The 57,671-nt window shown below is 31.7% G+C and carries 54 protein-coding genes, 2 tRNA genes and 1 pseudogene (1 of these 57 running past the window's edge); 18 read left to right on the forward strand and 39 right to left on the reverse strand.

Annotated elements, in window-relative coordinates:
* Positions 1-29: 29 nt before the first annotated feature.
* A complete protein-coding gene (locus ADIWIN_RS11410; RefSeq protein ID WP_020896413.1) occupies positions 30-1,991 on the reverse strand; it encodes an endonuclease in 1,962 nt (653 codons plus the stop codon).
* A gap of 565 nt (positions 1,992-2,556) precedes the next feature.
* On the opposite strand from ADIWIN_RS11410, the gene ADIWIN_RS11415 reads away from it, so the two are divergent.
* On the forward strand, positions 2,557-2,709 hold the full coding sequence (locus tag ADIWIN_RS11415) for a hypothetical protein (RefSeq protein WP_020896414.1): 153 nt from the start codon (positions 2,557-2,559) through the stop codon (positions 2,707-2,709).
* A 170-nt stretch (positions 2,710-2,879) separates the two neighbouring features.
* On the forward strand, positions 2,880-3,308 hold the full coding sequence (locus tag ADIWIN_RS11420) for an organic hydroperoxide resistance protein (RefSeq protein WP_020896415.1): 429 nt from the start codon (positions 2,880-2,882) through the stop codon (positions 3,306-3,308).
* 155 nt (positions 3,309-3,463) lie between these two features.
* Here ADIWIN_RS11420 and ADIWIN_RS11425 read toward each other — a convergent pair.
* A tRNA-Arg gene (locus ADIWIN_RS11425) sits at positions 3,464-3,537 on the reverse strand.
* Positions 3,538-3,655: 118 nt separating this feature from the next.
* Here ADIWIN_RS11425 and ADIWIN_RS11430 point away from each other — a divergent pair.
* From ADIWIN_RS11430 to ADIWIN_RS11450, 5 genes are all read left to right on the forward strand, one after another.
* The gene (locus tag ADIWIN_RS11430; protein ID WP_020896416.1) at positions 3,656-4,291 is read left to right on the forward strand and encodes a Crp/Fnr family transcriptional regulator; all 636 of its coding nucleotides are present in this window, start codon (positions 3,656-3,658) and stop codon (positions 4,289-4,291) included.
* Between the two features lie 57 nt (positions 4,292-4,348).
* The gene (locus ADIWIN_RS11435; RefSeq protein ID WP_020896417.1) at positions 4,349-4,906 is read left to right on the forward strand and encodes a YeeE/YedE family protein; all 558 of its coding nucleotides are present in this window, start codon (positions 4,349-4,351) and stop codon (positions 4,904-4,906) included.
* A gap of 2 nt (positions 4,907-4,908) precedes the next feature.
* Positions 4,909-5,325 carry a DUF6691 family protein gene (locus tag ADIWIN_RS11440; protein ID WP_020896418.1) on the forward strand — a complete coding sequence of 139 codons (417 nt, stop codon included), beginning with the start codon at positions 4,909-4,911 and terminating at the stop codon, positions 5,323-5,325.
* A gap of 1 nt (position 5,326) precedes the next feature.
* Positions 5,327-6,130, forward strand: a complete 804-nt coding sequence (locus tag ADIWIN_RS11445) for a sulfite exporter TauE/SafE family protein (protein ID WP_020896419.1) — start codon at positions 5,327-5,329, stop codon at positions 6,128-6,130.
* Between the two features lie 70 nt (positions 6,131-6,200).
* Entirely contained in the window at positions 6,201-7,607 is a 1,407-nt protein-coding gene (locus tag ADIWIN_RS11450; RefSeq protein ID WP_020896420.1) for an MBL fold metallo-hydrolase, read from the forward strand.
* A 53-nt stretch (positions 7,608-7,660) separates the two neighbouring features.
* Here ADIWIN_RS11450 and ADIWIN_RS11455 read toward each other — a convergent pair whose 3' ends face one another.
* On the reverse strand, positions 7,661-7,933 hold the full coding sequence (locus tag ADIWIN_RS11455; RefSeq protein WP_020896421.1) for an ATP-dependent Clp protease adaptor ClpS: 273 nt from the start codon (positions 7,931-7,933) through the stop codon (positions 7,661-7,663).
* A gap of 66 nt (positions 7,934-7,999) precedes the next feature.
* The gene (gene prmA, locus ADIWIN_RS11460) at positions 8,000-8,836 is read right to left on the reverse strand and encodes a 50S ribosomal protein L11 methyltransferase (RefSeq protein WP_020896422.1); all 837 of its coding nucleotides are present in this window, start codon (positions 8,834-8,836) and stop codon (positions 8,000-8,002) included.
* Between the two features lie 72 nt (positions 8,837-8,908).
* On the opposite strand from prmA, the gene ADIWIN_RS11465 reads away from it, so the two are divergent.
* Positions 8,909-10,111, forward strand: coding sequence for a porin (locus tag ADIWIN_RS11465; protein WP_020896423.1), 1,203 nt, complete (start codon positions 8,909-8,911; stop codon positions 10,109-10,111).
* A gap of 133 nt (positions 10,112-10,244) precedes the next feature.
* On the opposite strand, the gene tpiA is transcribed toward ADIWIN_RS11465, so the two are convergent.
* The 5 genes from tpiA to ADIWIN_RS11490 form a co-directional block, all read right to left on the reverse strand.
* On the reverse strand, positions 10,245-10,994 hold the full coding sequence (gene tpiA / locus ADIWIN_RS11470) for a triose-phosphate isomerase (protein ID WP_020896424.1): 750 nt from the start codon (positions 10,992-10,994) through the stop codon (positions 10,245-10,247).
* 85 nt (positions 10,995-11,079) lie between these two features.
* Complete coding sequence (locus ADIWIN_RS11475; protein ID WP_020896425.1) at positions 11,080-12,153, reverse strand: ABC transporter permease; 1,074 nt, start codon at positions 12,151-12,153, stop codon at positions 11,080-11,082.
* 79 nt (positions 12,154-12,232) lie between these two features.
* Positions 12,233-13,327: a BT_3928 family protein gene (locus ADIWIN_RS11480; RefSeq protein WP_020896426.1), complete on the reverse strand. Its 1,095-nt coding sequence runs from the start codon at positions 13,325-13,327 to the stop codon at positions 12,233-12,235.
* A 64-nt stretch (positions 13,328-13,391) separates the two neighbouring features.
* Positions 13,392-13,625 (reverse strand): four helix bundle protein, encoded by a 234-nt coding sequence (locus tag ADIWIN_RS11485; RefSeq protein WP_235047102.1) that lies wholly within the window; start codon positions 13,623-13,625, stop codon positions 13,392-13,394.
* A gap of 166 nt (positions 13,626-13,791) precedes the next feature.
* A complete protein-coding gene (locus ADIWIN_RS11490) occupies positions 13,792-14,337 on the reverse strand; it encodes a DUF1599 domain-containing protein (protein WP_020896429.1) in 546 nt (181 codons plus the stop codon).
* Between the two features lie 95 nt (positions 14,338-14,432).
* Here ADIWIN_RS11490 and folP point away from each other — a divergent pair, with 95 nt between their 5' ends.
* The 5 genes from folP (at position 14,433) to ADIWIN_RS11515 (ending at position 18,598) form a co-directional block, all read left to right on the forward strand.
* Entirely contained in the window at positions 14,433-15,260 is an 828-nt protein-coding gene (gene folP / locus ADIWIN_RS11495; protein WP_020896430.1) for a dihydropteroate synthase, read from the forward strand.
* A gap of 3 nt (positions 15,261-15,263) precedes the next feature.
* Entirely contained in the window at positions 15,264-15,965 is a 702-nt protein-coding gene (locus ADIWIN_RS19635; protein ID WP_020896431.1) for a hypothetical protein, read from the forward strand.
* Between the two features lie 243 nt (positions 15,966-16,208).
* Positions 16,209-16,991, forward strand: coding sequence for a diadenylate cyclase CdaA (gene cdaA / locus ADIWIN_RS11505; protein WP_020896432.1), 783 nt, complete (start codon positions 16,209-16,211; stop codon positions 16,989-16,991).
* Positions 16,991-17,782: a DUF3667 domain-containing protein gene (locus ADIWIN_RS19640; protein WP_020896433.1), complete on the forward strand. Its 792-nt coding sequence runs from the start codon at positions 16,991-16,993 to the stop codon at positions 17,780-17,782. Before cdaA ends, ADIWIN_RS19640 begins: the two co-directional genes overlap by 1 nt.
* Complete coding sequence (locus ADIWIN_RS11515; RefSeq protein ID WP_020896434.1) at positions 17,783-18,598, forward strand: DUF3667 domain-containing protein; 816 nt, start codon at positions 17,783-17,785, stop codon at positions 18,596-18,598.
* Here ADIWIN_RS11515 and ADIWIN_RS11520 read toward each other — a convergent pair.
* The gene (locus ADIWIN_RS11520) at positions 18,595-20,328 is read right to left on the reverse strand and encodes an ABC transporter ATP-binding protein (RefSeq protein ID WP_020896435.1); all 1,734 of its coding nucleotides are present in this window, start codon (positions 20,326-20,328) and stop codon (positions 18,595-18,597) included. The genes ADIWIN_RS11515 and ADIWIN_RS11520 overlap by 4 nt on opposite strands.
* Positions 20,329-20,397: 69 nt before the next feature.
* Positions 20,398-21,147, reverse strand: a complete 750-nt coding sequence (gene truA, locus ADIWIN_RS11525; protein ID WP_020896436.1) for a tRNA pseudouridine(38-40) synthase TruA — start codon at positions 21,145-21,147, stop codon at positions 20,398-20,400.
* 149 nt (positions 21,148-21,296) lie between these two features.
* Here truA and ADIWIN_RS11530 point away from each other — a divergent pair, with 149 nt between their 5' ends.
* Positions 21,297-21,791 (forward strand): metallophosphoesterase family protein, encoded by a 495-nt coding sequence (locus ADIWIN_RS11530; RefSeq protein ID WP_020896437.1) that lies wholly within the window; start codon positions 21,297-21,299, stop codon positions 21,789-21,791.
* Positions 21,792-21,793: 2 nt separating this feature from the next.
* Entirely contained in the window at positions 21,794-21,940 is a 147-nt protein-coding gene (locus ADIWIN_RS20530; RefSeq protein ID WP_020896438.1) for a hypothetical protein, read from the forward strand.
* 180 nt (positions 21,941-22,120) lie between these two features.
* On the opposite strand, the gene ADIWIN_RS11535 is transcribed toward ADIWIN_RS20530, so the two are convergent.
* Positions 22,121-22,531: a DUF4293 domain-containing protein gene (locus ADIWIN_RS11535; RefSeq protein WP_020896439.1), complete on the reverse strand. Its 411-nt coding sequence runs from the start codon at positions 22,529-22,531 to the stop codon at positions 22,121-22,123.
* Positions 22,532-22,747: 216 nt separating this feature from the next.
* Between ADIWIN_RS11535 and rho the strand changes: the two are divergent.
* Positions 22,748-24,459, forward strand: a pseudogene (rho, locus tag ADIWIN_RS11540) (transcription termination factor Rho).
* Positions 24,460-24,532: 73 nt separating this feature from the next.
* Here rho and ADIWIN_RS11545 read toward each other — a convergent pair.
* The 8 genes from ADIWIN_RS11545 to ADIWIN_RS11570 form a co-directional block, all read right to left on the reverse strand.
* Positions 24,533-24,991 (reverse strand): RNA methyltransferase, encoded by a 459-nt coding sequence (locus ADIWIN_RS11545; RefSeq protein ID WP_020896442.1) that lies wholly within the window; start codon positions 24,989-24,991, stop codon positions 24,533-24,535.
* A gap of 277 nt (positions 24,992-25,268) precedes the next feature.
* Positions 25,269-26,285 (reverse strand): helix-turn-helix domain-containing protein, encoded by a 1,017-nt coding sequence (locus ADIWIN_RS11550; RefSeq protein ID WP_040757161.1) that lies wholly within the window; start codon positions 26,283-26,285, stop codon positions 25,269-25,271.
* 64 nt (positions 26,286-26,349) lie between these two features.
* A complete protein-coding gene (locus tag ADIWIN_RS20535; RefSeq protein WP_020896444.1) occupies positions 26,350-26,490 on the reverse strand; it encodes a hypothetical protein in 141 nt (46 codons plus the stop codon).
* A 269-nt stretch (positions 26,491-26,759) separates the two neighbouring features.
* On the reverse strand, positions 26,760-26,912 hold the full coding sequence (locus ADIWIN_RS20355) for a lmo0937 family membrane protein (RefSeq protein ID WP_152487254.1): 153 nt from the start codon (positions 26,910-26,912) through the stop codon (positions 26,760-26,762).
* A gap of 161 nt (positions 26,913-27,073) precedes the next feature.
* Positions 27,074-28,852, reverse strand: coding sequence for a CHASE3 domain-containing protein (locus tag ADIWIN_RS11555; RefSeq protein ID WP_020896445.1), 1,779 nt, complete (start codon positions 28,850-28,852; stop codon positions 27,074-27,076).
* Between the two features lie 3 nt (positions 28,853-28,855).
* Positions 28,856-29,302, reverse strand: a complete 447-nt coding sequence (locus ADIWIN_RS11560) for a response regulator (protein WP_020896446.1) — start codon at positions 29,300-29,302, stop codon at positions 28,856-28,858.
* Between the two features lie 21 nt (positions 29,303-29,323).
* A complete protein-coding gene (locus ADIWIN_RS11565) occupies positions 29,324-29,872 on the reverse strand; it encodes a helix-turn-helix domain-containing protein (protein WP_020896447.1) in 549 nt (182 codons plus the stop codon).
* A gap of 201 nt (positions 29,873-30,073) precedes the next feature.
* Positions 30,074-30,604 carry a lipid-binding SYLF domain-containing protein gene (locus tag ADIWIN_RS11570; protein WP_020896448.1) on the reverse strand — a complete coding sequence of 177 codons (531 nt, stop codon included), beginning with the start codon at positions 30,602-30,604 and terminating at the stop codon, positions 30,074-30,076.
* A gap of 701 nt (positions 30,605-31,305) precedes the next feature.
* Between ADIWIN_RS11570 and ADIWIN_RS20875 the strand changes: the two genes are divergently transcribed.
* Positions 31,306-31,566, forward strand: a complete 261-nt coding sequence (locus ADIWIN_RS20875; RefSeq protein ID WP_020896449.1) for a DUF4172 domain-containing protein — start codon at positions 31,306-31,308, stop codon at positions 31,564-31,566.
* A 49-nt stretch (positions 31,567-31,615) separates the two neighbouring features.
* On the forward strand, positions 31,616-32,419 hold the full coding sequence (locus ADIWIN_RS11575) for a Fic family protein (RefSeq protein ID WP_020896450.1): 804 nt from the start codon (positions 31,616-31,618) through the stop codon (positions 32,417-32,419).
* An 89-nt stretch (positions 32,420-32,508) separates the two neighbouring features.
* Here the strand turns inward: ADIWIN_RS11575 and ADIWIN_RS11580 are convergent, their stop codons facing one another.
* The 19 genes from ADIWIN_RS11580 to ADIWIN_RS11660 all read right to left on the reverse strand — a co-directional run.
* A complete protein-coding gene (locus ADIWIN_RS11580; protein ID WP_040757163.1) occupies positions 32,509-35,121 on the reverse strand; it encodes a hypothetical protein in 2,613 nt (870 codons plus the stop codon).
* Complete coding sequence (locus ADIWIN_RS11585; protein ID WP_020896452.1) at positions 35,122-37,635, reverse strand: hypothetical protein; 2,514 nt, start codon at positions 37,633-37,635, stop codon at positions 35,122-35,124. It lies immediately after the preceding gene.
* A gap of 181 nt (positions 37,636-37,816) precedes the next feature.
* The gene (locus tag ADIWIN_RS11590) at positions 37,817-38,863 is read right to left on the reverse strand and encodes a restriction endonuclease subunit S (protein ID WP_020896453.1); all 1,047 of its coding nucleotides are present in this window, start codon (positions 38,861-38,863) and stop codon (positions 37,817-37,819) included.
* A gap of 67 nt (positions 38,864-38,930) precedes the next feature.
* A complete protein-coding gene (locus ADIWIN_RS11595) occupies positions 38,931-39,218 on the reverse strand; it encodes a restriction endonuclease subunit S domain-containing protein (RefSeq protein ID WP_020896454.1) in 288 nt (95 codons plus the stop codon).
* Positions 39,208-40,833: an HsdM family class I SAM-dependent methyltransferase gene (locus ADIWIN_RS11600; protein ID WP_020896455.1), complete on the reverse strand. Its 1,626-nt coding sequence runs from the start codon at positions 40,831-40,833 to the stop codon at positions 39,208-39,210. The genes ADIWIN_RS11595 and ADIWIN_RS11600 overlap by 11 nt, the downstream gene beginning before the upstream one ends.
* 22 nt (positions 40,834-40,855) lie before the next feature.
* Positions 40,856-41,854, reverse strand: coding sequence for a virulence RhuM family protein/type II toxin-antitoxin system death-on-curing family toxin (locus ADIWIN_RS11605; RefSeq protein ID WP_020896456.1), 999 nt, complete (start codon positions 41,852-41,854; stop codon positions 40,856-40,858).
* Positions 41,855-41,901: 47 nt separating this feature from the next.
* The gene (locus ADIWIN_RS11610; protein WP_020896457.1) at positions 41,902-44,970 is read right to left on the reverse strand and encodes a type I restriction endonuclease subunit R; all 3,069 of its coding nucleotides are present in this window, start codon (positions 44,968-44,970) and stop codon (positions 41,902-41,904) included.
* A gap of 155 nt (positions 44,971-45,125) precedes the next feature.
* Positions 45,126-46,079: a DUF6371 domain-containing protein gene (locus ADIWIN_RS11615; RefSeq protein ID WP_020896458.1), complete on the reverse strand. Its 954-nt coding sequence runs from the start codon at positions 46,077-46,079 to the stop codon at positions 45,126-45,128.
* 264 nt (positions 46,080-46,343) lie between these two features.
* Positions 46,344-47,381 (reverse strand): ATP-binding protein, encoded by a 1,038-nt coding sequence (locus tag ADIWIN_RS11620; protein WP_020896459.1) that lies wholly within the window; start codon positions 47,379-47,381, stop codon positions 46,344-46,346.
* Positions 47,381-47,521, reverse strand: coding sequence for a plasmid mobilization protein (locus tag ADIWIN_RS20540; protein ID WP_020896460.1), 141 nt, complete (start codon positions 47,519-47,521; stop codon positions 47,381-47,383). The genes ADIWIN_RS11620 and ADIWIN_RS20540 overlap by 1 nt, the downstream gene beginning before the upstream one ends.
* A 207-nt stretch (positions 47,522-47,728) precedes the next feature.
* On the reverse strand, positions 47,729-48,652 hold the full coding sequence (locus ADIWIN_RS11625; protein WP_020896461.1) for a hypothetical protein: 924 nt from the start codon (positions 48,650-48,652) through the stop codon (positions 47,729-47,731).
* Between the two features lie 5 nt (positions 48,653-48,657).
* Complete coding sequence (locus tag ADIWIN_RS11630) at positions 48,658-50,019, reverse strand: tyrosine-type recombinase/integrase (RefSeq protein ID WP_040757178.1); 1,362 nt, start codon at positions 50,017-50,019, stop codon at positions 48,658-48,660.
* A 54-nt stretch (positions 50,020-50,073) separates the two neighbouring features.
* A tRNA-Met gene (locus ADIWIN_RS11635) sits at positions 50,074-50,146 on the reverse strand.
* Between the two features lie 163 nt (positions 50,147-50,309).
* Entirely contained in the window at positions 50,310-51,155 is an 846-nt protein-coding gene (locus ADIWIN_RS11640; protein ID WP_020896463.1) for a leucine-rich repeat domain-containing protein, read from the reverse strand.
* 131 nt (positions 51,156-51,286) lie between these two features.
* Positions 51,287-51,469 carry a CPXCG motif-containing cysteine-rich protein gene (locus ADIWIN_RS20085; RefSeq protein ID WP_081669574.1) on the reverse strand — a complete coding sequence of 61 codons (183 nt, stop codon included), beginning with the start codon at positions 51,467-51,469 and terminating at the stop codon, positions 51,287-51,289.
* A 5-nt stretch (positions 51,470-51,474) separates the two neighbouring features.
* Positions 51,475-52,794 (reverse strand): TolC family protein, encoded by a 1,320-nt coding sequence (locus tag ADIWIN_RS11645; RefSeq protein ID WP_040757180.1) that lies wholly within the window; start codon positions 52,792-52,794, stop codon positions 51,475-51,477.
* Positions 52,784-55,981, reverse strand: a complete 3,198-nt coding sequence (locus tag ADIWIN_RS11650) for an efflux RND transporter permease subunit (protein WP_020896465.1) — start codon at positions 55,979-55,981, stop codon at positions 52,784-52,786. Before ADIWIN_RS11650 ends, ADIWIN_RS11645 begins: the two co-directional genes overlap by 11 nt.
* A complete protein-coding gene (locus tag ADIWIN_RS11655; protein ID WP_020896466.1) occupies positions 55,981-57,120 on the reverse strand; it encodes an efflux RND transporter periplasmic adaptor subunit in 1,140 nt (379 codons plus the stop codon). The genes ADIWIN_RS11650 and ADIWIN_RS11655 overlap by 1 nt, the downstream gene beginning before the upstream one ends.
* 76 nt (positions 57,121-57,196) lie before the next feature.
* On the reverse strand, positions 57,197-57,671 hold the final stretch of the coding sequence (locus ADIWIN_RS11660; RefSeq protein WP_020896467.1) for an ABC-F family ATP-binding cassette domain-containing protein. The gene runs 1,433 nt beyond the window's last position; 475 of the gene's 1,908 nt are visible here — the last part of the coding sequence; its start codon lies beyond the right edge, outside the window; it ends in the stop codon at positions 57,197-57,199.

Below are 57,671 nucleotides of genomic sequence, written 5' to 3' on the forward strand. Positions count from 1 at the left end.
TTGGCTTTTTATTTATAAATACACCTTACTTAATCTACAATAACTTTTTTTATCACGGATTGATTATTACTCGTTAACTTTAAAAGGTACATTCCCGACGTCACATCTAAATCTATATACTCCTCATCAGATTGCGACTGCTTTAAAAGTTTTCCATCTATAGAATAGACCTCAACATCTGCACTCGCATTTAATCCTGAAATATAAACACGTCCAGTTGTTGGATTAGGGAAAATACCCACTTTAAGTTCTGTATTATCATTAACATTTAATACTTGTTCCCAGTCTTCACCAATTCTATTTCCCCAAATATACTCTATCATATCTGGTTGATCTATAAACGGGTTTCTATTCTTTTGCCAGTTATAAACGACGTTATTCCTGTTCATTTCAAAATCATCTGGCGGATCATTTCTATGCCATTCTAATAAGGTTGCTAAATCACCAAACTGACCTGCGATTCCGTCAGGAAATCCGTTTACAATTTCCAATCCATTATAACGTACAGCCATATAGAACACGCCTCTTGCTACATCTCCTTTAAATTTACCTGCTGTTTCACTAGGACCATTATACTCACCATAAAACTGGTTATTTCTACTACTATTTTCTGGTCCGTCTGCAGCTCTTAACGCATGTGCATCAGAATTACCATGACGTAACGAATCCGCTTTGGTTGTCCAATACACATCAATACCATCTGCAATTTCATCTTCCTCTATACTGTCAAAGCCACCACGAGATCTAGGAAATGTATGTTCTCTATTCCACTTCCCTGTACTTAATGAATTAGTTTGAATATCTAACTTAGCACGTCCTACTTCTAAATACACCAACCAAACTTCATTACTATGTTTCGGGTTTTCATCTGCTTCATTTAAAATATCAATAACATCAGCATACGTCTGCGCTCTAACAACACTTGGGTCCGCAATTATATCTTGTAACGCTTGTCTCAATTCTACATCAGCTAAACCATCTAAACTATTATAATAACCATTAGGCTGTGTACTTGCCACAACACCGTACGTTGGTTCTAAAGGTGTTCCCCAAGCTGCAACCGTAAAATCATTATCTACAACTCGTATTTCAATATCACCATTATTAGCAATGATAGGCTCAACTAAATCTAAAAATCTAATTTTTAAAACCTCATCACCTTCATCATCCACATCATCAATTATTGTAATTGTTGTACTCGCCGTAGTCTCACCAACTAAAATTGTAATATTTGTATTACCCGTATAATCTGAGGTATTAAATCCGTAATTATCTAAACTTATATTGAAATTTATATCTGAAGTAATCTCTGTATCTGATGTAAACAAAATATCAAAAGCCTCACCTTCAACGATCTCTGTTTCTGTTACTGAAATTGCTATCGCAGTAATAGTAATACCAGACCCATCATTTTCTCTTCTCGGTGTTGGAGTTGCAGACGAAAACGTTTCATTTCCCATAACATCCACAAAACGTTGAATAGATTTTGGATTGGCATTAGTACCACTATCATTATGCTGAAGTGTTTCACCTAGCTTATCTAATAAACCAGTGGCATCAGAATCATTAGTTCCATACACCATAGCATCAATTAGATTCGTTTGAGTTGCTACCGTTTCTTCTGGGAAATCATTTATTGAAGCTTGATAAATACCTACGGCATCTGGTCCATTCTGAATGACATTTTCGGACATTAAAGATTGTGGAAAAGGAGTCACATTCGCACTTCCTACAACCAACAAACCATTAATATCCGTTGTTAAACCATTTAAGTCATATACAAAATAACTAGAATCACCACCGCTACTCGATCCGTTGAAAAACACTAAGATGTAACCATCTGTCGAAAAATTTGGAGTTTCAGATTTCAGCTCTATAAATTCATGAGTATCTATACTTGGAGAATCAGCTTCCAATTCGTTAATCACTAGAACTTGTGACCAACTAAATCCTGAAACTAATAATAGTAATACAATCGTAATTTTTTTCATCGCTTTTTATTTTTCACAAAGATAGTTTTAATATTAAACACTCTTGTTACGACAAAATTAAATACAAAAAACATCTCAAATAAAACATGAAAATTATCATGAAAAAATTTTCAACAATAACGAAACATTAAAATTTAGTCCTTTTAAAGGCGAAACCCCTCTACGATTTAGATTACCACTAAAAAAAAGCCCTTAAAAAGTATCAAAACGAAACAATAAATACACAATAAAGTAATAAAATAAAACTTAAATATAGAAAAGTTACATAATATTAAAATATAGATCATCTTTTTAGTTATAAATTAGAATTCAAATTCATCAATTTATACCAAATAATTTGGCGGAACATGGTTAAGATTATATATTGAAAACTCAATCAAACAAACAACGTATTTTATTAACCTCTAAACCTAAAACTATGATGACACTAGCTAAATTAATTATTGAAATTATTATTTCATCAATCTAAAAATGAAAACCAACTAAATTACTAACTAAAAACTGTAAAGCTTAGTTCTAGAATAAGTTTTACTATTTTTGCTAAAGATTTATTATTCAATTTACTATGAAAACTAAAATCTTTAAAATCCTGGCTAAACTCAATAAAGCCATACTTCCATCTTACACTAAAAAGCAATTAGACCTTAGCAAAGCTTCTAAGTTTCAACTTGCTATAATAGGTTGGCGTGTTTATGTAACTAAAAATGCGCTTGAATAATTGATAATGTATTGTGAATTCAATGTTTTTTTCTTACTCAGACAGATCACTTTATAATTAACCCTTCTTTTTTATCGTTGTCTAAATTTATGAGAAATTTAAGACAGAAGATTTCATTAGACTGCTGTAACGTAGTATATTTAGTATACTAACATTAAAAACAAAAGACCATGAAAACGTTATACGAAGCAACCACAAAAGCAGATGGAGGAAGATCAGGACATATTACATCAGAAGACGGGCCTTTAGACCACAACCTTTCCGTACCTAAGTCAATGGGAGGAGAAGGTGGAAACGGCACAAATCCAGAACAACTTTTTGGAGCCGCTTACGCCGCATGTTTTGGTGGAGCACTACAATCTGTCGCAAAAAACGAAGGCATTGAAATAGATGATGACGCATTAAGTGTCACAGCTATCATTGGGTTTTGTAAGGATGAAGATGGTTTTTTCTTAGAAGCTACTTTAGATTGTTACATCCCAGGAGTCGATTTAGAAACAGGTGAAGACTTAGTCGAAAAAGCACATGAAGCTTGTCCTTTTAGTAAAGCAACACGCGATAATATTACCGTAAATTTAAATTTATTACTTGATGAGTAAGTTTCAGATATATTAAAAGTTTACCGATAAAATAATTAACAGAACCACGTATATCTTTACGATTTGCGTGGTTTTTTAGTATAAAACAGGCAAATATTCTGCAAATAAAAAAAACCAGCCTTTACATTATTTATGTAAAGCACTGGTTTTTTTAGTGACCTCGACTGGATTCAAACCAGTAACCTCTTGAGCCGTAATCAAGTGCGCTATTCAGTTGCGCCACGAGGCCATTATTTTCACTGTAATAATACCTAATGGTATTTTTTTAAGTGGGTGCAAATATAATACATTTATTAAATGATAGCCAAACTATTTATTTCAAATTTTTAAATTACTATTTTTGAAGTATGATTTCTAAAGAATTACTTCAACCTTTTAATTACTTATTCGACTCAGAACTAATCGATAGTATAGCCAATGTTGCGTTTCTCAAAACTTTTCAGAAAGCGGATATTATTATAGATATTGGTCAGGATCTAAATTTTATTCCTTTACTTATTAAAGGAAATATTAAAGTTTTAAGAGAAGATACTCATGGAGATGAACTCTTACTCTATGTTTTAGAATCTGGAGATACTTGTGCGATGTCATTAACTTGCTGTATGACAAAATCATCCAGTAAAATTAGAGCCGTTGCAGATGAAGACGTTACGGTTATTATGATTCCTATTGCTAATATGAAACTGTGGTTTAATTCTAATGAAAGCTGGCGAAACTTCATATTACAAAGTTACCAAGTTCGTTTTGATGAAATGCTAGAAACAATTGACACGCTCGCTTTTATGAAAATGGAGGAGCGCTTGTTTAAATACCTTACAGATCATGTAAAACTTTCCGCTTCCACAAGTTTAGAAGTCACGCATCAAGAAATTGCCGAAGATTTAAATACCTCCAGAGTTGTAATTTCTCGATTATTAAAACAATTAGAACGAGACAATAAAATTGAACTTGGAAGAAATAAAATTATTGTCTTAGACTTTTAGTAACATTTATCACGCAGTCTTAAAATCAGAAGGCTATTTTTGCATTAAATTAAACGTATGGAATTTATTTTACAACCATGGCCTTGGTACGTTTCCGGACCTATTATTGCCATTATAATGTTTCTTCTTTTGTATTTCGGAAAAACTTTTGGAATGTCCTCAAACCTAAGAACCCTTTGCGCCATTGGTGGAGCAGGAAAACACGCAGAATTCTTTAAATTCGATTGGAAAAGCCAAAGATGGAATCTCGTTGTTGTACTTGGTGCAATTCTTGGCGGGTTTATAGCGCATTATTTTTTATCGAACCCTATTGATATGGATCTTAGTGAAGCTACGGTTAAAGATTTAAACGAACTCGGTTTTAATAATGTCGGACAAAGTTTATTACCACCAGAATTATTTAGTTGGGATGCCGTTTTTAGTCTTAAAGGCATTTTAATCCTTGTTATTGGCGGATTTCTTGTCGGTTTCGGTACACGGTATGCAGGCGGCTGTACTTCTGGCCATGCTATAACGGGATTAAGTAGCTTACAGCTACCATCATTAATTGCTGTTGTTGGTTTCTTTTTAGGAGGCCTTATAATGATTCACCTTATTTTTCCAATACTCTTTTAATTATGGGCAAGTATATAAAGTTTTTTATTGTCGGTATTTTCTTCGGAATTGTTTTAGTAAAGTCTGAAGCTGTGTCTTGGTATCGCATTTTTGAAATGTTTAAATTTCAATCGTTTCATATGTATGGTATTATTGGCACTGCCGTTGGTACCGGTGTGATTCTATTATTAATATCTAAGCAGAAAAAGATACAAACAACAGAAGGCACCACCTTAAGAGTTCCTTTAAAAGAGCGTGGTTTTACACGTTACATCATTGGAGGCACAATCTTTGGGTTGGGTTGGGCACTATCTGGTGCTTGCCCAGGACCGATGTATATCTTAATTGGCACCGGCGCTTTTTCAATTATAATTGTTATTGCAGCGGCCCTATTAGGCACTTATGTTTACGGATTATTAAAAGACAAATTACCACATTAATATGGAACTAGTAGAAATATTAGGTTATATAGGAGCATTGATTGTTGGCTTAGTTTTAGGACTAATAGGTGGAGGTGGCTCTATTTTAACGGTTCCTATTTTAGTTTATTTTTTAGGCTTTAGTCCAATAGTTGCTACTGGCTATTCTCTTTTTATAGTAGGTAGTACAGCTTTAGTTGGTACTATTCGTAACATCAAAAAGAACACGATAGACTTTAAAACGGCTATCATATTTGCAATTCCATCAATACTTACAGTATTCACTGTAAGAAGTTTAGTAATTCCTAACTTACCAGAAGTTTTATTTTCTGTTGGTAATTTTCAGCTTACCAATTCACTTTTTATAATGTTGTTGTTTGCTATTATTATGCTTTTAGCAGGTTGGTCAATGATTAAATCTAAAGTTGTCAATAAAGAAGGTGTCGTAACAAAATTTGATAATACTCACTATTTCGCCATTGGTACTCAAGCTATCGGCATTGGTGCTTTAGCAGGTTTAGTTGGAGCTGGAGGAGGATTTTTAATAGTACCAGCATTGGTATTATTAGTAAAACTTCCCATAAAAAAAGCCATTAGCACATCATTATTTATAATTGCCATTCAATCTCTAATAGGGTTTTTAGGTGATTTAAAAACATTAACTATCGATTGGCACTTTCTAATTACGTTTACCGTGATCTCAATAGTTGGGATTTTTATCGGATTAACATTGTCGAAAAAAATTAGTCCTAAAAAATTAAAACGCGGATTTGGATATTTCACCATAATAATGGCTATCTATATCATTTTCAAGGAGCTGTTTTAACACACTTTGTGATAAATATCACATTTCAAAAAATGAAGTTTTGTAAATTTGTAATACTAATAAATGAATAATGAAAATAGAACAATTATACACAGGCTGTTTAGCACAAGGTGCTTACTATATTGAATCTGAAGGAGAAGTTGCTATAATTGACCCACTTAGAGAAGTTCAGCAATATGTTGATAAGGCCAAAGCCAATAACTCGAAAATCAAATATATTTTAGAAACGCATTTTCATGCTGATTTTGTTTCTGGACATGTCGATTTAGCAAAAGAGACCGGAGCAACTATCGTATTTGGCCCTGGTGCAACTACAGAGTACGACATTCATACCGCTACTGATGGCGAAGAACTAAAACTAGGAAATATTACTATTAAAGTTTTACATACACCTGGTCATACTTTAGAATCGACAACCTATTTACTAATTGACGAAAAAGGAAAAGACCACGCTATCTTTTCTGGTGACACTTTATTTTTAGGTGATGTTGGACGGCCAGATTTAGCCATTAAATCCGATTTAACCAAAGAAGATTTAGCAGCAATGTTATTTGATTCGCTGCGAGATAAAATCATGACACTAGCTGATGACGTTATCGTTTATCCTGCACATGGTGCTGGTTCTGCTTGCGGAAAAAACTTAAGCAAAGAAACTGTCGGTGTTTTAGGTGAACAGAAGAAAACTAATTATGCTTTAAGAGCAGACATGACCAAAGCTGAATTTGTAAAAGAAGTTTTAGATGGTATTGCACCACCACCACAATACTTTGCGAAAAATGCCATGATGAATAAGATGGGTTATGATGCGTTTGATACTGTTTTAAAAACAGGGAATGTTCCTCTTAGTCCAGAAGCGTTTGAAGCGATGGCAAATCATGAATCGGCTTTAGTACTAGATGTTAGAACACAAGCTGATTTTATAGAAAGCCATATTCCTAATTCTATATTTATTGGGCTGAATGGTGGTTTTGCACCATGGGTTGGCGCTCTAATTAAAGACATCAAACAACCTATTGTATTAGTGGTTCCTGAAGGTAAATCTAAAGAAGCTGTTACAAGATTATCTCGTGTTGGCTACGATAACACCTTGGGCTATCTTGAAGGCGGATTAGACGCTTGGAAATATGCAGGAAAAGATATTGAAACTTTAGATTCTATCTCTGCAGAAGAATTTGCAGATAGAGCAAAAGCAAATCAACTTAATGTATTAGATGTACGGAAAGATGGAGAATACCAGTCTACTCATCTAGAAGGCGTTCAACATTTTTCATTAGATCTTATTAATGAGAACATGAATCAGGTTGATAAAGACAAAACTTACTATGTACATTGCGCAGGTGGTTATCGTTCTGTTATTGCGGCCTCTATATTAAAAGCAAGAGGATTTGATAAGCTTGTTGATATTGCTGGTGGATTTGGCGCAATTAAAGACACAGAATTAAAAATGACGGATTTTGTTTGTCCGTCTACGTTGTAAAAAGTTAAACAGAACAATTATATAATAAAAACCCACTTAAGGTGGATTTTTTATTATATAATTTCAGCGCTAAGGCCTGCTTGTAAAAGCTTGGAACAACGTGGTTCTAAATCGTCATAAGAACCTGTCTTTACAGTACATTTACCTTTATAATGAACTAACAATGCACATTGTTCCGCTTGTTCTGGCATGTGATCACAGGCATAAATAAGCGTATCAATAACATGGTCAAACGTATTGACTTCGTCATTAAATAATACGATTTCGTTTTGTTTTAATACTTCTTCTTCTAGAAGTAGTTCTTCTGAATATTTTTCTTTTGTCATAGTGGATATCTTTTTAAGCACATCATCTACAGTGCTTAGTGTGACAGACTCTATTTTTAATTACTACTAATTTATAAATTTTAACGACACCCATTGCCCTTTTTGCAGAGTTTTAGTCAACTTTAACATCTGCTTATTACACTCTGCTTCAATAATTGGAATATCTTCTTGGTAAAAACCACTCAAAAACAAAGATCCATTTTCATTTAAACATTTGGCATATTCTGATATATCAGCCAATAAGATATTTCTATTGATGTTTGCAATGATACTGTCGTATTTTTTGCCGTTTAATAACGTTACATCACCTTCATATACCGAAATATTTTCACAATCATTTCGCTCTACGTTTTCTAAACTATTTAAATAGCACCAATTATCTATATCAATAGCATCTAATTTTGTAGCTCCTACTTTTTCTGCTAATATGGCCAAAACTCCAGTTCCACAACCCATATCTAAAACCGACTTATTTTTAAAATCGTTTTGTAATATATGTTGAATCATCATGTGCGTGGTTTCATGATGCCCTGTACCAAAACTCATTTTGGGTTCAATAATTAAATCATATTTTACATCATCTCGTTTCTCATGAAATGGTGCGCGTACGGAAACCAAATCATCAACGACGATAGGATTAAAATTTTTCTCCCACTCTTCATTCCAGTTGGTCTGTTCTATGTCTTCAAACGTATAATCAATCTTAAATTCGTCTGAACCCAAAATATAAATAGCATCGAGAATGTTTTCATTCCATTCCTCTTTTTGAATATACGCTATGACGCCTTCTTCATTTTCTACAAAGCTTTCAAACCCAGCATAACCCAATTCTGCAATTAAAATCTCAACTGCTGGCTGTAAAGGACTTACTTTAAACGTGTAACCTATATATATTTCGGACATTAATCTTTTTTTTTTGCAAATTTACTAATCATTAATTTAGTTACTAGTATTTTTGCTTCAAATTAAAATGATATGAATAAATATATTGTAGGCATTCTATTTTTGGTTCTATCTCAAGTAACCATTGCTCAAGATGACAACGACATTAAACTATCTGCATTACCGTATTATAGCTATGGTAAAGGTCTAGGAATTACATCACCTGATAGTATTTTTAAACTCAACATTCGTTTTAGAATGCAAAATCGATTTACGTCTCTATATAATGAAGATGAGGAAGATGGATATGAAGCAATGATTAGACGTTTGCGTTTGCGTTTTGATGGTTATGTTGGGGATCCAAGCATTATTTATGTTATTCAATTATCGTTTTCACCAAATGATGTTGGAGCCATTGAGGACGGTGACAATCTTAACATTATTAGAGATGCGATTGTATTTTATAGACCCGATGAGCATTGGAATATTGGTTTCGGACAAACCAAACTTCCTGGAAATAGGCAACGTATTAATTCCTCTGGTGCTTTACAGCTTACAGATCGCTCTATAAACAATGCGCGTTTTAATATTGATAGAGATTTTGGTTTACAAGTCTATTACTTAAATGAATTACAAGACAAGCTCTCTTATAATTTAAAAACAGCGATTAGTACTGGTGAAGGTCGAAACTGGACTAAAGAACCTGATAACGGATTAGCGTTTACAGGGCGTTTAGAACTCTTTCCTTTTGGTGCTTTTAAAAGTAACGGGATGTTATTTGAAGGAGATATAAAACGTGAAGAAACCCCTAAACTAATGCTATCTGGTGTTTACCATTACAATAACAACGCACGAAGAACACGTGGAACTATTGGTGATGAGTTGTTTGCGCAACGCGACATCCAATCCTTATTTTTAGATGCTATAGTAAAGTATAATGGTTGGGCATTTCAAACGGCTTATATGCAGAGAACTGCTGATGATCCTATAACTTTTAATCCGGATGATGCTTTAGATTCTCAATACGTTTTCACAGGAAGTGGATTTGATACCCAATTGAGTTATATTTTTGCCAATAACTATGAAGTTATTGGCCGTTATTCTTACCAAGAACCACACAAAGATATTGAAGCGTTAACTCCACAAACTAATCAATACAGTCTTGGTGTTACGAAATATATTTGGGAACATGCTTTAAAATTACAAGCCGAACTTACGAATACAGAATTAAACTATTTAGATTCTAGCAGCACTAGCAATTGGTATTTAAGATTTCAGGTTGAAATAGGTATATAGTCTAATTCACTCCTTTTGAATTCTAGAAAACAATCTAGACTTCAAGCAAAAAAAGTCCTTAAACGTATTGGATATCTCCAAAAGTTTAAGGACTTTTTAATTTATTAAAACTTAGTTTATAAGTTAATATTTTTTAGAATGCATTTACAATCGCATAGAAATCTTCTGCGTTAAGTGCTGCTCCTCCAATTAAACCACCATCAACATCTGGTTTACCAAAGATCTCTTTAGCGTTTCCTGGTTTTACACTTCCTCCGTATAAAATTGAAACAGAATCAGCGACATCGTTACCATATTTATCTGCTAAGGTTTTTCTAATAAAGGCATGCATATCTTGTGCTTGCTCTGGGCTAGCTGTTTCACCTGTTCCGATGGCCCAAACTGGTTCATAAGCTAAAACAATATTTTTAAAAGCATCAGCTTCTAAATGAAATAAGGCATTTTTAATCTGACCTTCTACAACAGCTTCATGGTTTTCAGATTTTCTATCTTGTAATTCTTCTCCAAAACAAAAAATTGAACGCATATCATTTGCTAAAGCTGCATCCACTTTTTTAGCTAAAGATTCATCTGTTTCATTGTAATACGCACGACGTTCGCTATGACCTAAAATAACCGTTTTAATTCCGATACTTTTTAACATACTAGCGCTAATTTCACCTGTATACGCACCATTTTCTGCAAAGTGCATGTTCTGCGCAATAACTTCTATAGACTCTTGTCTTAAAGACTCAAACGCTTGCCATAAATTAGTAAACGTTGGTGCAATCATAACCTCAGCATCTGATGTTTGATTTTGCTTTAACAAATCTGTTATCAGAAGTTCCGATTGCGGTAAATCATTATTCATTTTCCAGTTTCCGGCTACGATATGTTTTCTCATAATATAAGTATATTGAATTTTTAATTTTAGTACACAAAAATAATACAATAAAGATAATGGTAAATTGACTATTATCAGTATTTCATTAGGATAACTTCACTCTAGGGTCTAACCAAGCGTAAATTACATCTACAAAAATATTAATCGTAATAAATATAATTGCAATCACTAAAACAGCTCCCATTATTACTGGTAAATCTAAAGTATTCAGCGCATTTACAATTTCTTTTCCTAAGCCGTTCCATCCAAAAATATATTCCACAAAAACAGCTCCTGCTAACATGGATGCAAACCAACCTGAAATGGCAGTAACGACAGGATTTAAAGCATTTTTAACCGCATGATTTTTAATCACCTGAAACTCACTCAAGCCTTTGGCTCTAGCCGTTCTTATATAATCTTGGTTTAAAACTTCTAATAGCGAATTTCGCATTAACTGAATCACAACGGCTAATGGTCTAATCCCTAAAACGATTGCTGGAAGGATTAAGTTTTTCCATTGAATATTCATTTTTTCACCAAAATCATCAAGTTCATACAAACTACCTGTCATTTCTAAATTGGTGTATTTATGTAACACAAAACCAAATAACCATGCAAATAAAATGGCACTAAAAAATGACGGTACACTCATCCCAAACGTACTTAAAATTTGAATGGTTTTATCTATCCAAGTGTCTTTGTATAATGCTGAAATGATTCCAAAAACAATACCTAAGGCAATGGCGATAATAATAGCAGAAATTGCTAAAACAAACGTATTCGGAATGGTTTCACCGATAATCTGACTTACTTTTTTTCCTTGTTTGGCAAAGGATTCGCGTAAATAAGGCGCTTTAATAACCGTAGTTGTATTCCCTAAACTAAATAGCGCTGTTGCTGTATACTTATTGGGTCCTAAATAGGTATAATCATTTTTGGTTTTAGAATGAAACGAAATGGGAGATAAATCATTCAGGTAATACAAAAACTGCGTTCCGATAGGCTTATCAAATCCGTATTTCTTCTTTACCGCAGCAACCTGTTCTTCTGATTGGTTTTGTCCTAACATCATTTTTGCAGGATCACCAAGTTTATTAAATAAAAAGAAAATGACGGTTATAACACCAAGTAAGGTGATAAAGGCATAAAAGATTTTATTGATTAAATATCTTATCAAAAAAGTTAGTTGTTATAATTCTAAATGGTGTTTAAATCGTATTTAACTGCAAAATGAGCCTGAATACTGCAACTATCGATTATAATTCAATATCCTCAATATCATTCCAATGGGCTTTGTTTACAACAGTTCCTTTGTTTAATATGATAATTCCAGGATTTGCACGTACAATGGTTTTAACCACTTTTTCATCACAGAGATAAATATCGAAATTAAAATTATAGGCCGCTTTTGCTTGCGCTTTATCTGCAGCACCAGATGACGATAAACCAATTACAGTATAGCCTTTGTTAATAGCCTCATCTGTAAACGATTTCAACTTTGCCATACCTTCAGCTTCTCCTTTTGTGACATTATACATGGTTACCATCATTAATTTTTCTTGCTCTAAGAAATACCCTGTTAAATCTTCATCATCAGATTCTATAGAAAAATCTTGAATTGCAGGAATATACCCTTCATCTATAGTCTTAGTTTCTACTCCAACATACTCACCGTCTACACTAGGATAACTTCCGTTGGTCACAAACTCTTGCTCTTCACCATTGACATTAAATATCCAGGTATACTCTAAAATTGGTTTTTGAGCATCTTCTGGAACCGCCATTTCTTCAGGTAAATTTTTATCAATCGCATAGGCTCTAAAATCTATAGAAGGTAAATGCATTAAGACATGATACCCAAACCAAAGCGACACAATAAAACTCAATAATGCGATAACTGTCATTGGTAATTTTGAAAACAAAGGTTTGATGTGTTTTACACCGAAAAACAAAATTAGAGTTAATACTAAAAGCACCACATCTTTTGTAAAGCTTTCCCATGGCGTTAATTTTAAAGCATCACCAAAGCAGCCACAATCTTTTACTTTATCGAAATATGCCGAATAAAACGTAAGGAACGTAAAAAAGACAATCATCAATAATAAACTCCAAACCGTGAATTTAGGTTTATAGCCAATTAATAAGAAGACCCCTAAAACGACTTCAAAGACCACAACAATAACTGAAATACCAAGTGCATACGGAATTAGAAACTCCAAATTTAAAACATCAGACCCAAAATATTCTTCTAATTTATACGAAAACCCAAGCGGATCATTCAATTTTATAAACCCTGAAATAATAAATAATATTCCTGTAAAAATTCTGCTAAGATGTACAATGTATTTCATAAATATTTTAATTCCAAAAATCAAAAACTAAATTCCAAAAAACTTAACATTCAACTTTATTGTTCTACTTCAATTTGTTTATAATGGCAGAGAGAATTTTTTTAAGTTCGCTCGCTTCTAAAATTAATTCTTCAATTCTGTCTTTATGAGTTTCGTTTAATTCCTTTAAAAGCTTCAGCCAATACTCACTTTCTTTGGCCTCTTTTCTAGAAATTCTTAATCGAAACCTTAAATCTTTATCCCCTAACTTTTCATTAGCTTCAATATAATTTGCCCCAACTGAACCGGATGATCTCACCAATTGTTTACAATCTTCTAAATTTTAAATTGTCTTTTTCAAATTCCGAACCAAAAAAACGACAGTCTCTAGCAAACGCAAAGGTTCTATCTTCTAAATTGTAAATTTTGTCCTTTCCCAAATCTCTTGGAATTTAGTTCCGATAACTATCGGAATTGTATTTTGATCATTGCTTTGATTCACCTAAGTGAATTAAAGCAAAAATCGCATAATTAATCATGTCTTGATAATTAGCATCAATACCTTCACTTACTAGTGTTTTTCCTGCGTTGTCTTCAATCTGCTTTATACGTAATAGTTTCTGTAAGATTAAATCCGTCAGCGAACTTACACGCATATCTCTCCAAGCCTCACCATAATCGTGATTTTTATTGAGCATCAACTGTTTTGTTAGTGCAATTTTTTCATCGTAAAGTTTAGCCGCTTCTTCAGTGTTTAAATCGGGTTGTTCAACAACACCTTTTTCTAACTGAATTAAAGCCATTAAACAATAATTAATAATACCGATAAACTCACTTACCTCTCCTTCATCTACTTTTCTAACTGCATTTTGTTGCAATCCTCTAATGCGCTGTCCTTTTATAAAAATTTGATCGGTTAACGATGGCAATCTTAAAATTCGCCAAGCACTCCCATAATCACTCATTTTATTTACAAAAAGCGCTCTACATTTAGCGATAACAGCATCGTATTGTTTTGAAGTATCTTGCATCTATTACGTTATAATTTCCGTAAATTTCGCATAAATAAATTAGAAGTTCAAAGTTTGGGGTTTAAAGTTTTCTTAACGCCTTTTTTAGAGTAAACATGAATATAAATTGTAAAGGAAAATTAATCAATTTAGCCACACCAAAAGTGATGGGTATATTGAATGTTACGCCAGATTCGTTTTTTGATGGCGGAAAATATAAAGATGAAACTGCTATTTTAAATCAAGTTGAAACCATGCTAAACCATGGAGCTACTTTTATTGATATTGGTGGTTACAGTTCGCGACCAAATGCTGATGCTATTAGTGAAGAAGAAGAATTAAACCGTGTCATTCCTATCATTAAATTAATCTTGAAACATTTTCCTGATACTTTAATTTCTATTGACACCTTTAGAAGTGAGGTTGCTAAACAAAGTATTGAAGCAGGATCTGCACTAGTTAATGATATTTCAGCAGGAAAACTCGATGACAATATGCTTTCTACTATTGGAAAATTAGGCGTTCCTTATGTTATGATGCATATGAAAGGGAATCCCGAAACCATGCAACAGCAAACGCAATATGATGATTTAACTAAAGAGGTAATTGCTTATTTTGCAGAACGCATCGCAGCGGCTCACCAAGAAAAAATAAATGATATTATTATTGATCCTGGATTTGGTTTCGCAAAAACAGTAGATCAAAATTTTGAATTATTGAATCAACTCGAATTACTTCAACTTACCGACAAACCTATTTTAGCTGGTGTATCTCGGAAATCGATGATCTACAAAACGCTAAATTCAACGTCTGAAAATGCGCTCAACGGCACCACTGCGTTGCATATGGTTGCGTTACAAAAAGGCGCAAAAATTTTACGTGCACACGACGTCAAAGAAGCTATGGAATGTGTCACACTTTATAACCAATTGAAATCTAATTAACCCATGCGTTACATTTATTTACTTATTATTTTATGCTGTTTTAGTTGCAATAACGAACGTGTCTTATACTTACCAGAAATCGAAAATGCCGAAATCACTGAAGTCTTAGATGTTTCGCCTGCTTATATTTTTTATGATGAAACAGAGCCCGATTCCACATTATTGAATCGTAAAAATTTAATTAGTACAACCAATTGGTTAGTGAATGTAGATAAGCGCTTAACCTTAAAACAAGCGATTCCTAAGATTATATTGATGCAAGAAAAAAAGCGAAATGCTAAAATGCATAAAAACGAGAATGCTAAAAATTATTTTACTTGCAATGATACGAGTATTGGAAATTTGGGCTTTATTGAGTTTACGGATATAGTATTTAAAGAGAATATTAAAATTGATACAGTATATCACAAAAACAATATGCCTACAAAAGAAAACTTGATGAACACTGCAGGTCTCAATGCTCAATCAACAATTCCACTAATTTTCAATAAAACCGATCAATTTCAAATTGGCGAGCAGGAGTCAAACATTAATAAATTAAAAAATGAACTTGATAAGTTGACTGCAATTAATTTTATTGGAATTCATTTGCTACTCTACTTTGATGAGAATTTGACTTTTCAGGATTATATAACGATTAAAAGAAGAGTTAAATCTTTAAATTCAGATTTAATAACTGTGGATTTAAATGAATTCATTTATTAAATAAAATAATTAGATCTTAAACGCTAAAAAACACACCCCTAAAATCCCCTTAAGGGGACATTAGACAAATTAAACTTTCTTGGATTGCCCCCTAGAGGGGACTTTAAGGGTGTGAAATAACGAGTTTATTTATTAAATTGGAGACCTGTCAGGTTTTAGAAAACTGACAGGTCTGATATAACAATCGAACTTTTTTCTTCGCTACTAAACATAAATTCTTAAATTAGCAGAAACACCAGCCTTTTGGAAAACTTACAACTTTGGGATTTTAGATTTATAGACTTCGTGGATGTATTCCTTGTGGCTATCCTACTCTATTACATCTATAAGCTTGTAAAAGGCACGGTTGCCATCAATATTTTCATTGGTATTCTAATCATTTATTTTGCTTGGCGCTTAACTGATTACCTCAATATGCACATGCTATACAGCATTTTTGATGGTTTTATGAAAGTTGGTATTATTGCTTTAATCGTCGTGTTTCAACCCGAAATTAGAAAGTTTCTTCTAATGGTGGGTTCTACAAATATTAGCGGAAAGCGAAATCTGTTTAAAAACTTTAAGTTTCTTAAAAACGACGACCAAACCACAACAGATGTGGATTCTATTATTAATGCTTGTAATAAAATGGGAGCGTCTAACACTGGAGCTTTAATTGTTATTGAGCGTAACAATAATTTAGATTTTCTAACAAACACCGGAGATGAGATGAATATTTTAGTGTCTCAGCCCATTATAGAAAGTATCTTTTTTAAAAATAGCCCATTACATGATGGTGCCATCATTATCGATAAAAACGTGGTAAAAGCCACGCGTGTTATTCTTCCTGTTAATAACGAGAAGAATATTCCTGAACGTTTTGGTTTGCGTCATAGAGCAGCCATCGGAATTACTGAAAAAACAGATGCCATTGCACTCTGTGTGAGTGAAGAAACAGGTCAGATTTCTTATATTAAAAACGGTGAATTTGAAATGTTTAAAAATACCGACGAACTTAGAGATAAAATTAAACACGATTTAGGTTAGTGAACTGTAAAAATTGTAATAATACGCTTAAAGCATCACAGAAGTTTTGTGATGAATGTGGTGCGAAAATCATTCAGAATCGCTTAAAACCAAAAGTGATAGCTCATCAAATTAATGAACAATTTATTTCTATCGACAATAAATTTTTCCGCACATTCATTGATCTTTTTAGACAACCAGAAACTGTAATCGTAGGCTATATTAATGGTACACGAAAGAAATATATTGATGTGCTTCAGTATTTTGCGATTTCTTTGACTTTTGCCGGTCTTCAAGTTTTTTTAATATCAACATTTTTTAAAGACGCTATTGATGCTGATATGCTTGTCCTAGAAAATTTGCTTGGAAGTATATCTCAGGATGAAAATACACCTTTTAAAACTATGGATTTTGATGGTATTAACAAATATCAAACTCTTATATATATTATCGGTATTCCTTTTTCTACAACATCAACTTGGCTGGCTTATTTCATAGCAGGAAAAAGACAATATAACTTTACAGAACACCTGGTACTAAACCTTTATTACAATGCTCAGATCATTATCATAACTGTAATAATCAGTATTTTACTCCTAGTCTTTGGGATTAACTATTTTATTGTATCTGGTATAATTACGGTACTTATCTTCGCTTACTTATTTTACACTTTAAGACGAATTTTCAAAACTACATTTTGGTATAGCGTTCTCTATTTTCTATTAATTGGAGCATCCTACGTAATTATTACAACAGTACTATCTATTATAAGTGTTATCATAGTTCTTTCCATAGCTTTGCTTATTAAATAAATGAATTGTAAAAACTGCCAAACCGAGCTATCAGAACACGATGACTATTGTAAAAGTTGTGGAGGTAAAGTAATTAGAAATAGACTAACAATTAAAAATCTATTTGTGCACTTTAGCGAAACATTCTTCAATTACGATAATACACTTTTACAGACATTCATAAGTTTATTTTCCAAGCCAGAAATTGTAATTGGAAGCTACATAAACGGAACTAGAAAGAAATACGTAAATGTTGTTAGTTATTTTGCGATTGCTATTACCATTTCAGGATTTCAACTTCTAATTATAAATAAATATTTCCCCGAAGTTTACGATTTCTCAATAGAATCAATGAAGGGACAAGCCGACTTTCAAAAAAAGAATATGGCAGTTTTACAAGAGTATCAATCTATTGTAATGATGCTTTATGTACCGCTCTATGCAATAATGGCAAAAATTATCTTTTTTAATTTGAAGACATACAATTACACAGAATTACTCGTCGTATTTATGTACATACAAGCGCAAATTTCAATTGCAAGTGCGCTTTTAGTCTTAGTTTTAGCTTTAGTCGGATTATCCTCAAATATTATTGGTATGGCCATGATACCATTGATGATACTTTACGCGGCATATTGCCTTAAACGATTATATCATCTAAACTTACTAGATATCATTGTGAGAACCTTATTCTTTTTTGTAATTCTTGGTATCGTAATGGTTATAGCTACAATAATAATGCTTGGAGTAATGTATTTAAATGGTGACTTACAAGAAATCTTTGAAGCTGGAAAAAAGGCAGCAGAAGAAGCGGCTAAAAAACAAGCGACAAACTAAACCACTTCAGCTTTTAAAAACTGAACTTCATAAAGATTTTTATAATAACCTGCTTCTTTTTTAAGGAGGGATTTGTGGGTTCCGATTTCAACAATCTCACCAGCATCCATTACTATAATTTTATCAGCTTGCTGAATCGTAGCTAATCGGTGAGCAATTACAATAGAGGTTCTGTCTTCCGTAATTTTATCAGTAGCATCTTGTATCAGTTGTTCAGAATAGGAATCTACTGAAGATGTTGCTTCATCTAAAATTAAAATGCTAGGGTTTGTAACATACGCTCTTAAAAACGAAATTAATTGACGCTGACCAGAAGATAACATTACACCACGCTCTTTTACGTTGTAATGATACCCATTAGGAAGACTAGAAATAAACTCATGAATTCCTATTGATTTAGCAGCATTTACAACATCTTCTTCGGTAATATTAGGATTATTAAGCGAAATATTATTCAAGATAGTATCTGCGAATAAAAATACGTCTTGCAGCACTACCGCAATTTGGTTTCTAAGCGAGCTTAAGGTCATATCCTTAATATCTGTATTATCAACTTTTATAGTTCCTGAATTGATCTCATAAAAACGATTCAATAAATTAATAATAGTAGATTTCCCAGCACCTGTTGCACCAACTATAGCAACGGTTTCTCCTGCTTCAACATTAAATGAAATGCCTTTAAGAACTTCCTCATCCTTAATATAAGAGAACCGCACATCTTCAAATGTAATATTTCCGTCAAAATGAGAGGTCTCAATAGTACCAGAATCATCAATATTAGACGTTGTATCTAACACTTTAAACACACGATCTGCAGCGACCATTCCCATTTGCAGTGTATTAAATTTATTCGCTATCTGATTTAAAGGTCTAAACAACATTGGTATAAACATGGTAAAAGCAATTAAGTCCCCCAGTGTTGTACCTGCATTTTCAGAAATGGCATTAAAACCACCGACTAAAATAACCATAGCCATTGTTAATGATGCTAAAAATTCTGCAATAGGAAAGAAAATAGAATTATACCAAACCGTTTTTAACCATCCTTTTTTATGACGCTCGTTAATAGCTTTAAATTTTTTATATTCAGTAGTTTCACGTGTAAACAATTGTAATATTTTCATTCCAGTAACACGTTCTTGAACAAAGGAATTCAAGTTTGAAACTTCGGTACGTACGTCCTCAAAAGCAATTTTCATATACTTCTGAAAAATCTTAGTAGCAAATAAAACTATTGGCATTGTAACGAAAACAATAAGACTCAATTTTAAATTTATGAATGACATAAACCCAGCGACTACAATCATTTTTAAAATGTCACTAAAAATCATGAATAAGCCTTCACCAAAAATATCAGCAATACGCTCCATATCCGTGACAGCTCTCGTTATTAAAACACCAACTGAAGATTTATCAAAATAGGTCATTTTAAATTTAAGCATGTGCTTAAATAACTTCACCCTAATATCTTTAACTACAGATTGCCCTAACCAACTTGCATAATAGATAAAAAGTAACTGAGAAATGACTTCAAAAATCAACAATGCCAGCATTATAACCATATAAATTACAAAGCCATTATACTCCTTATTGGCAATTTTGACGTCAATAGCCTCTTTTAAAACATAAGGTCTAAAGGCACCGAATATTGCTAAGCCGACAACACAAAATAGTGAAATGACAAAAACCGTACGATACGGTTTTATGTACTTTAATAATCGTGTAAACAACGATACATCAAATATTTTTTCTTTTTTTCTGTCATACTTATTTCCCTAAAAATCGGGAACCTCTTCAATTTAATTCTCTATTCTTATCGTTTCAGGATAAACTATTTTTACTAAATACAGGCCATGCGCAGGAACTGAAAATCCAGCTTCGCTCCTGTTTTTTGAAGCAATAATGGCGTGCAATTCTTCAGCTTTCATTTTTGCTAAACCAATATTTACCATCGTACCAACAATGGCTCTAACCATATTTCTTAAAAATCGATCTGCGGTAATTGTAAAAATAAGTTGCTCATCTTTTTTGGTCCAATACGCTTCTTTTATATCACAATTATACGTTTTTACATCTGTATTTGTTTTTGAAAAGCATTGAAAATCTTTATACTGAAATAAGATTTTACAAGCTTCATTCATCGCATCAAGATCTAAAGGCGATTGTATTTGGTAAGCAAAATCGTAATTAAATACATTTTTAGACGTCGAGATTTTATAGTTATACGTTCTACTTTCCGCGTAAAATCTGGCATGTATTTCTGGCTTCACTTCAAAAACAGAAGTAATTGCAACATCGTTTTGTAAAAACGAATTCAGTTTATAGACGATATCTATGGACTTAAAATCACCATCGTAATCAAAATGCGCAAACATTTGTGAAGCATGTACACCAGTATCTGTTCTACCTGCTCCCATTATAGATATTTTAGTATTCAAAATGGTAGAAAGCGCTTTTTCTATTACTTCTTGTACAGAAATAGCATTGGGTTGGTTTTGCCAACCATGATATGCTTTACCATTATATGATAACTCTAAAAAATATCTCAAAAGATTACATTATTTTTGCTTCGGAATCTACAAAGATAACTTTATTCCTGCGAAGGCAGGAATCTCCTTAACAAAACATTAGAGATATAAACCTTCTTTTTTTAGGAAAGAATACAGGAAAACATACTGAATTAAGTTCAGCGTTATTAATGAAAAAAATACTCCTTTTATCAGACACACACAGTTACATCGATGATGCCATTCTTAAACATGTTAAACAAGCAGACGAAGTATGGCACGCAGGCGACATTGGAGATTTAGACGTTACGGACCACATCAAAAAATTAAAACCGTTAAGAGCTGTTTACGGCAATATAGATGATGCTAAGGCACGAAGTGAATTTCCTCTCCATAACAGATTTATGTGCGAAGACGTTGACGTATGGATGACTCATATTGGCGGTTATCCTCCAAAGTATAACAACACTGTTCGTGAAGCTTTAATAGCTAATCCACCAAAAATATTTATCACAGGACATTCTCACATATTAAAAGTAATGCCAGATAAAAAACTAAATTTAATACATATGAATCCTGGAGCAGCTGGTAAACATGGGTTTCATAAAGTGCGAACGATGTTGCGGTTTAAAATTGATGGTGCAACTATTAAAGACCTAGAAGTTATAGAATTTGAAACACGGTAATTTTGATATTGAATCACTTTTTAGAGTTTTTCACACTGTATATCAATCCCAAAATAGCGGCTCCTATAGCAATGAATGCTGATGTTGCCAAAGTAAAAGAGGCCAATTTATACAGTATAATACTAAGTACTATAGCAGCTATTGTATGAATTAAAACTTGTTTTCTCATTTTCTAAAAGTCACTATGAATTACAACCTAAATATAAAAAATTTTCTAAAATAAATTAAGACGTCTTGTTCCTCTCAATAATTAATAAAAATTAAAGCATAAAAAAAACCCAGACGGCAGCGTCTGGGTTTTTCACACTAATACTACTAAGATTTTAGGTCTATCGTAATCGATCTACAGATTTCACGAGATCTTCATCCTTTTTAATAGCCTTGTTAGCCAAGACTAAACACACAATAGAAAAAATAGGAAGAAGAATCCCAATACCTTTCTCAGAAACGTTAATTTCTCCAGATAAGCTTAGCGATTGATATACAAAGATTCCTAGTAAAATAAAGTTTAATATTATATTAAGTCGTCCCAAAACAAATTGAGATTTCCTATCTTTAAATCTAAATATTGATGTCAAAGCTAATAAAGCTGAGCCTAAAAACAAACCTAAATACAAATAATTATCTAAAGCATATATTTTTGTTCCTTCATTGTCTGTCCATAAATGAAAGACAAAGATTAAACCTGCTGAAATAATAACAGTTAAAAGTAAATATATGGTTTGAATGCGTTGAATCATATCTTTTATTAAAAAAGCTCTGCAAAATTAGGAGTTTATTTTTTAAAAAGATAGAAATTATTTTAAAATAAAATTGTATTATTGCAATAGAAAGAAGTAACGTACTGAGTTGCATCCTCCTAATCTTCCAAATTAATCTCACTTTTTTTCTTTTATTTCATTTAGAAAATATTGAATTAATAATGTCAAAATTATAATACATATACAACATATAGAATGTTTGAAATTTCTCAGTTAAAGGCTAAAAAACTTCCTGAATTACAGGAGATAGCAAAACAACTAAACGTACCTAAATACCGTACACAAAAAAAACTAGACTTGGTTTATCAAATTTTAGATTACCAAGCAGCTAATCCTAGTGCTGTAAAAGAAAAAGTGGCTATTGAAACAGCAGTAGCTCCTGAAGCAAAGGAGACTAAACCAGCTCCAAAACGCGCTAGAGTTCCGCAAAAACCTACAGAGAGTAAAGAGCAAAAATCTTTAGAGTTTGCTGACAAGCCAGAAGAAACTAAAGCGAAGCCTCAAGCACAAAACAAACCTAATCCTCGTAAACCTCAAGAGCGTAAGCCCCAGGAAAACAAACCACAGGACACTAAGAATAAAGAGGAAAAATCTAATACAGAAAAACCTGTAAAAGAGAAGGCTCAACCTAAACCACAAGAACAAAAGAAACCTAATCCTCGTAAAGATGATAAACGTCGTCCACAAAACGATAGGCAACCACGTTCTAAAGATGGTAATACACATGGTAACAATTCAAAAAGTAATGGTAATAAAGATAGCAGAAATCGCTACCGTGAGCCAGATTTTGAATTCGATGCGATCATTGAAAGTGAAGGCGTTTTAGATGTTATGCAAGATGGTTATGGGTTCTTAAGATCATCGGATTATAATTACCTATCGTCTCCTGATGATATTTATGTATCTCAATCTCAAATTCGTCTATTTGGACTTAAAGTTGGTGATACTGTTTTAGGAAATGTACGTCCACCAAAAGAAGGTGAAAAATATTTTCCTTTAATTAAAGTGAGCAAAATTAACGGTCAATTGCCTAATGTGGTAAGAGACAGAGTTGCTTTTGAACATTTAACACCATTATTTCCACAAGAGAAATTCAATATCGCAGAAAAGCAAGCAACAATTTCTACGCGTATTATGGATTTGTTCGCACCAATTGGTAAAGGACAACGTGGTATGATTGTATCGCAACCAAAACGGGTAAAACAATGTTACTTAAGGATGTTGCCAATGCTATTGCAGCGAATCATCCTGAGGTTTATCAAATGATTTTATTAATTGATGAACGTCCAGAGGAAGTTACAGATATGCAACGTAATGTTAGTGGAGAAGTTATCGCTTCTACTTTTGATAAAGAAGCACACGAGCATGTGAAAATTGCAAATATCGTTTTAGAAAAAGCAAAACGTTTGGTAGAATGTGGACATGATGTCGTTATTCTTTTAGATTCAATTACTCGTTTGGCAAGAGCTTATAACTCTGTACAACCAGCATCTGGTAAAATTCTTTCTGGTGGTGTTGATGCTAATGCTTTACACAAACCAAAACGTTTCTTTGGTGCTGCACGTAACATTGAAAATGGTGGTTCTTTGACTATTATTGCTACGGCATTAACTGAAACAGGTTCTAAAATGGATGAAGTTATCTTTGAAGAATTTAAAGGAACTGGTAATATGGAATTACAATTAGATCGTAAGATTTCTAACCGTCGTATTTTCCCTGCTATCGATTTAACATCATCTAGTACAAGACGTGACGATATTTTATTAGATGCAACGACAATTCAAAGAATGTGGGTGATGCGTAAGTATCTTGCAGATATGAACCCAGTTGAAGCTATGGAATTCATTAATGACCGTTTCAAGCAAACAAGAAACAATGAAGAGTTCTTGATTTCTATGAATGGTTAATATTCTAAATATTTAAAATAAAAAACCTTGAAATTATCTTTCAAGGTTTTTTTTGTGCTTTTTTTTATTAGCATTAAACCCTAGGTTTATCAATTCCTCTATCGTACATCACAATACTACTATCAACAGACACATTAAGGCTTAACTGAGATTGAAATTTTACTAAAAAATGACTTTTTTCGATCGCCTGGTTAGACAACCCATGGTCCTCTGCTCCTAACAAATAAACACAGCGCCTAGGATGATTAAAAGTTTCTAAAGGCACAGCTTCTTTTGCTAATTCTACTCCAACAAGCCTTGCACCTTTAGGTATATTATTAAAGAAATCTTCGAAAGTATCATAATGAAAATAAGGCATTGACTTAACAGCATTATGCGTATCGCAGGCCTGTTTAGCATAACGATTGCCTATAGTAAAAATAAAACTCGCCCCTAAATTTTGAGCAGATCTACAAGGTACTCCTAAATTTTCTGGTGTTTTTCCATTCTGAATTCCAATTCCGAAGAATTCATTTGTAAAATTATCATTCATGACTCAAAAAAAAATTTGAATTATTTTTGTTTCAAAATCATAAAAAAAAGAGGTTGTCTAAATATTTTAATTAATATTTAGACAACCTCCATCTGATATATATTATGCTGTTACAGCTAACTTAATCTTTATAAAATTGAATATATAGACGTCAACATATTCAAACTAATGTCAGGTTGAGTGCAATCGAAACATTAAATCCCTAAAACTAATCAACTGCACTCAATGTGACACTTTACTATTTCTTCTTTTTCAAATAATTCTTTTTTGGTATATATTATGCTGTTGCAGCTAACTTAATGTTTTGTTTGTACTCAATTGGAGAACAATTGTATTGCGCTTTAAAGATTTTAGAAAAGTAGCTTCTACTTGAAAACCCAAGAGAATATACAATCTCAGAAATATTTAAATCTGTGTTTTTAATAAGCTCTTCAGATTTTTTAACTCTCACCGATCTTATAAAATTATTTAGCGTCTTACCATGCATTAATTTAAATCCTTCTTGAACTTTAGCAGGACTAATTGAAATCTTAGCTGCAAGTTCTGTAACGCTTAAGTTTGTTTCTGGGAAATTATTTATATAATCCGATAATTCCTTTACTTGCTTTAGCTCGAATGTGCTTAATGAACCTGTTGGGTTTTGAGACCTTTTAATGTCTAGAGAATGTTGCTCTATTTCCATTGCTAATATAAAGTTCACTAAACCTTGAATTAATAATGTTCTTACAACACCATCTTGTTTTATAGCCTTCAATTGCTTAATGTTTTCTGCAATTTTTAAGTTATAAGAACCGACATAGCTATAATCTGCCGTATTACCAGAGATGAATAGTTCTGAAACCATACTATTTATATGGTGCTTCAATGAGCTCTTTTCAGATGTGTTAACTGAAATAATAGTAGAATTAACATAGACGTCTTTAAAGAAGCTAATGTGATTCTCATTCGTCTCAATATTAGCAGAGATTCCTGTTTGAAATGTTTCTACCGTATTTGAAGTCCCATTATTATTAAAAGAATGTTTTAATTTTCCTTCTGAACAATATAAAAAGTTCACAACTGATCGTTTAGAGCTTTCGACCACGAATTTAACGTCCTCCTTAAATTTCACATCAAATTCAATAAACAAAGTATGTCTTTCTAATTCTATACCTCTAATTACCCCTACACCCAACTCATTATCAATTTTTAACTCAACCTCTCTCCGGTTGGTTGTAAAAGTTCCACCAACTTCATTATTTAAAGCGTGAAACATAAATTGTAAATTATTTGCTTTAATCTCTATAGTTTTCATATGTGTTTGTTTTTGGTTAGACAGTATTTTTATTAATCTTAAGTAGGATGGTAATCTTGTAAGTTTAAAAGGTCTTTTTGGTGCTTACTATAGCATTCAGTTTTGAATACCCTAATTCTGAATAAGCTACTTCAAATTTGCGTTTTGGAAAAATTCTCCCCACTCTTGCAAACTGCTTTTGTAAATGTTTAGATGATATTTTCATGATATAATTGATTAGGTTATTTTCTTATGCCAAAGTAACGAACTCTTTAGGCTTACTCTGTTATACAATTCCCCAGCTTTGTTACATTATTCCGAATTAGTGTTAAACAAAACTTAAAAAAGCACAGATTAGATGTCCAAACAGTCAGACATCAATCTGCCCAAAACTGAAGTTATACTTATAACACAGCGTAGATAAACATAGCTGAGAAATAAAAAATATACTTAATTAAAAAAATTGAATTGAAATGACCTTGAATAAGGATTGTATTACTCTTTAGAATTATTTCTGTTGACAACTACGAGTAAAATAATAGCCACTATTAGTAATAAGTGAATTGCTGCAGATATTGCATAAACAAAAAACCCGATGGCCCAAAGGATAACTAAGAGCACTAAAAAAACATAAAGAAAAGTCTTCATTGTAGAAAAGCGATTTTATTAAGGGCATCAACTTTATAAAGAAATTTGCCATAAACAATTTAAAAAAAGTTTAAGCAATTATAAAAATTTGACTTACAGTTCCTAACAAATATGCTCAATTAAGAATAGAACATGTTATACAATTTCAGAAAATGTTTATACTATTTTAAAAACGGTAAGTAAATTATAAATGAAGCACCAACGTTAGGCCTAGCTTCTGCCATAATAACTCCTTTATGGTTTTCTACAATCTTTTTGCAAATCGCTAAACCGATACCTGTACCAGAATATTCAGATTTACCGTGTAACCTATTAAAGAGTAAGAATATCTTTTCGGCATAAGTTTGCTCAAACCCAATACCATTATCCTTAAAGGTGATTTTATGATGAAACTTATACAAGGATTCCTTTATCTCTTCTACATCCTTAGAAAACACCTCTTGGTGCGTAATTTCGATTATAGGAGGAACGCCTTCTTTACTATACTTTAATGAATTACTTATTAAGTTGATAAACAACTGTTGAATTTGAAATGAAATAACATCCATGGTTGGTAAATCATCACAAATAATTGTAGCTTGTTTTTCTTCAATACTATCTAAAAGCTCTGTTTTAGCATGTTCTAATAACATGTTCATATTTGTTTTTAAATATTCCTTTTCTGACGTATTTGTTCTAGAATATTGTAATAAATCTTCAATAAGCATACGCATTCTAGCTGATGCCGACTTCATTCTTTGAATATAGAGTTGCCCACTTTCAGAAATATGATCCTTTTCTTTGGTTTCTAATCGCGACATAAATGTCTGGATTTTTCTTAGAGGCTCTTGTAAATCATGACTCGCAACATAGTTAAATGCAGAAAGTTCTTTATTAGTACGTTCTAACTCTTGGTTACGCTGCTCAATGATTCGGTAGTTTTCAACCTCATTTGTAGCGTCAATGGTTACACCAAACATTTTTTTATCACCTTCCGTCTCATCCATCATCTTAGAATATGCCTTGAGGTGTCTAATAGTTCCATCTTTATGTACGACTCTAAAATTTGTAAAAGGTAATTCCTCTTCCCGCATCATCATATTAACTTGCTGCCCCAAATTATTAATATCCTCTTCGTGTACGTATTCATAAAAATTTTCTAATGTTGGCTCAAAGCTTTGTGGTTCTTCACCTACCAAACGGTATAAATTATCAGAAAATTCAAATTCATTTTCTTCAATATACCAAACCCAAGTACTGGTATTACTCACAATCTCAGATTGCTTGGTTAATTTTTCAAAAATTTCTAATTCTATATTATTATCTTTTAAAGCTTTTAAATCCTTACTCATTTTAAAATAAGCTAAGAGAAGAATAACTAACGTTACTATTAGTAAGCCATAAAAAAAGAGAGGAGTTAGACCTATTTTTTTTTCATTAACCTCTTGATTATGGATTAAAAGACGCTGTTCTAAATCTAACATTTCGGTGATGTCAGCACGGATTCTGTCCATCCTAATTTCACCTTCATGTAGTAAGAACAATAAATCTTGTGTTAGGATGGTATCATCATTAGCGAGACTAAAAGATCTATCAAAATTATTAAATCGCTTTTCAATATCACTCTTTAACACCTTAAGTTTTTCTACTTGCTCACCATTAGAGACAATTAGTGTATCTAATTTATGAAGGTTGTTGGTTACTTTTTGTAGACTCTCTTCATACGGATTAAGAAATAAAGAATCGTGTGTTAGCAAAAACCCTCTATGCCCTATTTCGGCATCTTTAAGGTTAGAAATAATAATTTCTAACTCACTTCGTAAAGAGTAATTATCATTAACAACTTTAGATGTTTGAGATAGCTCGCTAATATGTTTATAAGTAAAACCACCTATACATAAAATAACGAAAAGACCAACTATAAAAGCGGTTCTAAGGTATCTGCTAGATGATGTTGGCATAGATTATAGTCTTAATAAAAAATTGTCTTTATTTAAACCACTGGTATGATATTGCCAGTTGGTAGTAACGACTTCTGAAAGTACTTTTTTAAGTTTTTCAAAGTCATTGGGTTTCTTAATGTAAATGTTAGCACCTTTAACAAAGGTGTTTTCAATATCTTCTTCTGATGCAGACGTAGAGTATATGGCAATTGCCATATCACATAACCGTTTAGTTGCTTTAATATCTTTTAAACATTCCAACCCTGATTTTTTTGGCATGTTTAGATCCAAAAACAGTAAGCTTGGAAGGGAATTATTGAAATCATTTAAATACTCCATCAATTCAATACCATCCTTAAAAAGCAACACTTTGCTTTTAATTTTTAACTCTTCAAAGGCTTCTGTGAAAAACAACCTATCGTCTTCATCATCATCTGCCAAAGCTATATTAATATAATCGCTATTCATATTTACAAACTTACGGTTAGGTTAATTTATCTGTTTTCTTTTAGCAATAATACGCTGAAAAGCCGACGGAGTGATACCTGTTGTATTTTTAAATTGTTTACTTAAATGGGCAACACTAGAATAGTTGAGTTTAAATGCTATTTCGGTAAGCGAAAGTTCTTCACTTGTTAATAGTATCTTAGTGTATTCTATTTTCTGTAAGATAATGAAATTTTCAATAGAAGTATAAGTCAGTTCTGAAAACAAATTTGATAAATAATTGTAATTCTCTTCTAGCTGTTCAGCCAAATAAACGGAAGTCTTAACATTTATATCCTTTTCATTATAGACCATATCCACAATAACATCCTTGATTTTTTGAATCACAATTTTTTTAGGATCTTCTATAACTTTTATACCAAAACCATTAATATCTTCATGAAACGACTTTAATTGGTCTTCTGTAACTTTATCCATCAATTCTATTTCGCCAAATGCTGTTTGCTGATATCTTAATTGATGCGTTTCCAATTTCTGCTTTAAAACAGCATTGCAAACTTTAGTAAAATCAAATTTTAGCAATAATTTCATTTATAGTTTGTTCTTTAAGTTGAACGATTTAATCACTATTCAAATTTAATATTAAAATTCGCATATTTCACCATGTTATTTTTTTGAAATATTAAAATATGAAGATCAAATAATTATTTCTATAATATGAACTTTTTAGAAATGCAAAAAAGCCGATTATAATAATCGGCTTTTTCTTGTGATAAAAATTTAATTGCTCAATTAAAATTCTGAATAATTAAATTTTTGACCACCAATTGAAACATCGGCCATTGCACCAGCTTTGGATTTTGCAAAAATGACAACACCATCATTATAATTGGCATTTTTACTAGCTCCTTTATCTACTATAACAGCTTTTGCTTCCGCAGAAAACTCAAAGTTTCCTTGCTTAAACTCGTTCAGTGCATCTTCAGTTTCAAAGAAAACAACTTGCATATAAGCTTCTCCACCTGCTTGCAAACCGATATCTAATTTTTTCATATCAGCCATTCCTACAGGTATTCCGTTTTCGTAAACAACACCATTACCTGAAGCTGCCCCGATAATTAATGCTCCTTCTCCAACATTTGGAAATACAACATAACCAGAGGAATTACTGAAGAAATTCTCTAATCCAATATCTGAACTCTTCAAAGTTGAGATTGCTTTTTCGGCATCCTTCATAACACGTTTATCATCTTTATTTTGTGCAAATGCAAATACGGTTACAAACATTAATGCCATCGTTACTATAAAATTTCTAATTTTCATAATTTTAAATTTATTGGTTAAACATTTATTTAAAGAAAGTATTAAGAACAAAGGTCTCTAGCTTTCCTGTTGTAAAATTATGAGTATTATATAATCTTAATTGATGCAATGCAATTAATTATTAATGCAATTGGTGATGTGATAGTAATTACGAAGTAGATAAATATACTGTAGGTGTTTGTTTTAGATAGGAAGATAATAAAACAAATATTGAAGACTAAAAAGAATTATATCCATCTGGAAAAGTTTTCCGTTTTTTTGAATAATAGAGAAACTTATGAGAGTTAATACCAATATCTAGTTAATCTCCACATTTAAGTTGATCGCTTTTTACATCAAATGATATCAAACAAAAAGGCTTCCGATTTCTCGAAAGCCTTGTCTTACTTAGTAGCGGGAACTGGACTCGAACCAGTGACCTTCGGGTTATGAGTTTGATATTTTAACCCAAAACTGCCCTTTTTATAGCATTCCGCTGTAAAACCGTGTACTGTATCGTGTACTCTGATTTATAATTAATATTATATATCAAATATATATTAATTATAAGACAATATAAACCTCGTATTACATTTTAATAGTAAATATTACCTGCTTTTATTTAATTAAAAATGCAAATAAAACACCTATGAGCTATAAAACACAATTATATAGCTCAAAAAATAACTATATTTGAGCTATAAAAACAAGAAATATAGCTCATGGCACGTAATATCTGGAACTGGCAACAAAAAAATTGGCCTCATTTTTCATATAATGAAGATGCTTTGTATACTTTAGAATTAAAATTCTCACAAAACACAGGAACAGTTTTAGGAGCTTTTAAACACGTTAATGAAAAGGAAAAGGAGCAATTAATTATTGAAATACTATCTAATGAAGCGCTCAAAACTTCTGAAATAGAAGGCGAATATCTAGATAGAGATAGCATTCAATCCTCTATTAAAAAAACCTTGGCTTAAAAGTTGATAAAAAAAGATAGCACCTGCTGAATTTGGGATTTCAGAAATGATGGTTGACTTATATAAAAACTTTGATAAACCATTAACGCATCAGCAGCTTTTTAATTGGCATAAAATGCTTACTAATGGTAGACGAGATTTAACTGATATTGGTACATATCGGACACATGAAGATCCAATGCAAGTAGTTTCTGGACGCTTAGACAGACCAACCGTTCATTTTGAAGCTCCACCATCTCATGAAATACAGAAAGAGATGGAGCAATTTGTATTATGGTTCAATACAATGTATTCCAAAACGAAGCATAATGTACTACCAATTGCTAAAGCTGGTATTACACACCTGTATTTTGTATGCATTCACCCTTTTGAAGATGGTAATGGACGTATTGCTCGAGCCCTAACCGAAAAATCTGTAGCACAAAGCATAGGACAACCTGCGCTTATTTCATTATCAAAAACTATTGAAACTAATAAGAAAGCGTATTACAACGCTCTTGAAAACAATAACAAGGAATTAGATATTACAGATTGGTTACTATATTTTGGACAAACCATATTAGAGGCACAAGAAGACACTTTAAAACTGATTGATTTTTTAATTGAAAAAGCTAAATTCTTTGATCGTTTCAACTCACTTATGAATGAACGACAACTAAAAGTTGTTACCCGTATTTTTGATGCAGGACACCAAGGTTTTGATGGTGGTTTAAGCGCAGACAATTACACTAAAATAGCAAAAACTTCAGCTTCTACCGCCACTCGTGATTTAAAAGATATGTTAGATAAAAAGATGTTTATTAAAACTGGAGAATTAAAAGGGACGAGGTATTGGTTGAATTTGAAAAGTTAATTACCTTACCCATATTAAAACAATTCTTCTCCCCTATCTTCTACTAATAATCTAATTGAACATAAAATTAAAATTCAGAAATAAAACATTTAATCTTTAAAGCTTTGTCCCAAACCCATCAATCGAACACGTTCTAACCATTCATAAATCATTGCTGAATTGTATTTTAAATTCCCTTTATCATCTTTTTCCTTTTCTAATGCTATTGCCATTAATGCATATTCATTTTCTAAAGAAGTAGAAAAAATCCCCTGATCATCTGTATTAATAGAAACCGATAATTGTGGACATTTTTTGATTAAATCGGTATCCATTTCCAATCCTAAATTAAAAAATTTTGTAATAGGGTGTTTAGCATACCTCTTAAATGTACCAATTAAATAATTAGATGTAGGATTAGTTTCTATAGCTATATTTCTATTCTTAAGCTCATGTTGCATATTATGCTGAACTTGTTCTACCAATTCCATATATGCATGAGTGATCTCAAATTGTTTAATCTCTTTTCCTTTCTTTTTTATTTTGCTATTAAAATGGTACTGCTGGTATAAAATCTTTAAATCAATTTGATTTCTTAAATTTTTATTTCTTGGATACTCTTCATTAATCCTGCAACGCTCCCAATAGGTTAAATTAATTTTCTTATAAACATCACTATCTAAATCCTCAAGATATAAATATGGATCATCACCTCTTAACTTCCAAGCATCATAAAAGGATGTATGATGAATATGCTTATTTTTTATTCTATTCCCATCATCAAAATTATGTGAATATAATTCATAATATAAACTCTCAAATAACTTTTCCAATCTGTTAACTTCATTCCTATGAATTGATATTCCAAACTTTCTAATTTTTGCTAATAGCCAAACAACATTATCCAAAATAGTTTCCTTAGGTAACATTAGTTTCCCTTGTTTAAATTGATAGTAGTCTTTCACATCAATACCCAAAGCTAATGCATGACCAATTCTATCACCCTGTTTTAGATTAAAAAAATTAATACACTCATCTATAGACCTTAAGCCATCCGTTATATCATAAAAGTCTTCACCAACGTGATAGGTGGCGTAAATTTTAGGTTCCTCTAGCTTCTGTCGAAGATGGTTATATTTCCCTTTTAATTTATGATTTTTTAAATATCTAAAGCCTTGAGCAAATACTTCTGGTGAAGCATTGAACTCACTAGAAGCTGCATCAATACCTCTAATAAGATCGGACAAATCAGAATAGCTTTCTCTTAATTTACTTATGGCTACAGATTGATCCTTAATTTCCTTTCTAGAAACATGGTGTCTACATAAAATTTCTGAAGATAAATCGGCACATTTCTGCTTATCCTTCTTTTTTATGTAATGAATTATATAAAATATACCATTTTTTGCTAGACTATATTTTGATGTTTTTTGTCTGTTTTTTTGTTCTGATTGAATTGCATTCTTCTTTACCGCTTCATTATACCCAGAAATACTGTTCTTAAGCTTATAAACATCAGATTTTGGTGCTACCCTCAATTCAAAAGATTTTAAATTCATGTGTTTTTTAGTATCATGAACTGCTAAATTCATAAATGCTGTATGATACAACGAATTGTCTTGTAAAAAATACTCCTTTCGATTCTGATATTTAGAAAAATTACCAAAACCAACCTTATCATTTACCTGTATTAATTCAGATCTAAATTGCGCTTTTATTAGTAGATATGCATGAAATAAATGAATATAGGATTCAAAGGCCTTGTTTCCAGAGTATATTAATTTGAAACAATCGTAAAGTAATTTACGTTCCCCATAAAACACATAGGATTTCTTTAAATTTTCCTGATGTATATTTTTTGGTAAAGCATAATCTAAAACTTCATAATTCCCTTGATGTAAAAATCGGTGACCTAAATCAAATCTAAGGACTTGTATTCTTTTAATTAACTCTGTTAGATTCATTACTAAATCTGAAGAATCCAGCAAATTACTTTCTTTACTTAAATCAATATTAAAATCATCGTCTATCCTATTAACAAAACAAAATAATTTATGTCTAATGTAAGCCGCTTTGTATATTAATATCTTAAGTTCTTTTTTTGATTGCTTAGAACTGTTTGAAACCTTTGTTAATAGACTTAAATCTTTTTCTAACAACTCAAACTTATCACTAAACGATGTTGGATGATTCATTAAATTTAACCAGCTCAAGTCGAATACAGGACCAGATCCCTTTAAATGAAAATGATTCTCCGCCAACCCTTTTTTCAATAATAAGTGCAATCTTTTATTACCTGAAAATGCAGTCCCACGCCAAGCAAAAAAGCATCTTTTTCTTTGAGAAATATTATCTAGATGAGCAAAGTAAGATGTAGTTAACAGATCTTCACCTAAATAATAAGATAAATCACGCCATTTTAAGAAGTGTTGATATTCGATGAAAGGCTCCATATCTTGCTCAACCAGGACAAGATTAGTAAAATTGATTAGGATATTAAAAAATGTTTCAGATTCTGGATTACTACTAGTAAAAAACCAATCTTCTTCTAGTTTCTTGCAGACGTTATCGATCTCATTTAAAGAATAATTCGAAAATATAGAAAAGCTTTTTTCAAGAAATATATTTTTATCAATATACTTTTTACTGTCCTTTTCTTTTAACACATAGTCAGAACAAAAATCTAAAAATAAAACCCTAATGGATCGACGAAGGTTATCCATTTATAGAGATTTTAGATATTCCTTTAACTCTTTTATCCCATCAATTTGCTCTTTATCATTTTTAGAATTTACCTTACTCTGAAAAGACCTTATATTATTAACAAGTTCTTCCGAACCTGAAACTTCTTCTAACTCTTGTAATAATTTGGCGTAAGTTTGACTTCTAAATGTTGGCTTATTCTTTATTTTGATATATATTTTATCTATAACCTTTTTTATGTCAATAGATAAAGGGCTATTGACCTCATCAATTGGGGTTGATTCGTCAAAAATTGTATTAATTACAGTTATAAGTTTATCTGTTATTTCATATTCATTATTAATCTTTTGCTGAATATCATATTTAATATTTAACTCCTCTAGGACGGTCAACTTATAATCACCTCGAATAAACTTTTTTAATAGAACCAAAATGATAGGATTATTTGTAAAATCCTCTACCAATTTTGAATTTTCCATAACATCCAATGAATAAATAATACCATAAATAAATTGTAAACATATATTTTCAAAATAAGTATCAGGAATTTTCTCTTTAATTTTTTCTACCTTAAAGTTACTAATTGATTCATACAGTTTTAAAGTAAATGATATATCATAAAGTTGACTAATAAATATTGACTTCTTATACCACTCGCTATAAACTTTTACAAATGCATCATCTGTTGAAAAACCTAACATTTTCTCTTTAGATAAAATATTTAAATTATAATAATTATGAAAAATTGCGAATGGAGAAAAAACTCCTTGTGACGTGTTTTCAATTAATATTTCTTTCTCACGATCATTCCTATAATCAGTATAACCAATTCCTAAGTAAAGTATAAACTGACTCAATATAAACTTGTCTATATTAGTTTCTAGCCTTGAATTATAAGAAGTAATTCTGTCGTGAAATAAAACAAAATCTCTTCGTTTGTTACTTTTCTTTTCACTTGCTAGTATTTTATAATACGAATTAACAAACCCATACTTAGACATTTTATTTACAGTATGTTTATTCTCCTCACTTTGCATTATTCGAAGTCGAACGGAAAAATAAATTTTAAAATAATCTAGTAATTTAATTAATTCAAGATCATCTATATTTAAAATACTTTCCAAATATTGTGTTACATAGTATAGGTCTCCTAATGAAATTACATCAGGCATTGTTGATGTATAAATATCTAGGACATTTTTATTTTCAGAAGAGAAACCTCTGCGCCTATACGGAGGATACATAGTTTCCTTTTTACCTTTATCATGAAAAATTTGATATAAACGCCTTATAGATTTAAATATTAATAAATCATCGGAAACCTCTTCCAATTCTTTAAAAAATTCCATTTGGACATCATGCCTAAATATATCTTCTAAAATAAAGTTTTTTACATTAATGAAGTCAATTATCTTTAAACTTTCATCAACATTCTCTTCGCATTCTTGATAAAATACATTTATAAAATTTTGAGTCTCTCGGATAGTCTCTGGTAATATATAGTTACGATTAAGTATGTTCTTGGTTAAAAAGAGTAACGTATTTTCATAGACAAATTTTATAACAGACTCATTAAACTGTGAAGGTGGATTATTAAAAATTTTCTTATTCTCATATCTTACTTTAACTTCTATATCTTTTAACTTTTGAACATCTGGCAGAAATAATCGTCTATTAAATGGTATTAATTTATCTAAATATCTTTTCGCTTTACCATTTGAATCTTCTGAAATTTTTTGCTTCTCAAAGTTTATGACAATTGCTTCATTCAACTGTTCCACTTTACAGGCTATTAAAAGAATTATTTTATCTTGAATTAGAAACTGTCTTATATCTTCTAACATTTCATAAGCTCCTGATACATTTAAATCAAAATCATCAATTGCTATAATTAAATAATTATTTCCTTTTAAAAATTTGTCTAAATAAACTTCAACCAAACTTTTAAAACATTGTCTAAGATTACTCCCTGTAGCCAACTTACTTAAAGCTTCAATAGACTCCAATTTATAAAGATCTTTACGGTCTGAATTTATGACTTGTAAGTTTTCAAAAACATCACTGAAATGTGTTATAATAGACCTTCTATCTTCGTCTTGAATTTTAAAATCATTATCCTTTATTTTTGATTGAAATTCCTGAAACATCTTAGCTAAAATAATTTCAAATAGGCTTTCCTCTCCTTTAAACAAAGAAGGATCAATTAAACCTATCCCAGATATTTTTTTATTATTAAGTTCCTCAAAATCATTTTTAAAGAAATCTTTATGATCTTCATGACCTTTATTTATTAAAGCCTCCATAAATGATATCATGGAAGAAGACTTTCCTTTACCCCTCTCTCCTGTGAATGCTATAATATTATTAAAATCATCATATACAGACTTACCATTTTCATCTGATTGTTTAACAATCTCAATAACATTTTTGATTGCAGTAACATATACTTCTTTAAAAATAGAGTCATTAAATTTTTTGCCCTTCTCTATCTTTATTCGATAGTCTTCATTTAAATTTATTTCAAGAGTTTTCATTTTTAAAGTTTATTTTAATTGTTTCACATCTATTCCAAAACGATTCTGACTATTTTAATGAATCTTTTAATATTTAGAGTAATTAGTTTATTATTTAACTAAAGGCTATTTAGGCAAGCGCTATAAGTTCAAAATTTTTAATTTATACAATATAATATCCCCCATTTTAAGGTCGTTAACCTCATACCTTACCATATTTAACATCATCCTCCGCAACCATACCCAACTCCTGCTCTACCTCACCAAGATTCCCATCTACATGAGAATGCGCTACGCGCACCTGCCCATTCATTAACATAGGCAATAACCAATCTCTAAGCTCTGAGAGTTTTTGGTTTTGCTTTGTATTAGCTGTCATCTTATCAAAAAAAACAGCAGTTGCATTTTCAAAATTCTCAAGTATTTCTTTTGGCGGAATAGGCATTTTATAATTTGCTAAAGCATCAGCCTTTACTCTTTTTCTACCAGAAGTTCCTGTCATTTTTGAAATTGAATGTTTCCTGAATTTTTCAGATCTAGAAAGACAACAAGCGAAACTTTTCAGTTTTAAACCAATTCCTCTTAAAACAATAAATTCAGTAGAACCAAAACCTATTTCCTCATCATCTAAAAGAGATATTAAGGCAGTTTTTCCATTTTCCAAACAAGGTGTAATTCTAGCAATTACAACATCATCATTTTGAAACTTCATTCCACCACCAAATGCCTTTTTCTGTAATGGTTTCGTCATAAAACCATTTACAGGTAAAGCATTCATATCTATATAACTACTTACATTTCCTTTTTTTATCGATAACGTTGGATTAAATTGAAAAAGTTCTTTAACTAAACCACTTTCCCAACCCTCAGGAATCTCACGTTTCAAAGCTTCATTAAAAACCATTTTACCACCAGACGATTTATAAGGTTTACCATTGGCATCAGGAAAATCGAACTGTACAAACCAATAATCGTAAAGTGTTTTAGCCATCGCTTCTAACTCTTGGTTTATTTTGTTGTTGACTTCTATTTTATTCCTTATTTTTTTATAAATGTCAACTACACTATTAAATAATAGATCATCAGGTAAAGCAATCGGTAGTTTATTTAGCTCTCTTTGGTAAAGAGCAATTACCGTAGTAGTTCCTTCTTTAATTCTATCAAGTAATTTTTTAGAAGAAGGTATATTCAGGAATGCATTTATAAAATAATTCATATCAGAATTGCCATTATCAATTCTGACAAGCATATGATTATAAAGAACTTGCCTATCCTCAATATTATCAACAATACACGTTTTACCAACTAATGAAAGGCTATTCCTCACATTTATCAAAAAAATCTCCATTATTTAACTTGAACTCCTTTATTTCTTTAGAAGTTGCTTCTGTTCTTTTTAGGTCGTCTAAATTTACTGTTCCCTTAATATCAATATCTCCCATTTTGAGATATTCAACATTTCCTTCTCCAAGTTGACTATTACTTCTAATCATACCTTGTTGATAAGACTTCATTATGTCTTCCCAAAAAAACCACTTCCAGTTATTAGGTAACTTATAAGGTTCTAATGTTTTCGTTATTGTAGATACAAAACTATTTTTCATATCTAAAAGTTTTTAAATTATTCTGAATCTCTTTTTCCAAACTTTTAGATTCCGAAAATAAACTTTCTAAATTACTTTCAAAACCTTTCATTTTAGTTGTAAACTCTTCCGCAGTAATATCTATATATTCAATTTTTACTTCAAAATACTGTCCTGCACTTAGGCTGTAGTTTTTGGCTTTTATATCGTCATAGCTTACCACAACAGATAAATCGTCTTTGGCTTCTTTCGCATTAAAAACATCTATAATTTGTTGTTCTTCGGCTTCGCTTAAAACTGTTTTTTGGTTCTTTCCTTCTTTTACTTTGGTTCCTAAATTAGAAGCATCTACCAACACCACATCTTTAGTATTGGTTTTATCTAAAAACAAAATACTTACGTTGGTTCCTGTGGTTGCAAAAATATTAGATGGCATAGATACGACACCTGCCAGCATTTTACTTTCGACTAGTTTTTGTCTAATTTTTTTATCGATACCAGATTGTGCGGTTATAAAACCTGTGGGCACTACAATGGCTGCTTTACCTGTCTCTGTTAAGCTGTGCATTATGTGTTGTATAAACAGCAAGTAAATAGCCATAGAATCTTTCTTGCTTTTAGGTATATTTGGTATGCCTGCAAAAAAGCGTTCTTTATTAGCTTTACTGTCTAAATCTGCGCTGTAATCGCTAAAATCTAACTTAAATGGTGGATTGGATACGATATAATCAAACTGTTCTAATTGGCCGTTGTCTTGTTTGTGATACGGACTTAAAATGGTGTTGCCTTGTATAATGTTTTGTATGGAATGCACCAGATTGTTTAAAATAAGGTTTAAACGCAATAAGGCAGACGATTTTTGCGAGATGTCTTGCGAGTAAATGGTACACTTATCTTCGCCAATGGCGTGTGCAATATTCATTAACAAGGTTCCCGATCCCGCACTTGGGTCGTAACAAGTTACGTTGTTTACATCGTCTCGAGTTACCAAACAAGCTGCCATAATTTTGGCTACAGCGTGTGGTGTAAAATACTCAGCGTATTTACCACCAGAATTGGTATTGTAATCTTTAATTAAATACTCGAAAATAGTGGCAAAAAAGTCAAATTTCTGCGTAAATATATGCTCAAAACTAAAACCAACGAGTTTGTTTACTAAGGCCTTGCAGAAGTCATCTTTTTTATCGGTAACGTATTTACTTAGGTTTTCAAACAACACCACTTTTTCGCCTCCTTGTGTGAGTACCGAGAAAATATCGATATTGTCTTTGGCTACACTTACTAAGGTTTCATCAAAAATATCAGCAAAATTGTCTTTGTTTTGTTGTTTGAATAAACGCGACAATAAATTTTTGGGTGCAATGCGCGCCGTGTTTTCGCTTATTTGCATGGTTAGCATTTCTAAATCATCATTAGAGTATTTTTCTAAAGCCTTATTAAAATCTTTGGCTTTTGCTAAATCGGGTTCTAATTGTTTTAACTCATAAACGTATTTATCGTTTAAGAATTTATATAGAAATACTTGGGTGATTATTTTAAATTCGTTTCCGTCATTTCCTAAACCATAATTAGCACAGACGCTTTTTAGGTCGTCTATAAGTGCTTTGGTTTGGGTTTCAAATTGGTTTGTTGTCATTATATTTAATTCTGTATTTTTTTTAATTACTATTGTTTCTGTTTAATACACTAATTACCAAACGTGTTACCGTTTGCATTTCTTCTGGTTTGCTAGAAGCAATAAACAGAGTTAAACTCGCTAAAGTATCATTACTAATAATAGGTTGTTGTTGGTTATTAAAAAGCATGTTGTTTTGTTGTAGAAACTTTAAGAAACAAGCTGCTGCAATACGCTTGTTACCATCTACAAATGAGTGGTTTTTTACTACAAAATATAAAAGCATGGTTGCCTTTTCTTCTAGGCTTGGGTAAAAATCGTCGTCTCCAAATCCTTTTGCTATTTGCGCCACAGAACTCTGGAAGCTTTTATCTTTTTCTTTGCCAAAAACATCAGAATCAAACTCAGTTAGCATTTGGTTAATTATCGCTTGATAATCGTCTAAACTTGGGTAATTGGCTTCTGTTGTCGTTAATCCTTTAGCGTCTAATTCTTCATGATCATAATCATCTAAAAGACTTAATCCTTTAGCAAAAGTTTCTAATATTATATTATCTGAAGCTTTTTCTTCTATAGCTTTGCTTACTGTTCTGGTTAAAATATGAATCCCGTCTTTTAGTAACTTTACTTCTTGTTCTTTTTGCTCTAAACGTTTTTGGTTAATAGTATACCCTTGAACTAAATGGTCTTTTAAGGTTTGAGTTGCCCAAATACGGAATTGTGTCCCTTGTCTTGACTTTACTCTATAACCCACAGATATGATAACATCTAAATTATAGTATTTAACGTTTTTAGATTGTGTTTTTCCTTTAATAGCGCCATGTTGTGTGGTGTGTCGGAAATCCCGACATACCATATCTTCCGTTAACTCTCCTTCTTTAAAAATATTATTAATATGCTCTGTTATGGTCGTCCTTCCTTTTTTAAAGAGTTCAGCCATTTGCGCTTGTGTAAGCCAAACCGTTTCTTCCTCAAATTGTACATTAATTTGAGTAGAGCCATCTTGAGCTTGATAAATTTCTATTTGGTTTTTTATCTCCATATATTTTCAACTATCGCATATTTTACGACAGTTCGTTGTTATTGTTGTTACGCAACGTAACCGTTGTATTCGTTCATGTATTCTTTTACGATAAGACTATTAATCCGTCTTACATCGGTGGTATTAATGTCAATCTTTTGTTCTTTTTTAAATTGGCTCACTACTAAACGCATCATCATTTTTTCTACATAACTCTCGTTTTCTAATAACTTAGAGTTTTGTAAAATCTCTTTATCTACCGCTGTCTTTAATCCTTTTAAAGCGTCAAACAATTTGCGTTCGCTATCGGTTAATGGGTCTTTTTCCATTAAACGTTTGTGTATGCGTGCATATTTAGCATCGTAATCGTATTTCGCTTTTAGCAACTGGTTTTCACGCTCTAGCTTTTTTGCTTTATCATAGATTTCGTTTAAAGCTTTTATGTTCGCTTCCATTTCTTCTTTAGTGACTTCGCTTAAATTCTTCTTTTTAAACAAACGCTCTAATTCCTCACGTAAAGAAATGAAGGTAGGATCTTTCTGGTCGAAGTTTCCTGCTAACATTTCTCTTGTTTTACCTAAGGTATTTTTCAGTTCGTCTGCCAATATCATTTCTTCTTCTTTCACTTTGGTAAAAGCAAAAATGACATCTTCTAGAGCTGTGTTTAAAATGTTATCGGTATCGACATTGTTTTCTAAGGCTATTCTGGTATTTATTAATGCTAATCTGTCGTTAGTTAATCGTGATAAAACCGATAGTTTTCTAAAGTCTAATTTTTCGAGCAATTCAAAATTACCAGACAAACGAATGAGGTTATAGAGTTCTTTTGAATTGTTTAAAACTTTAGCAATTTCACGAATTTCTGTACGCTCATTTATTTCTGAAATTTGTTGAGTAAAAACCTCTTTATTATTCGTGTCAAATTTGAATAATACATCCTTAATTTCTTCTATCTCCTCTTTTATTTCTTCAGGTTTTTTAAACAGATTTGAATAATGCTGCATCTCATCACCCAGCTCACTTTGCAACTCATTAAAGTAATCTTGATTGGTTTTATCAAACTCTTTCTGTATATCTGCAAAATCTACCACATAACCGTATTTATGGGTTTTGTAGGTTCTGTTTACACGTGTCAGTGTTTGTAGTAGGTTATGCGATTTTATCTTTCTACCTATATATAATTTCTTTAATCGTTTGGCATCAAAACCAGTCAATAACATATTGTAAACAAATAGAAAATCGAGCTTACCAACTTTAAAATCGGATACCCAATCTCTTCGGTCTTGTTTGGTGCCAATATCATGTAAAATAACCTGTGCTTTGTTTACTTTACTTTCTTCTTTTTTCTTGTTGCCATAACTAGCAGGTTCTTCTGCTGCTTGAAGTAAATGAGATTCTGATTTTTCAGCGTATTTATTTTGAAAAATCTCTTGCATCATTTTAGCTTGATCAGAAGAATCACAAACGACCATACCACCGATACTATTATCTCCCATAGAAATTCTAGCTTGTTCCATATCTTTAACAATATAGTCTAGCATAGGTTCTACAAAGCGATGGTCTGCATAGAGTTTCTTTTTATCAATATTACCCTGTAATACTTTTATATTTTCGAGTGCTTCTTGTAATACAAGTTTGTAATTGGTTTCAATTTCTTCACGAATTAATCGTAAGGTGTAACCATCTTTAATAGATAGATTGTAATAATATTTATGAATATAATCGCCAAATAAGGTTTTCGAATTATATTCTGAACCTAGTAATGGTGTACCTGTTAAACCAATTTTAATGGAATGTTTATCTGCCAATTCTAAATTCGCTAAAAAGCTACCTTTAGGATTATAACTACGGTGTACTTCGTCTAAAAAGAAAACACGTTGCACACTTAAATTGTAATCGTTATTTTTTATAACATCAGGATCGTCTTTAAACTTCTGAATATTTACAACGGTAATTTCTGCTTTTCCAGAACTGTTGTGTAAAACGCTTGTCGATTTAATGTCGCGACTAAATGCTTCTCTAGAATCTACTTTATGAACCACTAAACCACGTGCAGTAAACTCCTTTGCTGCCTGGGTTAATAAATCCAAACGATCTACAATAAAGTAAAACTTTGGAATGATATTATGCTTCTGAAAATAATGCGTGAGGTGTTTTACATTAAAATAAGCCAAAGCCGTTTTTCCAGAACCTTGTGTGTGCCAAATGATGCCTTTTTTAATACCGTTTTCCAACTTGTTCTCTATGGCTTTTGTAGCAAATAGTTGAGGATAACGCATAATATGTTTTTCTAGTCCATTTTCTTCTTCTACATAAGCAAAAGCATAACGTAAAATAAATTTTAAACGTTCGCGTTGAAATAAAGATGTTGCAATAGAATTAGTTGCCGTGTTCGGGTTTTTGTTAGATTGGTATTCTTTATTACTTTTTATACTAAGTAGATTAGTATCCTTTAAAACAAAGTTTTCATCTTCCTCTGAAAGAGGTTTTAGTAATGTTGTTAAATCAAAGGTTTCTTCTTCTCTAAAGTAATTGAAAGCTGGTTTTTTATAATTTGTGGTACTATAGAAAGCACCTTCCAGCATTTGTGTGTCTTCATCACTGTATTTCATGTTGTTAGAAAACACCATGAGTTGTGTTAGGTTGATAAACTTACGGAATTTCTTGTTTTGAAAACGTCTTTGCATACGTTTATGTTCATCTTGAACACCATTTCTGTTATTTGGCTTTTTCACTTCAATAAAAATTAAAGGCATACCGTTTATTAACAGAATAATATCTGGTCTAAAGCTTTCATCATCTTTATTGTATGGCAATTCTGTAACAACATGAAAAGAGTTGTTATCAAAATTTTCAAAATCAATTAGCTTAATTCCCGATTGGTCTATGAGCTTATTATAAAAGGCCCTTCCTAAATCCTCATTTTCTAAGGATATAGAAATATCATCATATATTTTTTGAATGTCCTTATCTGATAGCTTTGGATTTATTTTCTGAATTTGTTCATCAAAAACAGATCGAAATATATTTGTGCTTTCGTCCCATGAATTAGTTTTTAATGACAGATACTTATACCCTAATTGGATTAGATGTAATATAGATGGTATCTTAACTCTAGAATCTTCGTTGAATATCATACATAATAAAGCCTATGTTTCAAACATAAGCAAATTGGTTCATAATTTTATTGTCAACTAGGGATAATTCTAAGGGATTTTAAAGATATAAAAAGAAAGAAGAATTTATCAAAAAACATTGTAGGAAAATTAATTTAACAGATGACAAGTTTTCTTTAATCAGAAAAATTTAAATCAAAAACGGACAACATATAATCAACCAAGTCCTCCCCATCATTTAAATTCGTTCCCTCCAAGAAATTACCACAAACTATATCAAGTCCTTTCTTACCAAGATTTTTTGTCTTTGCATTCCAGTCTTCAAAACAAGACTTATCTGGATAAGCAAGAATTTTTCGTCCTTTTAATGGCTTCAACATATCCTCTTTAAGACCCGATTTAGAGCCAGTAGCCATCCAAATATAACATGGCATAAAGATGCTCATAATGACCGCTGTTTTTTCTGCTTCTACAATAGCTATTGTTTTATAACTATTATCGATTAGAAGATGCAAACCAAACAAGCATTGCCGTAATACAAAAGCCGAATTGTGTGTTACATCTGTATTACTTTCTGATTTATATTGCAATCCTTGACTACAATCCGAGTCAAAACTACTGCTTTTTAACACTTTATGCATCCAATTTATATGAGAATATGGTTGCTTTACCCTACTGCCTGTGTGAGCCTCATATAACATTACCTTACCTGCTTTTATTCTCATTAATTCATCGATTTGCCAAAAAATAGTTGCACCATTCCAATGATTAGAAGTACAAATAAAATAGCGTTTAACAGCTGCGATTACATCTACTCTATCAAACTTAGTCTTAAGGTATTTTACAAAATTATTATTCTCATAATTATTAGCAAAGTCCTTAATAACTCTATCATCATGAAAGCTTGGTCTAATAATCTTAGTTGGGAATTCTGAAATATTAACTAAAGGCATATTTCCTTTTGGATTTTGGTGATACCCACACTTAGATTCCCTATCACATCTTCCTATATATGGCTCTAAATAATTAAAGGATATATTATCAATATATCTTACCAAGGTTCGTTTTGAACAGTTAGGGCATTGAAATTTTTTACTAGTTCTATCTAAAGAATATTTATAATTACTCATGTATTTTAAATTTAATCGTAATTCGTAAAATTCGTAACCACTATATAGCTTACGTTCTTTACGAATTACGAATCGTTTGTTTAAAAAAGTTTCTCATATAAAAATCGCAATGCATCTTCATCTGAAAATTTTACTTTCTTTTTCTTTTTAAATTTGGTATTTTAATACTGTAATCTTGCTTTAACATATTATACAGCCTACTCCTTTCCTGCGAGGAAAGTGACTGACTAACTGTATATACTGTTTCTGCAGTCATTAAAAAAACTATGCTATTTTCTTTAAATTATATCTAATTGTGCCTTCGCTTACACCAAGTTCTTTTGCAATTAAAGTATTTGAAAGCCCATCATTTTTCAACTTTAATATCTGAGTATTTCTATCGTCAACACCATGCATGTCAAACTTTCTTAAATGTTCTTCCTCTGAGGAATAATCTATAAACTCAAACATCAAAAAGTTAATTGGCTGAGCAATACGGCACATTATCACGTTGTTCTCATGATATATTTTTTCAGTATTTCGTTGTTTAATCTGTTTTAAATAACGAACATCAGGCTCCGAGGCACTTTCCCCAATTGCAAAAGCACTATCACAAAAGTTCATAAGCATCTTACTACCTGCTAAATCATTTTTGGTGATGGGATTAGAGGCGTTTCGTTTTGGGGTGTGGGCTAAAACTATAATGGTAACTCCGTAAGTACGATTTATCTTTTTTAGATGCTTCATAATTAATAAAGCATCCTTAGCGCGTTCATTATCACTTTTAAGAAACGTGATATTATCGATAATCAGAACTTCGGCTTTATGATCCTCTATGACAGAAGAAAAAGAGTGATTTAAATAATCTTCAATACAATCAAACTCTTTAGGAAGTTCGAGATCTGGATTTATTTCGGCTCGTAAAAAATTATCGTGAAACACATAATGGTTTTGATAATTTTCTGAATATCGCTTCTCAAATTGTTTATCGGACAATTCAAAATCTAAATAAGCTACTTTTTTTGAACCTACTTCTAACCTAAAACCATTGATAGGTTTACCTGAACTAATACTATCAGCAATTTGAACAGCAAGAATAGATTTTCCTACATTAGTATCTGCAAAAAGCACTGAAACTTCACCTTCGAACAAAAACTCTCCGAACAACATTTTAGGAATAGGTCTAGCTTTAGCTTCATCCACCCATGTATTAGCTCGTTTAACGATAAGGCATCCTGACTCTTCATTAAGACGTTCTAATTTTTTCTCATCTGCTCTAGAAGCTTCCAAAAAGCTTCCTAATTTTTCTATGACAATCTCCATTATAGCAGAATATATTTTGGAACTGATTTCTCTCTGATGTATTCTGATATTGATACACCTAATTCTTGAGCCGCTGCTTCAATTTCTACATAATCCAAATCGGAAATTCGAAGAGTAATAATTTTTGTTTTTTTACGCATAATAAATTTGAGTTTAACGTCTGTTGAATGTCATTCTCAAAATCGAGTGTTTGACATTCAAAACAGGCTTATTTACAAACGTAAAATTATAACATTCAATAAATTAACTATGAATTTAGAGTTCAATGAAGAGCACAAAGGAGTTCAAATTTGACATTTATAAGTCAAATTTGAATGAATCAGTTCAAAAAAAATTTAAGCTTAATTTTAGACGTCTAGGTCTAATATTTTAGAGGAGTATTTTAACATTCTTCCATCATGTGCTTTATTGATAAAAGCATAAGGGTTATGTAATTTTGAGATTGATATTTGGAAGTTTATTTTAATAAATTCCATAAAACGTTTAGGCTTTGTATCTATCTTTTTCGTTTTAATAAGGGCACAATATAAACTAGAAATATTTGCTTTTTCATCGTCTGTAAGATTATCAATAGTAGTATAGATATAATGAAATAATGTATTGTCAGCAGTTATGTCGCGAAACTTGTCGTGAATATCATTAATATAGCCTGTTTTCCCAAAATCTTCACTCTTCTCAAAATTAAATTTATCGTTTAATTCTATTAAAATTTTTAGATTAATATAACGTTTAAAGGCTTTACTTAAAACCTCATTGACCACTATGAGCTCATTATTAAAAAACTCGATATTCCCAAGAAGATATTCCATAAGAATATTTTCGTCTTTAGAAAAATTCTCTGCCATAGCATTTAAACCAAACTTCACCATAGGCATTCGTCCAACTATACTATGGTGATCTATGTCGTTAGCTGTCTTTTCAACCTTAGTTAACACAATATTCTTAAGTTTCAAAGCTATAAATATTTCATTAAAATCCTCTAAAGCTAAATCGTATATTAACTCTTTTTTTCCAAAAGATTTATTTTCAAATGGAACGAAAAAATCAAAAAGTCCTTTTCTAATATATGAAGCATAGTGCTTTATTATGAAATTAAAAAAATCAAGTTTGAATAAACGTGTAGGCTTCAATTTAATATTAATTTCGTTTATATCGAGATCTATTTCGTTACTATAAATGAAAACTCCTTTTTTAATAAGAAGATCAAGAAAATCCTCAGGACTCTCAAACGATTCAAGTTCTTCTTTATTTGTGATATTAAAAAAATTCATAACCTCTATTCTTTAAAATATTTTGAAAAATCCTCAGGAAGTTCTGCATCAATATCTCTTAAATACTTTTCAAGAGCATCCATAGTATTATGACCTGTAATTTGCATTAAAGCACTTTTAGCTTCATAGGGAGTTTTGTCCTCTCGAAGTGAACGGTATAATTTAGTAACATAAGTATGTCTAAAACTATATAACCCATGATCCTTTCCTAAACCTAATTTGTCTTTTACTTTTTTAAATTGTTTCGTAAAATAATCCCTTTTATTATCATCTTCAATAATCCATTCATCAGCGATTCCCTCTGGTGTAAATAAGCTTAAAGAATGATCCTTACCTATCAAATCAGGTATAGCATCTATTAAAATCTGTGGGATTATTTTAATCTTAACTGCTTTGTTTTTAGCACGTATATACATTTTGGCATCTGCAACGTCAATATCGCCAACTTTCAGCCTACAAATTTCTATAGGTCGTAAAAAGCCATAACAAATAAAATGAACGAAGAGCAATAAGGTTTTATCGTTCTCTTCAAGATAAGTAAAGATGTCATCTTCCACAGAGGATTTATAAGTTTTATTTCTTTCTGGATTAGACTTTAGAATATTTATCTTTTTAACAAAATTCTCTATTACAATCTCATTATCATATAGAACCTGAAAGAGTGAAGAAATATCCGTACGAGAGTTATTCCTATTTCTAGCACTTGTATTAGTCAACACTTCATTTAAGAAGTCAATAACAATTTTCTTGTTAATAACCGAAATATCTTGTGTTTCCTTTATCTTATTTATTTTCAGCCACTTTCTAAATTGATTAATACGACTTTTATAACGCGAATATGAGTTAGCTTTAAGGGTATTAACTTTTATATGCAATGCTTTATCAAAAGCTTCTTGAATTGTGGTTTTGACTTCCTGAGAAATTGGCTCAGCGATTGGTTTATTGACGGAATTCACTTTAGAGACAGGCTTAAATGAAAAATCGTTGCCTTGCTCTAGCATTTCTGAAATAACTTCACTCAGGTCTTTGTTATCATCATAGGGATTATACCCACGATCTAAGATAAACAGCAATGCCTTTTTTAATTGAGTAAGGATAATAGTGCGTTCTTTCTTCGTTCCATGAACATTAGCTCCACCTTTTATATTAGGTTGTCTTTTTAATTTATGTGTTTTAGGGTCTCGATAGGAATAATAAATATACCAAGCCTTAGAAAGCGCTTTTTTCTGTTCTGCTTTATTAAGCGAAGACCATTTGGAGGCATCGACTCCTCCTGTATAAATTTTAGGTTCTGAGTAGGTTAATTTCATTGGGCAATCGTGTACTCTATCGTGTACTGCACGCAAAAATAAGGAAAAAGTAGACATAAAAAAACGGATTGTGAGAACACAATCCGTTGATTTTACTGGGCTTTCGCCTTGTAGCGGGAACTGGACTCGAACCAGTGACCTTCGGGTTATGAGCCCGACGAGCTACCTACTGCTCTATCCCGCGATGTTAATCAAAAAACGATTTTCTTAGCTTTTAACTTTCGGTTCATAATGCCGACATATCGTTTTGGGACTGCAAAGATAATACTTTTTTTAGAATACCAAAATATAAACTAAAAAATAACGCTCAAATTAAAAATTAATTTGAGCGTTACTATATCTATCACTTAATTTCCATCTTCTTCCTCTGCATCTAATGTTGCTAATGCGCTATTTTTATTAACGTCATCTAAGTCAAAATCCACAATATTTGGAAACTTCTCCTTCAACGCAGCAAAGTTGCCCTTAAATTGATTCTGACCTAATAGTAATGTTTTTAGATTAGTCAATTGTGCTAGTTCGCTTGGTAACTCACCATAAAATGCATTATTTGATAATACTAATTCTTCTAATTGTGCTAATCCTCCTATTGTTGAAGGTATTGTTCCTAGTAATCTGTTATCGAAAACGCTTAAAACTTTTAAGGATTTTAAACTAGATAAATTAGACGGAAGATGACCTATTAGTTGGTTGCTACTTAATATTAAGCTTTCTAACTTTGTAAGGCTCCCTATAGATGAAGGAATCTCACCAACAAGGTCATTATTAAATAATTCTAATGATTTTAATTTCGCCAAATTTCCAATATCAGAAGGAATTTTACCGCTAAATACATTAGAGAATAATTTTAACTCTTCTAAGTTAATCATACTCACTATCGTATGTGGCAATTCACCTCCTATTTTATTGAAAGATAAATTAAGAGATTTTAAATGTGTTAATTTTGAAATTGATTCTGGAAGTGTCCCATTTAAACCATTAAAACTTAAATTTATGGCTACAACATTTTCATCTTCTATGGTTATGCCAAACCATTTTGAAACTGGTTGGTCTAAATCCCAAGATTTAGTCCAAGAATCCCCATTGGTTGCAGTGTATAAATCTACAAGTGCTGTTTTTTGATCTTTAGAAACTTCTGCAAAAGAGAATATTGAAATTAAGCAAAATACTAGTGTTATTTTAAGTGTCTTCATAGTGGTTGATTTTTTGTGGAGGGACACAATAACAGTACGAATATAACCACTATCACCACGAACTGCAAATTTTTTCGACGAACTACATTCTAAAAAACACAAGTATCTAAAAATAAGAGAGTTAAAAACTTCTACTGTTCTATGTTCTGAGATTCAAAACTTACAATTTCCTGATTGCTTATAGTTATTGAAAGTTGAATGGGATTACAGCAGATTTCGCAATCCTCAATATAGCTTTGACGACTTTGAGACAAATCAATCAACATAGAGATTTGTTCCCAACAATAAGGGCACTGAAAAAAATGTTCTTCCATTACATTTATAACTCAACATTTAATAACTCACCACTAATTTGAAGCACCTCTAGCTCAGATAGTTTTGCTGAAAACTTAGCTTGATTTCGACTTAATTCAGCATTAAGTAAATTTACTTGTGCTTGCCTAAACTCAATAGAATTAACTTGTCCGATTTTGAATTTTTCTTGGGTACGATCAAAATTATTCTGAGCCGTTACAATATTCTTTTCCTGAATATTATAAATTTCTAGTTTATTTTGGTAATTATCCCAAGCATTATTAAAGTCACGTTCTATACTGAGTAAAATACTTTCTTTTTGAAGCTTTTGCGTTTCAAGATTTATCTTAGCGTTCTTTACTCTTGTTATAGTTGATCCACCATCAAATAAATTCCAACTTAAGTTTACACCTGCTGATAATCCTGTATTTGTTGAAATTGCTAAAAGCGCTACGGCGTTATTATCATTCTTATTCCAACCATAAGTACCCGATAAACCTATAGTTGGTAAATATGCTGATTTACCTGAATTAATATCGAGCTCACTAATTAAAATATTTTTTTCAGTTTGAAGCAATGCGACATTACGCGTTTTTGCTTTTTCCAATAAACTATTTTTTTCTAATTGAAGCGTAAACTCTACTTCCGTCTCAACATTAAAATCATTAGAATATGTTTCTCCTAAAACGAATTTTAAGTCGCGCTTAGCCGTTTTTATATCTTGCTTTGTATTAATAATATTGATACTATCTGTGTTAATATCTACTTCCGCATTTAGCACTTCTAACTTGGTATTTTGACCGTATTCAAACTGATATTCAGCTCTAATCAATCTATCCTTCGTATTATTCAGTGTTTCTTCTAAAGCATTCAAATTATCAGAAAGCTGAGCCACATTATAATACACAGAAAATAACTGAAGTATGGTTGTTTCTATAGTTTGCCTAGCTTGTAATTCTGATAGTTGGTATTGCTCCTTTAATCGTTTATAATTATAACGTCTACCTAAGCCATCAAATAGTATATAATTCAAACTCAAACTGGCGTTATAATTAGAACTTTCGGCACCATTTAAAAAAGCATCTGGTCTTCCATCTGAAAATTCAGCTTCAGTATTATCCAAATTATAGTTTGCACCTGCACTACCAGTAAGGGTTGGCAGAAAGCCTGTATTAAGAATATTGGTATTATTCTCAGCAACTGTAACCGCATTTTCTGCGATTTTTACTCCGTAATTATTATCTAAAGCTATAGAAACGGCTTGTTCTTTGGTTAAAACCTCTTGTGCTTGCAAACCAAGACAGCATGCAAAAAACAAAATGGTAAGTTTGCTTTTAGTGATCATTTGCTTCATTTTGTTCTTTTATGGCACGTTCTACTTCTTCTTTGGTCACCTTATTTCCTGTAGCCAACCATTTGCTATTCTGTTTGATACTGTTACTAAATGATAAAAATAAAGGTAACACCAACAACGTTAAAACAGTAGCATAAGCAATTCCGAAAGAAATAGAAATTGCCATTGGTTTTAAAAACTGTGCTTGTCTACTTTTTTCCAATAGTAAAGGGGCTAAACCTGCAACAGTCGTTAATGACGTTAAGAAAATAGCTCTAAAACGCGACTTTCCGGCTTCAGATAATGCCAAATCAAAAGTCATCCCTTCTTTTAAATTACTATTAAACTTTCCTATCAGAACCAAACCATCGTTCACCATAATACCAATTAAAGCAATAATTCCTAAAAGCGATAAAATATTAACCTGAAATCCTAACAACCAATGTCCCCAAGCTACTGCTGTTAAACTAAATGGAATCAGCATTAAGAGTAATAACGGCTGTGAATAACTTCTAAATGTAAATGCAATAGTGATATATATTAATAATAAAATAACTGGACCAGCAATTGCCAACGAGCCCGTTAATTTATCTGCTTCACGATTTTGCCCTTCAAATGAGGCATTAATAGTTGGATATTTAGATTGTAATTGAGGAATAAAAACCGTTTTTATATCATCTAAAATATCTGTATTACTTGTACTAGGATCTTTTAAATCGGCATAAACCTGGATTTCTCGTTTACCTTCTAAGTGATTAATTGCCACATCTCCTCTTGCAATACTATAACTAGCTATATCTTTTAGAGCCACACGCTCACCTGTTGGTGTTACAATTCGCATGGCATCTAAATCGTTAATAGAACTTCTGTTTTCTCTATCATAACGTACCCAAACTTTAATTTCATCTTGTCCACGTTGAAAACGTTGTGCTTGTGAACCAAAAAATCCTGAACGTATTTGAGCCATTACGGTTCTTAAATCGAGACCTAATAAATAGGCACTTTCTTTAAGTTCTAATCGTATCTCTTTTATACCAGCAGGATCATTATCTCCGATATCTTTAAGCAATGGGTTAGTTTCCAAGTACTTTTTCAGTTCTATTTTAGCAGCTTTTAATTCTTCAATATTATTACTTAATAAAGATACGGATACAGGACTTCCTCCAAAATTACCTCCAGAGCCATAGATAAGACGCTCTGTTCCAATTACAGGACCTACCAATTCTTCTAATCTATTGGTAATTAGGTCGGCCTTTATTTCATCTGGTCGTTCTTCTCCTGGTAATAGGTTAATTCTTAGTCTTGCGTTAGAACTGTTTCTGATATCAACTATCGTATTTTCAAACAATTGTTTTCCAGTCCCTTTTAGATATTTCTCCGTCAATTCTTCATTAACGATAAATGATTTTTCTTCAATCAAGGAAATAATAGAATCAGTAATTTTCACATTAGTTCCTGCTGGCATTACCAATTCAATATTAGCAGAATCACTAGCTACTCTCGGGAATATAGTTACTCCAATAACACCTCCACCAAGTGAACCAAGGGTTAATATCAATAGGGCAACAAAAATACCAAGTGATAAAATCTTAAAGTTTAATACAAAATTTAAAGTTGGCGTATAAACTCTATCTCTTAAAAAAGACATGAAACGATCTCCACCCTTATTCATAAATCTCATAAATGAGAAAAACCGTTTTATCTTAGAAGGATTTTTATTTTCTTTCTGAGCTCTTAATGCCTTAGAATGCGCTAAATGCGCGGGTAGAATTATAAGCGCTTCTATTAAAGAAACGATAAGCGTTAAAATTACAATTACAGCAACCTCACTAAAAAATTCACCAATTCTACTATCTAAAAAGAAGAATAATGAAAATGCCAAAACCGTAGTAATAATTGCTGATACCACTGGCGGAATAACTTCCATTGTACCATCTATCGCAGCTTGAATTGGTGTTTTACCTTTTTCGTAATGCTGATAAATATTTTCTGCAATTACAATGGCATCATCTACCAAAATCCCAATAACGATAATCATACCAAAAAGTGATAAGACATTAATGGTAACATCGAATTGAGAGGCAAAAATAAACATACCCAAAAACGAAATTGGTAGTCCAAAAGCAACCCATAGCGCCAATCTTGTATTTAAAAATACAGATAAAAACAGTAATACCAATAGCATACCTGCTATAGCGTTTTCAGCCAATAATTGTGTACGTTGTTTTAAGGTAATAGATCTATCATTAACGACTTCTAGTTGTACATTGTTATACATCTGATTGTAACCCTCAATGTATTCATTTACTTTATCCGCTGAAGAAATTAAATCCTCATTATTAGTACTGGTAATAGCAATATTTACGGCTAAATTCTGATTAAAATAAGTCGCATTTGGCGTTTCAGAAAAACGATCTCGAACAATTGCCACATCTTTTAAACGAATTACTTTGCCATCAGAAGAGGCTCTAACAATAATATTTAAAAGCTCATTACCATAATACTGTCTATTATTGGCTCTAATTAAATACTCTTCAGCAACTGTTTTTACATTTCCTCCTGTCACTAAAATATTAGCATTACTCACTGCTGAAGCCACCTCTTCGAAGGTTAGATTATAAGCCAATAGGTCTATTTCATTAACCGCTATTTCAATTTCCTCTTCAGGAAAACCAGATAATTCAATTTGAGAAATTCCTTCAATTCCTCTTAAATCTGTTTCCACTTGCCGTGCCAATTGCTTCAAAGTTACCAGAGGAATATTTTTTCCGCTTATGGCAAAAGAAATCGTTTCTCTTACAATTTCTTGCTTTGAAACAACCAAAGGCTCCATACCTGTAGGGAATGATGGTACGCGATCTACCGCATTCTTAACTTCTAAAAGCATGAAGTCTATATTCTCCCCTTTATCAATCTCTACGGTTATAGATCCACTATTTTCTAACGACGTAGAAGTAACTCTATCAACACCTTTTAAACCTTTTAGGTTATCTTCAATCTGAAGTACAATTCCTTCTTCTATTTCCTGAGGTGAAGCTCCAGGATATGTAATACTAACAGTAATAATTTTTGTTTCAGTAAGTGGAAAGAAAGATGACTTTAAAGACAAAGCCCCAATTATACCAAAAATAACAAATGCAAGAATTAATACATTTACTGCAACATGATACCTTATAAAATATTCAATTATTTTTCTCATTATTGAATAGAGTCAGAGGTTTTATCACTATTACTTGCTGCTTTCACATGCATACCAGCGTAGGCACCAGGAACTGGTTTTCTTAAAATTATAGTTCCGTTTGGAACGTCTCTTAAAACGACACTTGTATTAGAAAAATGGGCTGGTCTTACCGCAATAACATCAAGTAAACTATCTTTAATCACATATATTTCTTGAGTATCTAACAATAAGTTTCTGTCAATTTCTATTGCGTTTTCAACTTTTTCAGCATTTAAATTAGCTTCAAGATACATTCCTTCCTTAAGATCCGAATGTTCAACTGCAATATAAGCCGTTATGGTTTGTGTGGTTGCATCTATACTTCCATTAACACGCGACACTTTACCTTCATACGTTTTAGTATTATCTAAACTAGTTAAAGTAACGCTCTCACCCACTTTTAGAACATCAGCAAAAGACTTGCTAACTGCGACTTCCATTTCGTAAATTGAAGGATTTATAAACTCACCTAGTTTCTGACCATTTCTGACTAAAGTTCCTTCTGTAACTAAAGCCTCTGTCAAAATCCCTGAGAATGGTGCAATAATTCTATATTTTGTTAAACGTTGTTCTAGGTTCTTTACATTGTAAAAAGCACTTACAATGCCACGACCAGTAATGAAGTAGTTTTCTTTTTCGCCTGAAATTTCTGGTAATTTTGGAGTGGTTTTATTTAAATCAAACCCATTTAAATAGGTTTGCCATTTTTGAAACACCTCGGGAAAATCTAAACGTAAATCTGGCATTATAGCCGCAATACTATTATACAAGTCACTTTTAGCAGATTGTACACTCGCATAATACTCCGAAGCATCAATACGAATTAATGTTTCACCTCTATTGAATTTCTGACCTGGTTTGAAAAGCTTTGACCCTGTTTTAAATAATCCTTGAACTTCAGAATACAACTCAACACGTTGCAAAGCCGTAAGGTTTCCGTTTGCAGCAATCACAATTGGTATCGTTGTGTTTTTTACGGTATCTACAAGTACTGTTTTAACCACTTTAGGGATAACAGGTTTTGGTTTGTGTTTATTATCTATAAGATAATTAGCAAAAATGAATGCACCTATTATTAATGCAACTCCTAAAACGGATAAAATAATTTTTCTTAACATAAGCTCCTTGGTCGTCAATTATTTACAAAGCTAACTTTATAGCTAATTGAAGCCGTTAAAAAAATCTTAATTATTCTTAAGAAATAGCATCTAGGTCAAACTGAACAGCCTCCCAGTCTTCCATTAATTTCCCTAAGGATTTTTTATTTTTCTGATAACCATCAAAAAACTTAGGATCTGAAGCTGTTTTATCGTAATCTGTTGCCAATCTTAAATCATCAGCTTTAATATCTTTTTCCAGTTGATTAATTTTAGATTCAATATTGCTCAACTTATTATTTAAAGACTTTAATTTCTTTTGATCTTCGTAACTCTGCTTATTGCTTTCTTTTGGTTTGTCTGCTATAACCGTTCTTTTTTCAGCTTCTCTTAAGTTTTCGAGATTACGTTGCTCTAAGTAAAAATCAATATCACCTAAATATTCTTTAATATTCTGATCTTTAAATTCATAAACCGTATCCGTCAACCCCTGAAGGAAATCTCTATCGTGTGAGACTAATATTAAAGTCCCTTCAAATTTCGTCAACGCTTCTTTTAATACATTTTTAGAT

Source organism: Winogradskyella psychrotolerans RS-3 (genome assembly GCF_000427335.1).
Lineage (GTDB): Bacteria > Bacteroidota > Bacteroidia > Flavobacteriales > Flavobacteriaceae > Winogradskyella > Winogradskyella psychrotolerans.

Coding starts and splice junctions, on each gene's coding strand:
- ADIWIN_RS11630 (WP_040757178.1), bottom strand. CDS start 50,019: ATGTCTACTTTTTCCTTATTTTTGCGTGCAGTACACGATAGAGTACAC.
- folP (WP_020896430.1), top strand. CDS start 14,433: ATGAATATAAATTGTAAAGGAAAATTAATCAATTTAGCCACACCAAAA.
- ADIWIN_RS11420 (WP_020896415.1), top strand. CDS start 2,880: ATGAAAACGTTATACGAAGCAACCACAAAAGCAGATGGAGGAAGATCA.
- ADIWIN_RS11620 (WP_020896459.1), bottom strand. CDS start 47,381: ATGGAGATTGTCATAGAAAAATTAGGAAGCTTTTTGGAAGCTTCTAGA.
- tpiA (WP_020896424.1), bottom strand. CDS start 10,994: ATGAGAAAACATATCGTAGCCGGAAACTGGAAAATGAATAATGATTTA.
- ADIWIN_RS11615 (WP_020896458.1), bottom strand. CDS start 46,079: ATGAGTAATTATAAATATTCTTTAGATAGAACTAGTAAAAAATTTCAA.
- ADIWIN_RS11575 (WP_020896450.1), top strand. CDS start 31,616: ATGGTTGACTTATATAAAAACTTTGATAAACCATTAACGCATCAGCAG.
- ADIWIN_RS11585 (WP_020896452.1), bottom strand. CDS start 37,635: ATGAAAACTCTTGAAATAAATTTAAATGAAGACTATCGAATAAAGATA.
- ADIWIN_RS11415 (WP_020896414.1), top strand. CDS start 2,557: ATGAAAACTAAAATCTTTAAAATCCTGGCTAAACTCAATAAAGCCATA.
- ADIWIN_RS11440 (WP_020896418.1), top strand. CDS start 4,909: ATGGGCAAGTATATAAAGTTTTTTATTGTCGGTATTTTCTTCGGAATT.
- ADIWIN_RS20875 (WP_020896449.1), top strand. CDS start 31,306: ATGGCACGTAATATCTGGAACTGGCAACAAAAAAATTGGCCTCATTTT.
- ADIWIN_RS11550 (WP_040757161.1), bottom strand. CDS start 26,285: ATGAAAACTATAGAGATTAAAGCAAATAATTTACAATTTATGTTTCAC.
- ADIWIN_RS11445 (WP_020896419.1), top strand. CDS start 5,327: ATGGAACTAGTAGAAATATTAGGTTATATAGGAGCATTGATTGTTGGC.
- ADIWIN_RS11625 (WP_020896461.1), bottom strand. CDS start 48,652: ATGAATTTTTTTAATATCACAAATAAAGAAGAACTTGAATCGTTTGAG.
- ADIWIN_RS11600 (WP_020896455.1), bottom strand. CDS start 40,833: ATGACAACAAACCAATTTGAAACCCAAACCAAAGCACTTATAGACGAC.
- ADIWIN_RS11570 (WP_020896448.1), bottom strand. CDS start 30,604: ATGAAAATTAGAAATTTTATAGTAACGATGGCATTAATGTTTGTAACC.
- ADIWIN_RS11530 (WP_020896437.1), top strand. CDS start 21,297: ATGAAAAAAATACTCCTTTTATCAGACACACACAGTTACATCGATGAT.
- ADIWIN_RS19635 (WP_020896431.1), top strand. CDS start 15,264: ATGCGTTACATTTATTTACTTATTATTTTATGCTGTTTTAGTTGCAAT.
- ADIWIN_RS20085 (WP_081669574.1), bottom strand. CDS start 51,469: ATGGAAGAACATTTTTTTCAGTGCCCTTATTGTTGGGAACAAATCTCT.
- ADIWIN_RS11535 (WP_020896439.1), bottom strand. CDS start 22,531: ATGATTCAACGCATTCAAACCATATATTTACTTTTAACTGTTATTATT.
- ADIWIN_RS11655 (WP_020896466.1), bottom strand. CDS start 57,120: ATGTTAAGAAAAATTATTTTATCCGTTTTAGGAGTTGCATTAATAATA.
- ADIWIN_RS11545 (WP_020896442.1), bottom strand. CDS start 24,991: ATGAATGATAATTTTACAAATGAATTCTTCGGAATTGGAATTCAGAAT.
- ADIWIN_RS11435 (WP_020896417.1), top strand. CDS start 4,349: ATGGAATTTATTTTACAACCATGGCCTTGGTACGTTTCCGGACCTATT.
- ADIWIN_RS11595 (WP_020896454.1), bottom strand. CDS start 39,218: ATGAAAAATAGTTTTGTATCTACAATAACGAAAACATTAGAACCTTAT.
- ADIWIN_RS11610 (WP_020896457.1), bottom strand. CDS start 44,970: ATGATATTCAACGAAGATTCTAGAGTTAAGATACCATCTATATTACAT.
- ADIWIN_RS20355 (WP_152487254.1), bottom strand. CDS start 26,912: ATGAAGACTTTTCTTTATGTTTTTTTAGTGCTCTTAGTTATCCTTTGG.
- ADIWIN_RS11560 (WP_020896446.1), bottom strand. CDS start 29,302: ATGAATAGCGATTATATTAATATAGCTTTGGCAGATGATGATGAAGAC.
- ADIWIN_RS20535 (WP_020896444.1), bottom strand. CDS start 26,490: ATGAAAATATCATCTAAACATTTACAAAAGCAGTTTGCAAGAGTGGGG.
- ADIWIN_RS11430 (WP_020896416.1), top strand. CDS start 3,656: ATGATTTCTAAAGAATTACTTCAACCTTTTAATTACTTATTCGACTCA.
- ADIWIN_RS11410 (WP_020896413.1), bottom strand. CDS start 1,991: ATGAAAAAAATTACGATTGTATTACTATTATTAGTTTCAGGATTTAGT.
- prmA (WP_020896422.1), bottom strand. CDS start 8,836: ATGTCCGAAATATATATAGGTTACACGTTTAAAGTAAGTCCTTTACAG.
- ADIWIN_RS11465 (WP_020896423.1), top strand. CDS start 8,909: ATGAATAAATATATTGTAGGCATTCTATTTTTGGTTCTATCTCAAGTA.
- ADIWIN_RS11640 (WP_020896463.1), bottom strand. CDS start 51,155: ATGAAGACACTTAAAATAACACTAGTATTTTGCTTAATTTCAATATTC.
- ADIWIN_RS11565 (WP_020896447.1), bottom strand. CDS start 29,872: ATGAAATTATTGCTAAAATTTGATTTTACTAAAGTTTGCAATGCTGTT.
- ADIWIN_RS11450 (WP_020896420.1), top strand. CDS start 6,201: ATGAAAATAGAACAATTATACACAGGCTGTTTAGCACAAGGTGCTTAC.
- ADIWIN_RS11515 (WP_020896434.1), top strand. CDS start 17,783: ATGAATTGTAAAAACTGCCAAACCGAGCTATCAGAACACGATGACTAT.
- ADIWIN_RS11590 (WP_020896453.1), bottom strand. CDS start 38,863: ATGCTTGTCAGAATTGATAATGGCAATTCTGATATGAATTATTTTATA.
- ADIWIN_RS11555 (WP_020896445.1), bottom strand. CDS start 28,852: ATGCCAACATCATCTAGCAGATACCTTAGAACCGCTTTTATAGTTGGT.
- ADIWIN_RS11650 (WP_020896465.1), bottom strand. CDS start 55,981: ATGAGAAAAATAATTGAATATTTTATAAGGTATCATGTTGCAGTAAAT.
- ADIWIN_RS11605 (WP_020896456.1), bottom strand. CDS start 41,854: ATGGAGATAAAAAACCAAATAGAAATTTATCAAGCTCAAGATGGCTCT.
- ADIWIN_RS11455 (WP_020896421.1), bottom strand. CDS start 7,933: ATGACAAAAGAAAAATATTCAGAAGAACTACTTCTAGAAGAAGAAGTA.
- ADIWIN_RS11580 (WP_040757163.1), bottom strand. CDS start 35,121: ATGGATAACCTTCGTCGATCCATTAGGGTTTTATTTTTAGATTTTTGT.
- ADIWIN_RS20540 (WP_020896460.1), bottom strand. CDS start 47,521: ATGCGTAAAAAAACAAAAATTATTACTCTTCGAATTTCCGATTTGGAT.
- ADIWIN_RS11645 (WP_040757180.1), bottom strand. CDS start 52,794: ATGATCACTAAAAGCAAACTTACCATTTTGTTTTTTGCATGCTGTCTT.
- ADIWIN_RS11480 (WP_020896426.1), bottom strand. CDS start 13,327: ATGAAATACATTGTACATCTTAGCAGAATTTTTACAGGAATATTATTT.
- ADIWIN_RS11490 (WP_020896429.1), bottom strand. CDS start 14,337: ATGCAAGATACTTCAAAACAATACGATGCTGTTATCGCTAAATGTAGA.